Raw genomic sequence first — 55,958 nt, forward strand, 5'->3', positions numbered from 1 at the left:
CGCGCGTCACCATGGCCACGACCGGATCGGCAACCGTGCGGCCGTAAACGCTGAAAAGGACTGCGAAGATTACAATGGCGAGCAGGAAATTGGCGATCGGTCCGGCCGCAACGGTTGCAGCCCGCTTCCAGAGCCTGGCTCCGGCGAAGGATTGGGCGCGCTCCTCCTCCGTCATCGCCGAGAGCTGATCCACATCGGTCTTGCTGGAGGCGTCCTCGTCGCCGAAGAATCGCACATAACCGCCGAGCGGAATGAGGGAGAGCTTCCAGCGCGTACCGTGTGTATCGGTAAATCCGGCAATCTCCGGCCCGAAGCCGATCGAAAAAGCCATGATGCGAATGCCCGACCAACGACCGACCAGATAGTGGCCCATCTCGTGCACAAAAACGAGCAACGACAGCACAAAGACAAATGTGATGACGTTGTTCGTCAAGAAACCGATGAAGCCAGCCGCGCTACCCATGCAACGATCCTGTTCGTGTTAGAGCGGTTCAGCTTTCACGGAAGCTCCGAACCATTCCATCTTTCTGTTTTCTCGCAATTCCAGACGGAAAACCGCTGCGCACTTTTCCTGGAATTGCTCCAGTATCAGACCCCGAGCAGAACGCCACCCAATGAAAAGGTCTCGCCGCTCATTGTCAGCGTTATTACGATAGCCAACAAAAACGCTGCAAAACAAGCAAAAATTAGTCCATCGACCCGATCCATGACGCCGCCATGTCCGGGAATCAGATGGCTCGAGTCTTTCACACCAAACTTGCGCTTGACGAACGATTCGAACAGGTCACCAATCTGACTGCAGACGGAAAGCACCAGGGCAAGAAGAGGAATCCACAGGTCTTCGGCTGAAAAGAAGCTCCACACGACCGCCGTTCCCGCGATGACGGCCGCGATAGCACCGCCGATGGCGCCCGACCAGGTCTTGCCCGGCGATATGCTCGGCGCAAGCTTCGGCCCCCCGATAGCGCGGCCGACGAAATAGGCAAAGATGTCCGTCGCCCATACCGTGGCAAAGACGAACAGCATCAGCACGAAGCCGCGAAAATCGTCATCACGGATCTCGGCAAGGGCAATTGCCGTCAATCCGGAATAGAATATGCCGCCCGGCAGCCACCAGCTCTTTCCACGTATGGCGACCATGATCGCGGTAACAGCAACGAAGGCGGCCAGAACCTCGATGGAGTAGACGGATTCGCTTAAAGCCGTCGCACCGGCGATCAATACGAGCCCAAGCCAGCCGAGCGCGTTTCCCTGAGGATCGCGGCCATGCAGATCCGATATCGTCGACCATTCATAATAGACGAGCAGACCGATCACGGCGGCCAGCAGACGAAAGCCTGAGCCGCCATACCAGGTGGCAGCAAGAACGATGGCGGCGAGAATGATGCCGGAAATAATGCGCAGCCTGAGTTCGCGGCTCATCAAGACCCCACGGCCGCCGCCTGCTTGGCGGAAAGGCCGCCAAAACGCCGGTCGCGCGCAGCATATTTCTCCAACGCCGAGAAGAAGAGCTCGCGGCTGAAATCGGGCCAGTAGTCCGGCACGAACATGAACTCCGAATAAGCGGCCTGCCAGAGCAGGAAATTCGAGAGCCGCTCTTCGCCGCTCGTGCGAATGATGAGATCCGGATCGGGAATACCGGCCGTGTCGAGACGGGCATCGACCAGGTCCGAAGTAATGTCCTGCGGGCGCAGCCTTCCGGCTTCGACATCCTTGGCAAGACTTACGAAGGCACGCGTGATTTCGTCACGCGAGCCATAGTTGAAGGCAATGATCAGCGTCAGGGCCGTGTTGTTCCTAGTGGTCTCCTCTGCCTCGAGCAGCAAGGGCAGGATATCGCCACGCAGGCCGCTGCGATCGCCGATGACGCGGATGCGCACATTCTGGCGATGAAGCTCGGCAAGGTCCCTCCGGATGAAGGCCTTGAGGAGGCCGAGGAGATCGCTCACCTCCGCCTCGGGCCGGCGCCAGTTCTCCGAGGAGAAGGCGAACAGCGTCAGATATTTTATGCCGATATCGCCGGCAGCCCGCACCGTCTCCCGAACCGCCTCCACGCCCTTGCGGTGGCCCATGGTGCGCGGCAGACCGCGCGCATTGGCCCAGCGTCCGTTGCCATCCATGATGATGGCAACGTGTTCAGGTACGACAGAGAACGTAGGAGCTGACATATGGGTCCGGTTTCGTTCGGCGGAAAGATGCTCTGGCCTCATAATCTAGGGCGCAGCCACCGCTTTCAATATTGCGAAAATCGAAAGCGCGACACTCCCCAGCATGCGATCAGACGTGCATGATTTCCTTTTCTTTGTCGGCTAGCAAGCGGTCGATTTCCGAAATCGTCTCATCCGTCATCTTCTGCACACGTTCAGAGAGAGAGCGGCTCTCGTCCTGACCGATTACGCCATCCTTTTCGGCCTTTTTGAGGCCATCCATGCCATCACGGCGCACGTGGCGAATCGCCACCTTCGCCTTTTCGGCATATTCATGCGCGACCTTCACCAGCGAACGGCGACGCTCTTCGTTGAGTTCCGGCAGCGGGATGCGCAGGTTCTGGCCATCGACGATCGGATTGAGGCCGAGATTGGATTCGCGGATGGCGCGCTCGACAGCGCTGACCATCGATTTGTCCCACACCGACACAGTCAGCATGCGCGGCTCCGGCACGGTGATATTGGCCACCTGGTTCAGCGGCATGCGCGAGCCGTAGGCTTCGATCGTCACAGGATCGAGGATGTTGGCGGATGCGCGCCCGGTGCGCAGTGAGGCTATGTCGCTCTTGAATGCCGCAATGGCGCCATCCATGCGGCGCTTCAGTTCCTTGAGATCGCTGGCTTCACTCATGTCTATACTCCCCTGTAATGAGGCGACACCGGGGCTGACCCGGCGTCACAGGAATGTCAGTTGTCTGATACGATGGTCTTGCGGCCGCCGCCGGTCAAGATTTCCGCAAAGCCGCCCTTCTCGTGTATGGAGAAGACGACGATCGGAATGGAGTTTTCGCGTGCAAGCGCCACGGCGGCGACGTCCATGACGGCCAGCCCCTTTTCGAGCACCTGACTATGGGTCAGATGATCGAAGCGTTCGGCATCGGGGAACTTCTTCGGATCGGCGGAATAGATGCCATCGACCTGCGTTCCCTTAAAGATCGCTTCAGCGCCCATTTCGGCGGCACGCAGCGCAGCTGCAGAATCCGTCGTGAAAAACGGATTGCCGGTGCCACCGGCGAAGATGACCACGCGGCCGAGCGAGAGGTGGTAGAGCGTGGCGCGTTGCGAGAAGCTTTCGCAGATTTCCGGCATGGAGATGGCCGAGAGCACGACGGTATCGATATTGAGCTTGCGCAGCGAGGTCGCCAGCGCCAGCGCATTGATGACGGTGCCCAGCATGCCCATATGGTCGCCGGTCACGCGGTCACCGCCCTTGGAAGCCACGGCTACCCCGCGGAAGATATTGCCGCCGCCGACTACGACGCCGACTTCGACACCCATGGCGCGCGCCTGTGCGATATCACCGGCAATCCGGTCGGCGACGGTGACATCGATACCAAAACCCTGGCTGCCCATCAGAGCTTCACCAGAGGCCTTGAGCAACACGCGCTTGTAGATCGGCTGGGACATCGTAGCTCCTTGAAGTGATCACCGGGGGAATGATTGTGAAAGCCGGATACACGAAGGGCACCGCGTTGTCACGCGATGCCCATCCGTTTTCCCTGATATGGTTTCACCAAACCGAGATATGTCTCTTTTCGACCGTGCTTTTCCGCACCTCTTCAAATTGCGGAAAAGCCCTATCGTTTTGTTTCCTTACGCATTCCGAACGGAAAACCGCTACGCAATTTTCCTGGAAATCCTCAGATCAGCCTTTGGCGACAGCCGCAACTTCTGCGGCGAAGTCACTTTCTTCCTTCTCGACGCCTTCGCCGAGCAGCAGGCGGGCCATGCCGGTGATTTCGATCGGGGCGCCGGCGGTCTTTTCAGCTTCCTTGAGGGCAGCACCGACCGTCAGGTCCGGATTGATGACGAAAGCCTGCGAGAGAAGAGCGACTTCCTCGAAGAACTTGCGCATACGGCCTTCGACCATCTTTTCGATGATGGCTTCCGGCTTGCCGGATTCGCGGGACTGTTCGATGAAGACGTTGCGTTCGCGCTCGGCGACGGCTGCGTCGACTTCTTCGGCGCGGATAGCCAGCGGGTTCGTAGCAGCGATGTGCATGGCGATCTGGCGGCCGATCGAGGTCAGAACAGCCTTGTCACCGACCGACTTCAGGGCGACCAGAACGCCGAGCTTGCCGATACCGTCGCCAGCAGCGTTATGGATGTAGGTCGCCACAACGCCATGCTCGACTTCCAGCTTGGCGGCACGACGGAGCGTCATGTTCTCGCCGATGGTAGCAATCGCGTCCTTGATGGCGTCGGCGACCGGCTTGCCGGATGCGGGATAGGTCGCAGCCGAAATGGCTTCAACGGTACCGTCGGTGGACAGCGCAACTTCGGCAATGCCGCGAGCGAGGTCCTGGAAGGCATCGTTACGGGCAACGAAGTCGGTTTCGGAGTTGAGCTCGACAACAACGGCCTTGTGACCAGCGCCGGCAATGGCGATCAGGCCTTCAGCGGCGGTGCGGCCGGACTTCTTGTCGGCCTTGGAGATGCCCTTGGCGCGCAGCCAGTCGATCGCGGCTTCGATATCGCCGTTCGTCTCGGTCAGCGCCTTCTTGCAGTCCATCATGCCTGCGCCAGACTTTTCGCGCAGTTCTTTCACCAGTGCAGCCGTAATCTCGGTCATAAGCTTCCTCTTGTCGGTTCATACGGTGCGGCAAACGGCTTGAGCCGAAGCGGCACCGATTTGAGGGACGAAATGTACCCGTAAGTATGACAGCGTTATGAAACCGCGTCATACTGTGGAATTCTTGATTGGAACATGCCTGGATTTTCCGCCCAGGCGAGGCGTTATCAAAAACGCGATAAGGCCGCTCGAACTTCTTGAAGTCGCAAACGGCCTTATCCCGGATATCAATGCGCTTGGGCGGGCAATCTTCTGCCCGCCACTTGGCGCGATCAGGCTTCGGTGCCGTCCGCCAGGGTCGGCTCGACCGGAGCTTCTTCGGAAGCGCCGAGGTCACGGCCCGATGCGCTCTGCTGGCGAGCGATACCGTCGATGGCAGCACGCGAGATCAGGTCGCAGTAAAGAGCGATGGCGCGCGAGGCGTCGTCGTTGCCCGGGATCGGATAGTCGATCAGGTCCGGATCGCAGTTCGAGTCGATGATGGCGACGACCGGGATGCCGAGGCGCTTGGCTTCGTCGATTGCGATCTTTTCCTTGTTGGTGTCGATGATGAACATCAGGTCCGGCGTGCCGCCCATGTCCTTGATACCGCCGAGGGCCTTGTCGAGCTTTTCGCGCTCGCGCTCGAGGTTCAGACGCTCCTTCTTGGTGAAGCCCTGGGCTTCGCCGGAGAGGATTTCGTCGAGCTTGCGCAGGCGCTGGATCGAGTTGGAGATCGTCTTCCAGTTAGTCATCATGCCGCCGAGCCAGCGGGCGTTGACGTAGTACTGAGCCGAACGCTTCGCGCTGTCGGCGATCAGTTCGGACGCCTGGCGCTTGGTGCCGACGAACAGGACGCGGCCGCCGCGAGCAACGGTGTCGCTGACAACCTGCAGAGCGCGGCTCAGCATCGGAACCGTCTGGGCGAGGTCGATGATGTGGATGTTGTTACGATCGCCGAAAATGTACGGCTTCATCTTCGGGTTCCAGCGGTGCGTCTGGTGACCGAAGTGAACACCTGCTTCGAGAAGCTGGCGCATAGAAAAATCGGGCAATGCCATGCCTTTGTATCCTTTTCCGGTTGAACCTCCGCAAGGCGAACAGCATCCTCTTCGAGAATGCCACCGGGCGGAAAAATCCGGATTTCTCCCGGACAATCCCATGCCTTACGTGTGGAATGCGGGTGCCCATACCTGCGATTCGCTTGCAATGCAAGGCTTTTGGATCAAAAAAGCAATCTCGCCATGCCCTCAGCTGGCCAATTTATCAAGAAGCGCCAGCATGACATTGGCATCCGGCATAGGCAATACGGCATCGATCTCGGCCGGCAGCAGGCCGGCGATGGCATTGTCGGCATCGCCGGTCGCGGTGCCGAGCGGTCCGCGGAAACCGTGCCTGGTCCAGGCGAGCTCCTGCAATCGCGGGCTGACGAGAGCTTCGATCATGCGATCGACCTGTTCGTCGATCGCGATCAACGGATGCGCGGAATAGACGGTTGGATGCGGATAGAGCACGACGGGCTTGGCGCTGTTGCTCGCCTGAACTCTCTTCCAACGCTGCGGATCGGCGATGATCCATTCCACCAGCTGATTCTCATAGCCGACGATCATCGGTTCGCCGCCAATGCCGCCCGCGAGATACTGTTCGAACAACTTGCCCGACGAAGACGACTTGAAACCCATGTTGCGGAAGATCGCCTGGGCCTTGTCCCCGAACTGCGCCAGAGCGTCCGGGCCTGCGACGTTGCCGCTCAGGAGGCTGAGCACCAGGCCGGAAAACATGAAGCCGGAATTGGAGCGATTCGGATCGGTCGACACGATTCGGGCCTGGCCATAGAGCGAGTTGACACCGAGCTTCGACCAGTTCGTGCCGGCAAGCACGGCATCCAGCAGCGCCTTGAGATCAAGCTGGTGCTGCCCCTCCGGCGTCGTGTTGACGAGCCCCGCCTTGGTCAATCCATCGACGACCGGCTGCCAGGAATAGACGACGACGGGCGTGTTGAGGATGACGCGGTCGTTGCGGATCTTAATGCTATTCTGCCGGGCGATATCGACCATGATCGACGAGGATGGCCAGAGGAAGGCGGGATTCTGCGACAGAAGCGCCTGCTCCCGCACCATTTCCACGGAGCCTGCGACGCGGCTGTTGATCTCAAGGCCATGACTGTGCAGTGCCGATACCACGTCGGCATCGGCAAGGAATGCCTCCTTCTCGCCGCCGATGAAGCCGAAGAGCTTGCTGCTGTTGCCGAGCAGCCCCTGCAGCTCCGGCCTGTCCTTGACGGCGAAATAGCCTCCGGTCCCTGCGACACCGGCGGCAAGAAGCCCTACTCCAAAAGCGCGGCGAGAAATGGCCATCAGCGTCCTATATCCTCTTTGAGTGAGGCCTGTATGAGGCGCAGCTCCGTATCAAGCGTATCGAGCCTGTCTTCGATCAGGCTGTCGGAATAGTGTACGAAAGCATCTTCCAGTTTGGTCAGAACGAGACCGACCTCCTGAAGGCGCGCAACATCCGGCTGGCGTTTCGCTTCGATGACGGCAAAGCCCTCCGCCACCTCCGCGGCCCGCGGCAGATAGTAGCTGAGGAACCGCCTGACGGTGCCGGCGCTTTCCGGATTGGCTTCCACCTTCGCAAAGACGTCCGCGGCGATCTCCGCCAGATGCCGCACCCGTTTTGCCACATCCTTGCTGCCGATCTGGTTGGCCGATGCTTCCAGCCTTTCGGCCGCGGGAGCAGCCGTGCTCAACAGGTCGCGGGCGAACTCCAGACGCCCCCTGCCGATCGCCTTCGCATCCAGCCCCTCGAACATGCGCTTAGGTGCAAGGACGAAAATCAGGCCGACGAAGACCAAAAGACCGATGATGGCGGCAATCCATATCGGCATGCCGGCAAGAAAGCTGAGCACGGGAACGACGATCGCGGCGGCAAGCCCCGCCACGATCCAATTCCAGTCATTGCCGAACCAATTGCGCATTATCGTCCTAGAGCAATTCCAGCAAAAGCGCGAAGCGGTTTGGCTGGAATTGCGTGAAAAGAAAGAGATAGAGCATTTCTGTGACTCCGGTCAGAACAGAAATGCTCTAGTTATAGCCGCGCACCGCCCGGAATGCGCTGACCAGATCACCACGGCCGTCGAAGACGCGCGCCGAGGTCTCCTGCGCGAGGGCATCGAGCTGCCGCTTGTCGGCATCGCCGAAGGTGATGCCGAACACTGGCACATGCGGGCTTACAGATGCCCAGCGGCTCATGAAATAGCCATTGCCATCATCGGATTTTCCATCCGTCATGATGACGATCGCGGGCAAGTAGGATGACAGCTCTTGCGTCGACTTCATCCAGTCGAGCGCCTTGCTCGCACAGGCATACATATCAGTACCTCCACCCGCATGCTGACGCGAGACCCTTTCGACCAACATCTTTTGCTGATCGGGCCTCCCGGTCGCCTCGATCGTGGTGCGCACATTGGCGTCAAAGGGAATGACCAGGATGCGATCGGCTGGCGTCCATTGCGCCAGGACCTTGCCTGTTTCTTCCGGGTTGAACAGGAATTGCATGGCCGCCTGAAGCTGTTCTTCGCCCTTGCCCGCCATCGAGCCGGAAAAATCGAGGCAGAGAGCCGTCAGCGAAGGCTTGCGCAGCGCCACCTGATAAAGATCAAGCGCCTGGCGGATCATGGCAGGCTCCGGCATGCGGATGGCCGTCACGATCCGGGTCGGATCGAAATTCCAAGTCAGGTCCGGCTTGGCGGCAATATCGGAGAGCGGGATGCGGCGACCCGTATCGGCAATGCGTTTCTGCACTGGCGCGGAACGCAGATAGTCGACGAGCTGGTTGAAGAAGGTCTCGAGCTCCTGCCCTCGCCCATGATCGACAAAGCCGATAGGCGAATCGGCGACGACGACGCCATCGGCGGGGTAGATGGCATAGAGTGGCTCCTTGCCCATGCCGGCAAGCTTGTCATTGGTTTCCTTCAGAATCGCTTCGTAATTCCACATGGCGTCGTAAAGCACACCCTTGCCGGCGGAGTCGGTATAGAGATCTGCAAGCCAGCCCGACGAGCCCGAAGAACGCTCCACACCGCCAAGCAGCGCGCGAACCGTGCTCTGGACATCCGGCTTGTCGAGATCGCCCGGCTCTATCACCGGTTTGTTGCCGAGCGCACTCGACAGCATGGCAAGATAGGCACTGGCGCCGGAATTGGATTGCGTGGCCGATGTCATGAGAAACTTCAGCGAACCGCTTTTCACTGCCGCCAGTATGTCCTTCATATAGACCGGCTTGCCGACCCAGCCGAGCGCCTCGGCTTTGGATTTGCGCACGCCGAGAATAACAGGCATCTGCGCGACCGATGTCAGCGACTTCACGCGACGCTTGGTGTCGAACATATCGACCCAGACGCTCGACGCCGGCCAGACGGCATCCTGTTCGACGCCCTGTTCGCTCTGGAGTGCCAGACCGATATCCAGCGTACCCTCATAGCTGAAGCTGCAAGTCGCCTTCTTCTCCTTGCAGAACTCTTCGACGATCGGCTGCAGGACGGTGTTTTCAGAACCGGAAATGATCGAGAATTTCGAGACCTGCTCGCCGACATTGCAGCTGCTCAACAGGAGTGTGCCTGCCAGCGTCAGCGCGGTAGCAAAAGTGCGGATTGCCATGGGTTCACCGCGCCTCGATCATCGCCTTCTTGAGCTCAATGGTCATTTTCTGCATTCGCTGCTCGGCCTCGGCCCGCTTGGCGCGGCCATCCTCCTGCACCTTCAGGACGCCACCGATCGTGTCGATCAGATCGCGGTTGGCGGCAGCAAGCGTGTCGATGTCGACGATACCGCGCTGCGATTGCTGTTCTATGGCAATCGCCTGATCCTTCATCATTTTCGATGCCTGGCGGATCATGTCGTTGGTGGCGTCGGTGACGGTCCTCTGCAGTTCGAGCGCGGACTTCTGCTGGGTCAGGCCCAGCAGGATCACCATCTTCTGCTTCCAGGCCGGCACGGTCAGTGCCGACGTCGCCTGCAGGTTCTCGATCAGGGTTTCGTCACCGGCCTGAACGATACGGATCTGCGGCAATTGCTGAATGCCGAGTTGGCGCGCCTGCTGCAGGTAGAAGACCCGCTTTTCCAACCGGTCGAGAGCCTGGAGGCTGTCCTGATAGACCTGCGCTTCCAGCATGCCGCCGCCGGGATTGGCCGAAGCCGCATCAGCGGCACTTTTCAGCCGGGGAAGCTCCGTCGCGCGGAAGCGCTCGGCAAACGTCTTTCCAGCCTGCACATAGGCGTCGAGCTGTACGATGGATTGCTTGGTCTCCTCATGCAGGTCATCGAGGAGAGCGATATCGCGGCGCAGAATGTCTTTGTGGCGATCAAGCTCCAGTCCGATGCGGTCGATCTGGCCAGCCACGTCCTCGAACTGCTCCTTGAAACGCTCCAGCTTCGCCCTGAACGAGGAAAACATCCGCGATAGGAAGCCCTCGTCCTTCAACGAGGCAGGATCGAGCTTCTTCGACTTGACGATGATATCGGTCAGCAACTTGCCGACTTCGCCGAGATCGCGGTTGCGCACCTCGCGCAGGATACGATCGGAATAATCGGAAACGGCCTGCTGGGCACGGTCGCCATAGACGGAAATGCCGGCCCTGTCGGTCAGATCTATGCTGTCGCCGATGCGGGCGATTTCCGCCGGATCGGCCGTGACGACCGGCAGCGTGTTATTGGAACTCGTGGAGATACCGGTATTGCTCATAGGTCGTGCTTTCTCGTCCATAGACTCGGGAGCCGACCGCAAAAATTGCCAATCGCCCCAAGACGATGCCCTCGCGCGCCCCACTACAATTTCAGATCGAAGCAGAGGGAATATGCACTTACTTCTGCGTGTCGATCGTTTCACACAATAGTGAAACTTGGATCACAGTTTTATGACAGAGGTTTTGCACGTTGAACGAGAGTCTATTGGCACGCCTTCGTACCGAGAACTTCAAGCTTGGTGAGCTTGCCGGTCAGCACGAAGTCACCATAATCCATGGTGAGGTCGCGCGTGATACCGTTTTCGTAGAGCTTGAAGGACATCCGGTAGACGGGCATGGCGTCGCCGGTGGACTTTTCGTTGAAATAAGCCACGGTCACCGGCCAAAAAGGCGTCTTGGAGAAGGCGCCAGCCTTGTCGGCATCGGGATCATCGGTCGCCGGCGTCTGTTCCTTGCCGACGACGGTGGTGGCGATCAGCGGCTTGTCCCCATCGTCGGAACCGTCGAAAACCTGCGCCTCGAAAAAGTTCTTGCCGAGCTTGGCGTTGTGGATGATGTCGAGCATGTGCTCCGTCGGGAAACGGCTCTCGATGATCTGGACCTGCTTGTTCTGCGGCTGGGTGAGGTCGACCTTGATGCCCTTCTGGTCGTCGCTTGCGGCGCCGCGCACATCCTTGTCGAGCTGGCTGTCAGTATAGGACTTGGTCTCGAAGCGGAACAGCCGCTTGCCGAGATCCTCGAAGGTCGTCGTCTGCTGGTCGCTGACGCGCGTTGAGTCCCCCGTATCGATCTTCGTCACGAAGCGGAAATTGGTGGTGAATCCGGTGCAATCGGAGCCTTCGAACTCATAGACCATGCGGCCGACCATGCCGGAGATGCCGGAGCGATCGGAGGCATCCTTCAGTTCAAGATCATAGACGGCGCGATGCGCGATCAGCCCGCTCGGACCGGCAGCATGGGCTGCCGAGGTTCCCAGTGACAGAATGCTCAGGCCCGAAACGACGGTAGCAGCAAGACTCGAGCGGAACATTCATTATCTCCTGTTGGACTCGCACGCGATGTTATAAGAACGCTTTCGGCTGAACGAGGCTGCCGATCCTAAGTGACCGAATTTAGTCTTGATGCCGGATTTTTGAAGTTTTTACAACAAAACGGGAGATGAATAATGTCCGACGCTATCGAGGGCCGCCTGAAGGAACTCGGCATCGTTCTGCCGCAAGCTGCAGCACCGGCCGCCAACTACGTTCCCTATGTCATCAGCGGCAATCTTCTCTACCTGTCGGGACAGCTGCCGATGGAAAACGGCAAGATCGGCGTCACGGGTCATCTCGGCAAGGATGTCGATGTTGCCGGCGGGCAGCGGGCGGCCGAGCTTTGTGCCATCAATATTCTCGCCCAGGCGAAAGCTGCCCTCGGCGGCGATCTCGGCCGGATCAAGCGGCTGATCAAGCTCAACGGCTTCGTCGCCTCGACGCCCGATTTCGTCGAACAACACCTTGTGATCAACGGCGCATCCAATCTTCTGGCAAACGTGCTTGGCGAAGCCGGCAAGCATGCCCGCGCCGCCGTCGGCATGGCCGCCCTGCCGCTCAATGCCGCCGTTGAAATCGATGCCATTCTGGAAATTGCATAATGAGCAAGCTTGCCTGGTTGACCGAGCGTCCAGTCGCTCACCGCGGCTATCATGACATGAACAAGGAAGTCTGGGAAAATACACTCTCCGCCTTCAGCCGCGCCATCGAGGCGGGCTTTGCCATCGAGTGCGACCTGCACTACGCCTCCGACGGCGTTCCGGTGGTCTTTCATGACGACGACCTCCAGCGCGTCTGCAATCTGCCGGGCGAAGTGCGCGAACGCACCTCGGCCGAGCTCGGGCTGCTGTCGGTCGGCGGTACCAAGGACAAGATCCCGACGCTGAAGCAGCTCCTGCGGCTCTGCGACGGCAAGGTGCCGCTCGTGCTGGAGCTGAAAGGGCGCGAAGGCGATGACGATGGCTTTGCCGAATCCGTGCTCGAAGTGCTGGAAGGCTACAAGGGGCATGTGGCGCTGATGAGCTTCGATCATTGGCTGCTCAAGGACCTCAAGGCGCTGGAAGCGCCCTACCCTGTCGGACTGACGGCTGAAGGAAACAAGCCTGAGACGTTTTTTCAGCATGACGAAGCCATGCATCTTGGGCTAGACTTCATCTCGTACTTCTACGGCCACCTGCCGAACCCCTTTGTTACGGCGCAACGCCAGCGCGGTATTCCGGTCATCACCTGGACCGTGCGCGACGAAGCGGCCCGCAAACATACATTTGCCAATGCAGACCAGATGACCTTCGAAGGTTTTGATCCGCGCCTGGCCTCGTAAATCGGCATCGATTGAAGAAGAGGCTTTGCGCATACCCAAATTGCCGCTGCGCCGACAGTGCGACCTTCGGGCGGATGGCGCGGCGGTGAGAGCCCCTTCTTTCCTTTCAAGCGCAAGAGTTTGATGACAGACGAATTATCCATTCGAGTCGAACGATCCTTCAAGAATATCGCCCCGGAGAGCTGGTCGAAGCTGGCCGGAGCGTCCAGAACCGGCAGCGTCCTGCCCTACAATCCCTTTGTCTCGCACGCCTTCCTCTCATCGCTTGAGGAGTCCGGTTCCGCCACCGACAAGACCGGCTGGCTCGGCAATCACCTGCTGCTGGAAACCGAAAGCGGCGAATTGCTTGGTGCCGTCGCCGGCTACCTCAAGAGCCATAGCCAGGGCGAATATGTCTTCGACCATGGCTGGGCCGATGCCTTCGAGCGTGCCGGCGGACGCTATTATCCGAAACTGCAATGCTCCATTCCCTTCACGCCCGCCACCGGGCCGCGGCTGCTGGTGGCCGAGGGGCAGGATCGAAACGTGCTGCAGCCGGCGCTCGCCGAAAGCCTGAAGGAAGTCACCCGGCAGCTCGGCGTCTCCTCAGCGCACATCACCTTTCTGCCTGAAGAGGAAGCCTCGGTCTTCGAAGGCGACGGCTATCTGCATCGTACCGATCAGCAATTTCACTTTATCAACGAGGGCTATGCCGATCACGACGCCTTTCTGGAGACGCTGGCATCGCGTAAACGCAAGGCGCTTAAGAAGGAACGGCGCGCGGCGGTCGAGCGTGGTATCACCATCGACTGGCTGACCGGCAGCGACCTGACGGAAGGCATATGGGACCAGTTCTTTGCCTTCTACATGGATACCGGCAGCCGCAAATGGGGCCGCCCCTATCTCACCCGAAAATTCTATTCGCTGATCGGCGAGCGCATGCCCGACGACATTCTGCTCGTCATGGCCAAGCGCGAAGGACGTTATATCGCGGGCGCCATCAACTTCATCGGGGGCGAAACGCTTTACGGCCGCCATTGGGGCTGCATCGAGGATCATCCCTTCCTGCATTTCGAGGTCTGTTATCACCAGGCAATCGATTTTGCGCTGAGCAAGGGGCTGAAGCGGGTGGAAGCCGGGGCGCAGGGCGAGCACAAGCTGGCGCGCGGCTATCTTCCGGTGATCACGCATTCGGCGCATTACATTGGCCATCAGGGCCTGCGGCGCGCCGTTGCGGACTATCTGAAGCATGAGCGGGAACAGGTAGAGGAGATGAGTGAAATTCTCACCGAGCACAGCCCCTTCCGCAAAGGCGAACGGCAAGATATCTAGCCGTATGGGATAACCATAAACGCAAGACGAGGAGATACCGGATGACCATCCCCGCCTATGACGACAATAATATCTTCGCAAAGATCCTGAAGGGCGATATTCCTTCCTATCGCGTCTACGAGGATGAGCACACGGTCGCCTTCATGGATGTGATGCCGCAGTCGCCTGGCCATACGCTTGTCGTGCCGAAGGCACCCTCGCGCAATATTTTTGATGCCGACCCGGCTGCATTGCAGCAGGCAATCACTGTGGTGCAGAAGATCGCTGTCGCCGTTCGGGAAGCCTTTGATGCCGACGGCGTCTATATCGCGCAGTTTAACGAGCCGCCTGCGGGGCAGACCGTTTTCCATCTGCATTTCCACGTTATCCCGCGCCTTGAGGGCGTGGCGTTGAAGCCGCATTCGGGCAAGATGGAAGACGGCGCTGTATTGGCGGAAAACGCTAGAAAGATCATGGAAGCCTTGGCTTGATCCCGGCAACCTCATCTCATTTATGAGGTATTCCTTATAACCATATAAAAACAGCTGCATTGTCTCCAATGCAGCCGTTTCATTTTTCCTCAAATCACCGATCGGTGATTACTTGCGCGGAACCTTCGGAACCGTGCCTCCGCCCTTGCGCGGTGACTTGCCGTCAGACTCGCCGCTTTCGCTCGAAGGCGAGGCCTTGGCCGAGCGGCGGCTGTCGGCTGCCGTCGCAGCCCTGCCGACGCGGCTTCTGGCCTTGACGGTGACGTCGCCGTCATCCTCTTCCACCTCAGCCGGCACATCACCTACTTCGGCTTCCGGCTTCGGCCGGATCGGAGCGGTGTCGGCGATCGCCTCGAGCAAGATGCCGGTCGAGCCGTCCTCCTTCTTGCCGACTGTGACGTTGACCACGCCGCCCTTCTTCAGCTTGCCGAAGAGGATTTCGTTCGCCAGCGGCTTCTTGATGTTTTCCTGGATGACGCGCGCCAGCGGACGGGCGCCCATCTTGTCGTCGTAACCCTTCTCGGACAGCCAGGCGATGGCGTCCTCGTGCAGGTCGAAGGTCACGTTCCGTTCGGAAAGCTGCGCTTCCAGCTGCATGATGAACTTCTGCACGACCTTGTGGATAACGGTCGTCGGCAACGGCGCGAAGGGAATGACCGCATCCAGACGGTTGCGGAATTCCGGTGTGAACAGGCGATTCAGCGCCTCTTCATCCTCGCCCGTACGCTTGGACGAGCCGAAGCCGATGGCGGCCTTGGCCATTTCCGAAGCGCCCGCATTGGTCGTCATGATCAGGATGACGTTGCGGAAATCGATCTTCTTGCCGTTGTGGTCGGTCAGCGCGCCATGGTCCATGACCTGCAGCAGGATATTGAAGATATCCGGATGCGCCTTCTCGATTTCGTCGAGCAGAACCACGCTGTGCGGATGCTGATCGACGCCGTCGGTCAGCAGGCCACCCTGGTCGAAGCCGACATAGCCGGGAGGTGCACCGAGCAGACGGGAAACCGTGTGACGCTCCATATATTCCGACATGTCGAAGCGCAGCAGTTCGACGCCGAGCGACGAGGCAAGCTGCTTGGCGACTTCGGTCTTGCCGACGCCGGTGGGGCCGGAGAAGACGTAGCAGCCGATCGGCTTGTTCGGTTCGCGCAGGCCCGCACGTGCCAGCTTGATCGAGGTCGAAAGTGCTTCGATCGCCGTATCCTGGCCGTAGACGACCGAACGCAGTTCCTGTTCGAGGTTGGCGAGAACCATCTCGTCATCCTTGGACACCGTCTTCGGCGGAATGCGGGCCATGGTCGCAATCGTCGCTTCGATCTCCTTTTCGGTGATCAGCTTGCGGCGCTTGGACGGCGGCAGCAGCATCTGGGCGGCACCCGTCTCGTCGATCACGTCGATCGCCTTATCCGGCAGCTTGCGGTCGGAGATATAGCGAGCCGACAGCTCGACAGCCGTCTTGATGGCGTCGTTCGAGTAGCGCAGGTGGTGATACTCTTCGAAATAGGGCTTCAGGCCCTTCATGATTTCGATGGCATCCTCAATGCTCGGCTCGTTGACGTCGATCTTCTGGAAGCGGCGGACGAGCGCCCGGTCCTTCTCGAAGAACTGGCGGTATTCCTTGTAGGTGGTCGAACCGATGCAACGGATCGCACCCGAGGAAAGGGCCGGCTTCAGCAGGTTCGACGCATCCATCGCGCCGCCGGAGGTGGCGCCCGCACCGATGACGGTGTGGATCTCATCGATGAACAGCACGGCGCCCGGATACTCCTCGAGCTCCTTGACGACCTGCTTCAGGCGTTCCTCGAAGTCGCCGCGATAACGGGTGCCGGCGAGCAGCGTGCCCATATCGAGCGAAAAGATCGTCGCATCGGCCAGCGCTTCGGGAACCTTGCCCTCAACGATGCGCTTGGCAAGACCTTCGGCAATCGCCGTCTTGCCCACGCCAGGGTCGCCGACATAGAGCGGATTGTTCTTCGAGCGGCGGCACAGCACCTGGATGGTGCGATTGACCTCGGAGTTACGACCGATCAACGGATCGATCTTGCCGTTCTTGGCCTTCTCATTGAGGTTGACGCAATAGGCCTTCAGGGCGTCCTGCTGCTTCTTGCCATTACCCTCCTCCTGCTCGCCGCGGGAGGTCGGCTTGCTTTCGGATTCGCTTTCCTCGGCGCCGCGCGGCGTGCGGGTCTGGGAGGAACCCGGGCGCTTGCCGATGCCGTGAGAGATATAGTTGACCGCGTCATAGCGGGTCATTTCCTGCTCCTGCAGGAAGAAGGCAGCATGGCTTTCCCGCTCCGCGAAAATCGCGACGAGGACGTTGGCGCCCGTCACTTCCTCGCGGCCGGAAGATTGCACATGGATCACGGCGCGCTGGATGACACGCTGGAAGCCGGAAGTCGGCTTCGAGTCCTCATCGTAGCCCGTGACCAGGTTGGAGAGTTCATTATCGACGTATTCAGTCAGAGTCTTACGGAGCGCGTCGAGATCAACATTGCACGCGCCCATGACAGCTGCGGCATCGGCGTCGTCTACCAGCGCCAAAAGCAGATGTTCCAGCGTGGCATACTCGTGATGCCGCTCGTTCGCGTAGGTCAGTGCCTGATGCAGCGCCTTCTCAAGACTAGGCGAAAATGTTGGCACGTTCAGATCCTCACTTCTTTTCCATAACACATTGCAGCGGATGCTGGTGCTGCCGGGCAAAGTCCATCACCTGGCTCACCTTCGTTTCGGCTACTTCATATGTATATACCCCGCACTCGCCCACGCCGTGGTTGTGGACATGAAGCATGATGCGGGTGGCACTTTCGAGATCCTTTTGAAAGAAACGCTCCAGGATATGGATCACAAAGTCCATGGGCGTATAGTCATCATTCAGAAGCAGCACGCGGTATAGATTGGGTTTCTTGGTTTTGGGCTTGGTGCGCGTAATCACCGAGGTCCCGCGATTTCCGTTGTCCCCGTTCCTTTCGCTATTGTTTTGCATCCGGATCGGCTCAGCGATCATTTCATTCATTCCTCAAATCATCCGGCAGAAGCTATCGCATTCCGACTTGGCACTGGATTGGATTCTTCACTTGGTCGGGCCGGATATCCGAACCTCTAACTTAGTTCATATTGGCGTGATTTTAAGCCCCTTGCGGGACACTGCAATCACAATTCGCTGACAAAGGGGGCTGCGGTCAAAAAAGTCGCTGCATATCGCCATGTCGGGTCCGGTGCGCCAAAACGCAAAAGACCGGCCGCGCGTCGCGCAGTCGGTCCTTCCGGAAATTTTGCCTTTCGGCGAAAGTTTAAGCGGCGGTCGCCGTTGCCGCTGCCTTGCTGGCAGCCTTCGTTGCAGCCGCGACGGGCGCTTCGTAAGGCTTGTAGGCCACCTTGGCGAGATCGGCATACATTTCGCCGAGCTTAGTGGCTTCGGCAATGAAGTTTTCATAGGAAGACTTCACATAGCTGCTCTGCAGTTCGAAGGCAGCTTCGAAGCTCTTGACGCCGGCGAGCGTTTCGAAGTGTGCAACACCATCCTGGAAAGACTTCTTGGAGTATTCAGCGGCTTCGGCAGCAATCGCCTGAAAGCCCTTGGTGACATCGGAATAGCTCTTCAGCGCCGTGTCCATGGCTTCCTTGCCCTTCTTGTTCGCTTCATCGAAATTGAACATGCTTCTCCGTCCCTTGTTGGCCGGCCGGCGGCCGGTTTACAGGGATAAAGGTTAAATGCGGCGCACAATTAGTCAAGTAGTCTTGTGCGACGCAATATCACCTTTCGGTTGCATTTTGGATGACGGCGCGGTGTCGATAGTGATGAGTGCGCCGCATCATTCTGTTTTTCCTAATATATATCATCCCCCCTGCAACCACAGGCTTTGATTAAAATATTGGCATTTGGACAGAAAGAAGCCGAAAGAGATCAGAACGGCAGCGGAATGATCAAATTGACAAACGTCAAAGAAAAAGGCCGCATTTCAATGAAATACGGCCCAAATATTCGATCACTATACGAGATCGATATAATCAGAGATCGACGTCCAGAATAGCCATCGAGAAATTATAGGAGCGGTCGCCATCTTCGTCGTCGATATAGACGACACCCAGAAACTCTTCGCCGAGGTAGACTTCCGCAGAATCGTTCTTGCGCGGGCGGGCCTTCACCACGACCTGCGGGTTGAACGTGCGCTTGAAATAGGCGTCGAGCTTCTTGATTTCTTCGGGCTTCACAATGCTTCTCCGTGAGGATCTCTGTTGGCCGCTTCTTGCATAGGAAAAGCGGCGGTGTAAAGACCGGAACCGCGCATAGCTATCCGGCGACAGCGCAAGCCTCGGAAAATCGGACTGGAATTTCCTAGATTCCTGCACCCATGATCTGGTCAACGATCAATTGCTCGGCGAGCAGCTGATCCATCGAGCGAGAGGGCTCGGAGCACCCTGCTTCTCCGACCACCTTGGCCGGAACGCCGGCAACGGTCGTCTTGGCGGGCACCTCCTTCAGCACCACGGAGCCGGCGGCAATGCGCGAGCAATGGCCGACCTGGATATTGCCGAGAATCTTGGCCCCCGCACCGATCAGGACGCCGTGGGCGATCTTCGGATGGCGGTCGCTGCCTTCCTTGCCGGTACCGCCGAGCGTGACCCCATGCAGGATGGAGACGTTGTCGCCGATGACGGCCGTCTCGCCCACGACGAGGCCGGTCGCATGATCAAGGAATATGCCCTTGCCGATGCGCGCCGCCGGGTTGATATCGGTCTGGAAGACGCTGGAGGAGCGACTCTGCAGATAAAGCGCGAAATCGCGGCGACCGCGATTATGCAGCCAGTGCGCCAACCGATGTGTCTGTAACGCATGGAAACCCTTGAAATAGAGGACAGGCTCCAGGAACCGCAAGCAAGCGGGATCGCGATCATAGACTGCCTGGATATCGACACGCAGAATCGATCCCCATTCCGGCCAGTCGGCGAGCATTTCCTCAAAAGTCTGCCTCAGGAGAATAGCCTGCATATCCGGATGGTCGAGGCGCTCGCAGATGCGATAGATGACGCATTCTTCCAGCGAACGATGGTTGATGATCGTCGAATAGAGGAAGGCGGCAAGGAGGGGATCCTTTTCGGCAGCGGCGCGTGCTTCCTCGCGCATGCTGTCCCAGATCGGGTCCATGACCTTCACTGCGCCCAAGCCTTCAACCTGGCGAATATCCGTTGCTGCGACCATTGGCGGTCTCCCGATTTTCTGTCAGGGGTGCATTATATAGAATAAAAGCCAGACAAGACAAATGGGTTGATCGCGCATGAATTTCGAGCATGACTTTGCCGGCGGTCTCATTCGCGCGACATGCAGCGACGCGATCGGTACGATCGCCATCGGCAATCCTGGCAGAAAGAATGCCGTGACGGCTGCCATGTGGCGTGCCCTCCCGCAAGCCGTGCGCATCCTGACCGATGAAGCCCATGCGCATGTCATTGTTCTGCACGGCGCGGGCGCGGATTTTTCAGCCGGCGCCGATATCAGCGAATTCGACAGCGTGCGCAAGAATTCCGAGACCGCGGTCGCCTATGAGGCGCTGAACAGCCAGGCTTTCGAGGCTATCCGTCACTGCCGCGTGCCGACAATCGCCGCAATCCGCGGCATTTGCTATGGCGGCGGCTTCGGCTTGGCAGCGGCCTGCGATCTTCGCATAGCCGAACGAGGCGCGCGATTCTGCGTCCCCGCCGTCCGCCTCGGCATCGCCTATCCCGCCGACGCCGTGCAGGACATCGTCAACGCGCTCGGAGCGCAGATGGCCAAGGTCACGCTGTTTACCGGCGCACCCATGTCTGGCGAGAAGATGGTTGCCGCCGGCTTTCTTCTGGAGGAAATCGACGCAGAGGCATTCGATGGCGAAGTCTCCGCCCTCGCCCATGCCATCGCCGCCAATGCACCGATCGCGCTGCATGCCTCGAAACTTGCGATCCGCGCCGTCATCGAGCAGAACGGCGATCTGCTGCGCGAAGCGGAAGTGATCGGCGCCGAGACGTTCGACAGCGCCGATTATGCCGAGGGCCGCGTTGCCTTTGCAGAGCGACGGAAACCACACTTCACCGGCAAGTGACTTAGCGCTGGCCGAGGCGCTGATAGAATTCGAGAACCGCCGCTTTGAAGATCTTGTCGCCGACGGCGAGCATGTGATCGCGGTTCGGTATGTCGATGGCCTCGGCGTTCGGCATCAATGCGGCCAGCTCCTGGCCCGAGCCGGCGATATCGTCCTTGGTGCCGACGGCGATCAGAGTCGGCGCCTCGATCCTTGCCACATCCTCCCTTGACGCCAGATCGCGTGAGCCTTGGATGCAGGCGGCCAGCGCCTGCCGATCGCTTTTCGTCTGTTCGGCAAAGGCGCGGAACATGCGCCCGCGTGCATGGGTGACATCATCGAGCGATGGTGCCACCAGTGCATCCGCAATTGGATCCCAATCGCCGACGCCCTCGACCATGCCGATGCCGAGACCGCCGAGAACCAGCGAGCGGACGCGATCCGGATGAGCGATCGCCATAAAGGTCGAAACACGCGCACCCATGGAATAGCCCATGACATGCGCCTCGGGGATGCCCAGATGATCGAGAAGGGCGACGGCATCCTCTGCCATGATCCACGGATGGTAGACATCGGCATCATAGAGCTTGTCGCTCGAGCCGTGGCCACGGTTGTCGATGGCGATCACGCGATAGCCTGCCTCGCCGAGCGTCTTCAGCCAGCCCGGATTGACCCAGTTGGCAATCGCCGTTGAAGCGAAGCCATGAATCAGCAGCACCGGCGGGCCGCTCGGATCGCCATCATCGAAAAAGGCAAGCTTCAATCCGTCTCTGATAAAATAGGACATCGGGGGAGCATTGAGATTCATGGCGTCGTCTTCACAAACTGGGTCCTGTTGGCGCCGGACCATATTTTATCGGCGATATCAAATGAACCCTATGCCTGCGAAAATCTCTGCCTCAAGCCGGACTTTCGCACTACACAATCGGGAAGAAGGATTATAAAGAGGGGCGACCAAGTCTGGCGCAACCATCATGCCGCTTAAGGCAAGACGCATTCGGAGATCATCATGGCCGGCCACAATATTCCCCATTTCCAAAACGACGGCGGACATCGCGTCATCGAAATCGGCGTGAAGGAATTCATGTGCACTGGCGCTTCGGTTCCCTATGATCATCCGCACATCTTCATCGACCTCGGCGACGAGAGCGAAAAGGTCTGCTCCTACTGCTCGACGCTCTTCCGCTACAATCCTTCGCTGAAGGCGGATCAGACGAATCCGGCCGGCTGCGTCTTCCATTTCAAGGCGGCCTGACGCCATAGCGTCCGATCGGACATAAGAAAATGCCGATCAAAGCAGCCGCAATCATCGGCGCTGGAATAGCCGGATTGACTGCGGCTCTGGCGCTGGCGAGACACGGGATTGCCTCCGACATCTTCGAACAAGCAGAGGTGCTGACCGAAGTCGGTGCGGGCCTGCAGATTTCGCCGAATGCCTCCCGCGTCCTCGATGCGCTCGGCGTGCTCGAGGCGCTCAGACCGGTTTGGCTGGAGCCGGAGGAAGTCCGACTCGTATCCGGCTCGTCGCTGCGGCCGGTCGCCTCCATTCCCTGTGGGAAATTTGCCCGAGAGCGATGGGGTGCCCCCTATGGCGCCGCGCATCGCGCGACCCTGCAAAAGGCGCTCCTCAATGCAGTGAAGGCCAATGACTTATGCAGGCTACACCTTGGCCGGCACATCGATATCAAGGACAAGCAGACACTGGAAGAGCGCGCCGGAAGGAGATACGATCTCGTCATCGGCGCGGACGGCGTGTGGTCGAAAGTGCATGCGATGGTGCCCAGTGCGCCCTCGCCGCTCTTCTCCGGGAATATTGCCTGGCGCTTCTCCATTCCGCAGGCGGCGGCCCCCGCCCTGCTGGACAAGGTGAACGTCACGGCATTTCTCGGTCCTTCCAGCCACCTCGTCTGCTATCCCATCCTGGAAAATGCCGCCTTCAATATCGTCGCCATCGTCTCCGGCAGCAGCACCAGCCGCGATTGGGGTGCGACCGGCAGCAAGGCGCAACGCGAGCAGATGCTGCGCGGCTTTTCCGGCTGGAACGGCGCGATCCTGCAAATGCTGGAGGCACAGGAGCAGACAAGCTTCTGGCCGCTCTACGAGATGAAGGACGGTCGGTGGCATAATGGCCGCGATACGATCCTGATCGGAGACGCTGCGCATGCGATGATGCCGTTTGCGGCGCAAGGCGCAGCCATGGCGATCGAGGATGCCTTCGAGCTTGGCGGGCTGCTTTCTGCGCGCTCGCCGGCGGAAGCCTTCGAACTCTATGAAAAGCATCGGGCGCCACGAATTGCGCGCCTGAGGCAACGCGCCGCCTTCAATCAGTTCGCCTATCATGCCCGCGGCCCGATCCGGATCGCGCGCGACCTCGTTCTCTCCCTCCGTCCGCCGCAAAGCCTCGCGGCGGACATGGACTGGATTTATGGCTACCGCGCCATCGGTTGATCAAACCTCTTTGGCGGCGACAAAGCCCTTTTCGATATCCGCCTTGAGATCCGGCACGTCTTCGAGACCAACCTGCAGGCGGATGACCGGCCCTTCCGTCGGGACCTTGGTGACACGCCGGTCGTTGAGGTTGACGTGCAGGGCCAGACTTTCGAAACCGCCCCAGGAATAGCCCAGAGCGAAAATCCGCAAGGCATCGAGGAAGGCATGCGCCTTCGCCTTGAATTTCTGAGGATCGTCGACGGCCAGAACGAAGGAGAAAATCCCGCTCGCACCCTTGAAGTCGCGCTTCCAGAGTTCGTGGCTGGGGAAGCTCGGCAAGGCCGGATGCAAGACGCGCGCGACCTCCTCCCTGCCTTCGAGCCATCGGGCGATCGCGAGCGCGCTTTCCTGATGGCGATCCAGGCGTATGCCCATGGTACGCAGGCCGCGCAGCACCTGATAGGCGTCGTCGGGCGCCCCACAAAGGCCGAGCTGACCGTGAGCGTCCAGCAACCGCTTCCAATGCGTCTCGTTGGCGGAAACCGTGCCCATCAAAATGTCGGAATGGCCGGCGGGGTATTTCGTCACGGCATGGATGGAAACGTCGACGCCATGGTCGAGCGGCTTGAAATAGAGCGGCGTTGCCCAGGTATTGTCCATGGTCACGACGCAGTCGTGACGATGAGCCGCCGCCGAAATTGCGGGGATATCCTGCACTTCGAAGGTGTTTGAACCCGGCGATTCCGTATGGACCAGCTTGGTGTTCGGCTTCATCAACCGCTCGATATCGGCGCCAATCGACGGATCGTAATAATCGACCTCGACGCCGAGGCGCTTCAGCATGGTATCGCAGAAGAAGCGCGTGGGACCGTAGACCGAATCAACGATCAGTGCGTGATCACCAGCGGAGAGGTAGGCAAGAAGCGGCACGGTGACCGCAGCAAGCCCGGACGGCACGATGATTGTTCCCGCCGAACCTTCCAGCGCGTTCATTGCTTCGCATAGCGCATCCGTCGTCGGCGTGCCGCGCGTGCCGTAGGTATATTTCTGGTCATGCGTCTCCATAACGCGCGCATTGGGAAACAGCACCGTCGAGGCACGCACGACAGGTGGATTGACGAAGCCGTGATAGTCGAACGGCGAATTGCCGATATGGGACAAGCGCGTGTTGATGCCGGCGTTCGGCAGGTTTGTGTCTTTGTCTTTCATGTCAGGATATGCCTTTGGCGCTGTTGGAAGCTGGATTTGTGGCGACCAAGTCCAGTGGGGTCAACCCCGATCATTCCAACGCCACACATTATTAGAAGGCTAAAATAACAAAAATGACGACCAAAACCGCATTTTCGCGCAGATTTTTGGCAAAATGCCGCTCATTTTGGCGCCAAATGCCCATTTTTCGTCCCCGAAAAGCAAAAATGCCGAATAAAACCGCAATAATTGGGGCGATCTCTTGACCGCTACACCATTTGCGACTGTGATAGCGCCACTCGCACCGAGAAAGGGAAGGAACACGGTTCTCCAAGAACCTGCTTCGGACGCGATACAGTTTAACTATAAAACAAATAGACAAAGGTAGGGAAAATGAAAAAGATTGCTCTCTCCGCATTCCTCGGAGTCGCAGCCTTGGCTTACACCGCGTCCGGCGCTTCGGCTTCGACGCTGAGCGACGTAAAGGCCAAGGGCTTCGTCCAGTGCGGCGTGAATACCGGCCTTCTCGGCTTTGCACAGCCGGACGCATCCGGTAACTGGGCCGGTTTTGACATCGACTTCTGCAAGGCTGTCGCTTCCGCTGTCTTCGGCGATCCGACCAAGGTGAAGTACACGCCTCTCAGCGCCAAGGACCGCTTCACCGCGCTGCAGTCCGGCGAAATCGACGTACTTTCCCGTAACACCACCTGGACCATCAACCGCGACACCGCGCTCGGCCTAAAATTCCGTCCGGTCACCTATTATGACGGCCAGGGCTTCATGGTTCGCAAGGAGCTGAACGTAAAATCGGCACTCGAACTTTCCGGCGCGGCAGTTTGCGTTCAGTCCGGCACGACGACCGAGCTGAATCTTGCCGACTACTTCAAGACCAACAACCTGCAATACAATCCGGTCGTCTTCGACAAGCTCGAAGAAGTCAATACGGCCTATGATTCCGGCCGTTGCGATGTCTACACCACCGACCAGTCCGGTCTCTACGCTCTGCGCCTGACGCTGAAGAACCCGGACGACAACGTCGTTCTGCCCGAAATCATCTCCAAAGAGCCACTCGGCCCGGCCGTTCGCCAGGGTGACGATCAGTGGTTCAACATCGTCAGCTGGACGGCCTACGCGCTCGTGAACGCCGAAGAATTCGGCATCACCCAGAAGAACGTCGACGAGATGAAGAGCTCGGCCAATCCGGACATCAAGCGCTTCCTCGGCGTAGAACAGGGCTCGACGATCGGCACCGACCTCGGCCTGACCAACGACTGGGCCTATAACATCATCAAGGGCGTCGGCAATTACGGCGAAGTCTTCGACCGCAACATCGGCGCAGGCAGCCCGCTGAAGATCGCTCGTGGTCTCAACGCTCTGTGGAGCAAGGGCGGCATTCAGTACGCACCGCCGGTGCGCTAAGCCGCAAAGAGCCTAGCTTTAAGAGAGAGGCGGCTTCGCCTCTCTCCCCTCAAGAAAACAAGCCTGAAACAGGCACATTGGGGAAAAATTCTATATGGCAATTACTGTAAACTCGCCTGAAGGCGGGCGCTCGGCACTATCGGCGGCGCTATACGACCCCAAAGTTCGGGGTGCCTTCTATCAGGCGCTCACGATCATCATTCTCGCGGGACTTTGCTGGTTTGTCGTCACGAACACCATCGACAATCTGCGCGCATTGAACCGCTCGTTCGGCTTCGGCTTTCTCGAAGGACGCGCTGGCTTTAACCTGGGGCAAGCGCTGATTCCCTACTCCAGCGATTCGACCAATGCGACTGCCCTTCTCGTCGGCGTACTGAACACACTCCTGATTTCGGTGGTCGGCATCGTCGCAGCGACTATCGTTGGCTTCCTCATTGGCATCGGCAGGCTTTCGCATAATTGGCTGATTGCGAAACTTTCCCAGGCCTATGTCGAGATCTTCCGGAACATCCCGCCTCTGCTCGTCATCTTCTTCTGGTATAGCGGCGTTCTGGTGCTGCTGCCGCAGGCGCGCGATGCCGTGCACCTGCCCTTCTTCAGCTATCTCAGCAATCGCGGCCTCGCCTTTCCGAGCCCGATCTTCGGCGCGGGCATGTGGGCTGTCGGCATCGCCTTTCTCATCGCCATAGCCGTCGTATTTTTCGTGGCGCGCTGGGCGCACAGGCGTCAGGCGGCAACCGGCCAGCAATTCCATACGATCTGGGTGTCGATCGGCATCCTGATCGGCCTGCCGTTGCTGGTCTTCCTGGTAACGGGCATGCCGCTTTCCTTCGACTATCCCATTGCCGGCAAATTCAACCTGACGGGTGGCACGGTCATAAGTCCGGAGTTCCTTGCGCTTCTGCTTGCACTATCCCTTTATACCGCATCCTACATTGCCGAGATCGTACGCGCCGGTATTCGTGGCGTGCCAAAGGGTCAATCGGAAGCAGCGGGCGCACTTGGCCTTCGGGCGTCGGCCATCAACCGGCTGATCGTCATACCGCAGGCCATGCGCATCATCATTCCGCCGCTGACGAGCCAATATCTCAATCTGATCAAGAACTCGTCGCTTGCCATCGCCATCGGCTATGCCGATCTCGTCGCCGTCGGCGGCGTGATCCTCAATCAGTCCGGCCGAGCCGTCGAAGTCGTCATCATCTGGATGATCATCTATCTCGCCTTGAGCATCGTGACATCGCTGTTCATGAACTGGTTCAACGCCAAGATGGCCCTGGTGGAGAGATAGAATGTCCAGCGTAGATCAACACTTCGTCAGCAAGGCGCTTCTCACGGCGCAGCCGGCACCCGCCAGTGAAAGAGGCGCGTGGCATTGGTTGAAAAAGAACCTGTTTGCCACGCCCAAGGACATTGTCCTCACCGTGCTTGCCATTACCTTCCTTGCCTGGGTGATCCCGCACCTGATCAATTGGCTATTCCTAAATGCAGTCTGGAGCGGAACCGACCGCACCTTCTGCGCTACCACTGTTCAGGGCGGAACGCAGCCGGATGGCTGGAACGCCGCGTGCTGGGCCTTTGTCCGCGCAAAATTCGCCATCTTCATGTTCGGCCTTTATCCGCCGGACGAGCGCTGGCGGCCGATCCTCGTCTGCATCCTGATGATCGCCAGCTTCGTTCCGTTGCTGATACCGTCGGTTCCCCGGAAGGGGTTGAACGCAATCCTGGCATTCTTCGTGCTGCCAGTGGTTTCGTTCTTCCTGCTCCACGGAGGCTTCGGCCTTGAGACGGTGGAAACGGAACGATGGGGAGGCCTGCTGGTAACGCTGGTGATCGCTTTCGTCGCCATCGCAGTCTCGTTCCCGTTCGGCATCGTGCTTGCGCTGGGACGCCGGTCGAAACTGCCCATCCTTCGCATGCTGTGTGTGACTTTCATCGAAATCATCCGCGGCGTACCGTTGATCACCGTGCTGTTCATGGCGAGCTATATGCTGCCGCTGTTCATGCCGCAGGGCTGGACCGTCGATAAGCTGCTGCGTGCCGTGGTCGGTGTCGCGATCTTCACCTCAGCCTATATGGCCGAAGTCATCCGCGGCGGTCTGCAGGCGATACCGAAGGGGCAGTTCGAGGGCGCCGACTCGCTCGGCCTCGGCTACTGGCAGAAGATGCGGCTGATCATTCTGCCACAAGCGATCAAGCTGGTCATTCCCGGCATCGTCAACACCTATATTGGCATGTTCAAGGACACGTCGCTGGTTGCGATCATCGGCATGTTCGACCTGCTCGGTATCGTTCGTCAGAACTTTTCGGATGCCTCCTGGGCGACGGCGGTGACCCCCGTAACGGGTCTTGTATTCGCCGGATTCGTTTTTTGGCTGTTCTGCTTTGGCATGTCGCGCTATTCAGGTTTCGTGGAACGCCATCTCGACACCGGCCACAAGCGATAAAATTGAGGGAAATTACAAAATGGCTGAAGCCCAATCGAAGAAAATGACCGTCTCCGAGACCGAGGTCGCGGTCGACATGATCAATATGAACAAGTGGTATGGCGATTTCCATGTGCTGCGCGATATCAACCTGAAGGTCATGCGCGGCGAGCGCATCGTCATTGCCGGCCCATCCGGCTCGGGCAAATCGACGATGATCCGCTGCATCAACCGCCTGGAAGAACACCAGAAGGGCCAGATCATCGTCGACGGGGTCGAACTCACCAACGATCTGAAGAAGATCGACGAGGTGCGCCGCGAAGTCGGCATGGTGTTCCAGCACTTCAACCTCTTCCCGCACCTGACCATTCTGGAAAACTGCACGCTGGCGCCGATCTGGGTGCGCAAGATGCCGAAGAAGCAGGCGGAAGAGATCGCCATGCACTTCCTCAAGCGCGTCAAGATCCCCGAACAGGCCAAGAAATATCCCGGCCAGCTTTCCGGCGGTCAGCAGCAGCGTGTGGCAATCGCCCGCTCGCTCTGCATGAACCCGAAGATCATGCTGTTCGACGAGCCAACCTCAGCGCTCGATCCGGAAATGATCAAGGAAGTGCTCGACACCATGGTGGGCCTTGCTGAAGAAGGCATGACCATGCTGTGCGTGACCCACGAAATGGGCTTTGCCCGTCAGGTCGCCAACCGCGTGATCTTCATGGACCAGGGCCAGATCGTCGAACAGAATTCGCCGAAGGAATTCTTCGACAATCCGCAGCATGAGCGCACGAAGCTGTTCCTCAGCCAGATCCTGCACTGATACGGATCGATTGAATGAACAAGACCCGCCGCTGCATCGCTGCCGGCGGGTTTTTTATGTGCGGCCGGGTTCAGCAGTCGTAATCGGCGTCAGGACGCGGATCTCGCAGGCCGTCTCCTCCTGATTGCTGCCTGACAATTTTGGCAGCGTTAGCAAGCCCTATAGCGCTTCGCAAAAAACGAGATATATTCTTTATCACCGCGAATAATGCGGAATTCACGAGACGTCGGGGAAGCGGGCCGTGAAAAAAAGCGACAGGATCATCGGCGGATTAGCTCTTCTGAGCGTCGCTATCATCGTCATCAAGTTGGCCGGAGCAATGTACGGCTACGACCTTATCCAGATGGCGGTCGACGCTACGCGGCCAAAAGCTGCCGGCGGCTGGCCGATGGCGGCGAACTGAATGCTGATAGCCAGAATGAAGTCTGCATGACGGAAAGCGGCGCCGCGCACGCGAAATCAGATCTCTCCTTCTCGGGAAAATGGCGACCCCTGCAGGATTCGAACCTGCGACCACATGCTTAGAAGGCAAGTGCTCTATCCAGCTGAGCTAAGGGGCCATGAGCCTTGCCGCGCTTTGCGCGGCGGGCAACACATGCCTGAAACCGCCGCCAAACTCAATGGCCGGCGTTCAATAAGTGCCTGGTTTCAGTGCGTCCAGGGCTGGATGCGGTTGAAGCGGAAGTTGTCGGAATAGGATACCGTCTGCCGGATGGGATCCTTCGGCGGGATGACGCGGTAGTCGATGCCGTTGCGCTTGGCGTAATCTTCCGCCTGTTCCTGCGTCTCAAAGGTCAGCTTGAGCTGCTGGCGCATATCGCCCGACGAGGTATAGCCCATGATCGGATCGATCTTGCGCGGCATTTCCTGATCGAACTCCAGAACCCAGATATTGGTTTTGGCCTTGCCGGATTGCATGGCGGTTTTTGCAGGACGATAAATCTTGGCAGGCATTGCTGCAGCGCCTCCGAATCAAGCGGGAATGATCCGCTTACTTGCTTCTCTTGCCGCGACGCGATCCTCTGCGGGCCGCGCGAACACGACTTTTGCTTAGCTGCGAATCCCTTTGTTTTCAAGCAAAAAGGCAGCCGCTACCAGGACGAATTCAACGACATTAATGAGGGGATTTTAAATGGTCGGAGTGGAGAGATTCGAACTCCCGACCCTCTGGTCCCAAACCAGATGCGCTACCAGACTGCGCTACACTCCGTACCCGTCAGCATGACCAAAATGCGATCATGAGCTGATTTTGCGTACCGCCGAACGCTTAGTCCTGCGGAACGAGTGGGGAGATACACGGTTCATCTGCCCGCTGCAACAGATAAAATCCTGCTTAGCACATCTTCCCCGATGAAAATTTACTTGCCGAGCTTTGCCGAAATGGTGGCGCTCGTCACCGTATCGCCGACGGCAAGGCCGAGTTTGCGAACAATACCGGCGTTCAGCTCGATGACATAGGCAACCGGCCCGCCGGAGCTGATGATCGCTTCGGAATAGGGCACGGCGTTTTCCTGAATATGGGTAACGACACCCTTCTGATCCAGAAAGAGCATGTCGAGCGGCAGCTCGGTGTTCTTCATCCACATCATGACGGGCCGTGTCGTGCCGAAGTCAAACAGCATGCCATGATCGGCGGGCATCTTGTCGCGGTACATAAGGCCGAATTCGAGCTGTGCCGGCGTCAAAGCCAGTTCCACGGTGAATTTATGCGTCTGGCCTTTGGACGATGCGATCGAAAGCGGTTCGGAATCGAAAGCCATCGACTGTTGCCCTGCGGTCTGTGCCGCGAAAGACGATGGGGCGATGGCCCCAACGAGAAAAAGCGCCAAAATGGCGCTTTTCAAAATTTCAAGAAATCCGGCTTTGTTCATATCAGTGCGGCCGTGTCGCTGGGCTCGGCGCATCCGGGTGAATTTCCGCTGCCATCAGGCCCTTTTCGCCAGGCCCGAAGCGGACGAGCACCACCTGCCCCGGCCGCAGCTCGGCCAGACCGAAGCGACGCAGCGTTTCCATATGCACGAAGATATCCTCGGTGCCTTCTCCACGTGTCAGGAAGCCGAAGCCCTTGGTGCGGTTGAACCACTTGACCAGCGCGCGCTCCAGGCCGCTCGTCGCAGTCACCTGCACATGCGTGCGCACGGGCGGCATCTGCGAGGGATGCACGGCCGTCGATTGATCCATGGAGAGGATCTTGAAAGCCTGGTAGCCGCGCTCCCGGCGCTGGATCAGCGCGACGATGCGGGTTCCTTCGAGAATCGTCTGATAACCGTCACGGCGCAGACACGTCACATGCAGCAATACGTCCTGCATGCCATTGTCAGGCACGATAAAACCGAAGCCCTTGGCGACATCGAACCACTTGACGACGCCTGAGATTTCGATGAGCTCGACGGTATCGCCCGACATCTCCTCGAAGTCGACAACTCCCTTCGATGAAATTCTGTCACCCATCCTAGCCAGCCCTCGATTACGCGTCACACTGTTACGGTTAACTGATTCCCTGATATCAAGATTAACATCTTGGTAACGGAAAAGCGCAAGTCCTAGTTTTCGTTTATTCCCACCCTAAGATTATTGCTCCAATGACTTGCGCGAAGCTGGTGCCCCGACCAAAGATCCGCCCAGCTCAACATTAAGAGAGGAAATAGAATGCGTTATCTCCATACGATGGTCCGTGTCACCGATCTCGACGCCTCGTTGCATTTTTATAGCACCCTATTCGGGCTTACCGAAACCCGTCGCTACGAAAACGAAAAAGGCCGCTATACGCTCGTTTTCCTGGCGGCCGACGAGGATGCCGAATCGTCCCGCAGCAACGGTGCCCCCAGCCTGGAGCTGACCTACAACTGGGACCCGGAAGAATATAGCGGAGGACGCAATTTCGGCCACCTCGCCTATGAGGTCGACGATATCTATGCGACCTGCCAAAAGCTGATGGACAACGGCATCACGATCAACCGCCCGCCCCGCGATGGTCACATGGCTTTCGTGCGTTCTCCGGACGGCATCTCCATCGAAATCCTGCAGAAGGGCGCCAATCTTTCTTCGGCCGAGCCCTGGGCTTCCATGGCCAACACCGGCTCCTGGTAGGAGCCAAGCTTTCGCGAGGCTTACGGCACGCGCGGAGCCATCCGTTTCGCGCTTGCCGCCCATGCCCATCCTCCGGCATGCTTGGACGACTCGAAGCATCATGCATCGGATATCGCGGTCATCGTTCCCAGTCGGCGCGCGGTATCGTCGTCCCTCGCAGGAGGCCGTTCCGATGCAAGCCTTTTTTGCAGGGAACGTCCTATGTGCGATCAAGAGATTTTATACGGCAGGAAGAAGCTAGCAAGCACAATTGCCGTTCTTGCCTCATTTGTGATGATTGCGGGCTGCACGACCACGGCCAAAAAGCCGATCGAGACCTCGCAGGCTGCCCCTGTCGTGCCATTGACCGTGGCAGAACAGCTGGCAGCCGATATGAACAGCAAGGCCGATGCCCGGCGCCGCAAAGCCGATGTCGCCTATCGTGATCCGATGGTCCACAGCGTCAATGGCACACGTCAGCAGATCGTCGCCCAGCAGAACCAGGCACTCTATCCTGCGCCTACGGCAGCCCCGACCGCGGACGGGCAGACCGGCATCGGCGGCCTGGTCACGCAGCCGACGGCCGTCAATGCGAACAGAAGCAGCATCTTCTCCGCTCCGCCGCCGATCGCCGTCAATCCGGACGGGACGCTTGCCAAAACCCAAGCTGATGGCGGCCAGGCGATCACGCCGATGATGCGCAGCGTTTACAGCGCGCCACCAGCGACTATGCAGACGACGGCACCGCAAACGATGGACACCGCCGCCGTGCCGAACGGCCGCACATCGGCCGACATGCTGCCACCACCCGTCATTCGCAATGCAACCTCGCCGGCTTCGGGTTCGCCGCAGCCGATTGCCCAGGTGACCGCGTCGGGTGTTGCGGCAACGCCGAATCCGAATGTCCACGAATTGAACGGCAGACAGGCCGCCGCTCTGGCGCAGTTCATCGCATCGAAGAACCAGCCGCAGAACGACAAGCTGCTGGTGCAGCCCGTGCCGGGTGCAAATGGGCAATAAAAACGCCCGCGTTTCCAGAGAATCTTCGATATCGCCAGCAAGAGCCTGTTAAGTCTCACTTATTCAGCACCGGCGGCGGTTTCACCCATTTGTCATTTTTTCCACAAAAAAGCAAAATTGCCGCTTGCGGGAATGAAATCGCCCCGCTATAAGCCGCCACACAACAGCTGAACGCGCCCTTCGTCTATCGGTTAGGACGACAGATTTTCATTCTGTAAAGAGGGGTTCGACTCCCCTAGGGCGTGCCACTGTTGTTCTTTCTTCCACTACAATTCATTTAAGCTACCGCTTGCGGACGCAATAGGCTATTCCTATTTACACCGCGCAGCATGCGCCCTTCGTCTATCGGTTAGGACGACAGATTCTCATTCTGTAAAGAGGGGTTCGACTCCCCTAGGGCGTACCAAAAGCGTGTCCCGAAGTTTTCCACAAGCACCTCGAAAAATCTTTGCTTAATCATCGATTTTTCTGCGATTTTTCTCGTTTTTCCGCTTGCGGGAATGAAAGGTGCTGACTATAAGGGCGCCACAGCACGCGCCCTTCGTCTATCGGTTAGGACGACAGATTTTCATTCTGTAAAGAGGGGTTCGACTCCCCTAGGGCGTGCCACTGCCCCTTCCCCTTAAATTGATGTTTTGGCTCGCTAAACACTGTTATGCAGACGCGTATCGGGCGTAATCTGCGTTACGGAGCTTTCGCCGCGTCTGTAACCCGCAGCTGCACGCGCCGGCTGCCCTGCCAGTGATCGGCGCCAAGCGTGCCGGCGACATGGATCTGCGCCCCGCGCGACGACATCAGCAGCGCGCCCAAAGGCGTCTCCGCCGCGCGGAAGGCAATGCCATCCACCCGGCCGCCGTCCTGCGCCTCCAGCGTGATCTTGATGTGCGACTGGCCGACAAGGTGGGAATCGCGCAGGCGGTGGCTCGGAAGCGCGAAGACGGGCTGTGGATGGCCCGAACCATAGGGACCGGCCGTCTCGAGCCTGTCGATCAGCTCCACGGTCGCGCCGCTTGCGCCGAGCGCGCCGTCGATCTTCAAGGTTTCGTTGGCAACGAGCCCGGCTACCTGCTTCTCCGCCTTCTCCGTGAAGAAAGCCCGCAGCTTTCCGAGGTTGCTTCTCTCCACCGTCAGGCCGGCGGCCATGGCATGGCCGCCGCCCTTGACGAGCAAGCCAGCATCGACGGCCGCGCGTACCATGCGACCCATGTCGAAACCGTTGATCGAGCGGCCGGAGCCGGTGCCCTTGCCCATCGGATCGAAGGCAATGGCGAAGGCTGGTCGGCGGAACTTGTCCTTGAGACGCGATGCAATGAGGCCGACGATTCCCGGATGCCAGTTCTCGCGCGCCGTGACGATGACGGAGGCGCCGTCGCCATTGCCGTACTCCGCCAGGGCCTCGGCCTCGGCCTCCTGCAGCATGGCGGCCTCCATGGCCTGTCTCTCGCGATTGAGCTCATCGAGCTTCGCGGCGATGGCTTCCGCTTCGCCGCCGTCGTCCAGCGTCAGCAGGCGTGCGCCAAGGGCCGCATCGCCGATGCGGCCACCGGCATTGATGCGCGGACCAATTAGGAAGCCGAAATGATAGGGCGTGACAGGACCGTTAAGGCCGGCCTTGCGAAAGAGGGCAGCAAGCCCGAGATTGCCCTGGTGGCGGGCGGCAATAAGCCCCTTAACCACATAGGCGCGGTTGAGGCCCTTCAGCGGCACGACATCGCAAACGGTCGCGAGCGCAACGATATCGAGCCAGGCAAGCAGGTCGATGGAACGCACGCGGGAATCGCCGGCCTCGCGAAGGAGACGCAGCGCCGCGACCAGAACCATGAAGACCACACCAGCGGCACAGAGGTGGCCCTGCCCCGAAAGATCATCCTCACGGTTCGGATTGACCAAGGCATGACAATGCGGCAGCTCGTGCGCCACCTGGTGGTGATCGATGACGACGACGTCGATATTGCGCGCCCTCGCCGCTTCAAGCGATTCGAAGCTGGTGGAACCGCAATCGACGGTCACGATCAGCGTCGCGCCATTGTCGATAAGCTGATTGATGGCTGTGGGATTGGGGCCATAGCCCTCGAAGATGCGATCGGGAATATAGATGCTGGCCGGAACGCCGAAATGGGTGAGAAAGCGATAGAGCAGCGCCGAGGAGGCCGCGCCGTCGACGTCATAGTCGCCGAAGATCGCGACTGTCTCGCCCTTCCTGATGGCGTGCAGGAGGCGCTGTGCGGCCTTTTCGCAATCGGTCAGCAGATGCGGGTCCGGCATCAGGCCGCGGATCGTCGGGTCGAGGAAAGCCATGGCTTCGTCCTGCCCGACGCCGCGCCCGGCAAGCACGCGGGCAATCAGCTCCGGCAGGCCATGGGTCTGCGCAATGGCGAGCGCCCTGTTCTGGCCGGCCTGATCGAGCCTGGATATCCAGCGATTGCCGGATACCGAGCGCTCGACACCTAGAAATGCCCGCTGAACTGGATCGACCGGTTGCTCCACCATCTCTCCCGGAATTTAAGAGCGGCATCCCTTTGATGCACGCCGTCGCTGGTCAGACTATTCTTTCGGCCGCTCGATGCGGATGACCTGCGGTTCGCCGACGAGATAGCCTTCGTTCTTGATTGCCGCAACCGCCTTGCGCACCGAATCTTCCGTCGTCGCATGGGTGACGAGGATGATCGTCTGGTGGTCGGAGGGTGCCAGATGCTGCTTGGAACGCTGGACGATCGATTCGAGCGAAATGTGGTTTTCCGCCATGCGGGTCGCGACACTCGCAAAAACGCCGGTGCGGTCGAGAACCGTGAGGCGGATGAAATAGCCACCTTCGTGGCTCTGCATCTGCGCTTTGCGGTAGGGCTCCAGCGCCTTGGCCGGATGACCGAGCACCGGCACGCGCTGCTCGCCCGGGCGGCTCTTGGCGATATCGGCGATATCTCCGAGCACAGAGGAAGCCGTCGCGTTGCCGCCGGCTCCGGGGCCGACCATCAGCAATTCGCCGAGAATATCGGATTCGATCGCCACGGCATTGGTGACGCCATCGACCTGGGCGATGACCGAATCGAGCGGCACCATGGTTGGGTGCACTCGCTGTTCGATGCCGCTTTCGGTGCGCTGGGCGACACCGAGCAGCTTGATGCGGTATCCGAGATCGGCAGCAGCGCGTATATCCTCGATGGAGACGTTGGTGATCCCTTCGAGATAGATGTCGTCGGCCGCGATGCGGTTGCCAAAGGCGAGCGTCGTCAGGATGGCAAGCTTGTGCGCCGTGTCATTGCCTTCAATATCGAAGGCCGGGTCGGCCTCGGCATAGCCGAGACGCTGTGCTTCCTTGAGGCAATCGGCGAAAGACAGGCCTTCCTTCTCCATCCGGGTCAGGATGTAGTTGCAGGTGCCGTTCATGATGCCATAGACGCGAGAAATCGTATTGCCCGTCAGAGATTCGCGCAGGGCCTTGATGACCGGAATGCCGCCGGCAACGGCCGCTTCGAAGTTGAGCAGGACGCCCTTTTCTTCGGCGATTTGTGCGAGCTCGACACCGTGATAGGCGAGCAGCGCCTTATTGGCGGTGACGACGTGCAGGCCGCGGGCAAGCGCTGCGCGCACCGCTGCGTTGGCCGCGCCTTCGGAACCGCCGATCAGCTCGACGAAGACGTCGATATCGGCCTTCTGCGCTAGATCGACAGGACCGCCGAACCATTCGATGCCCGTCAGATCGATGCCGCGATCCCGCGTGCGATCGCGCGCTGTGACGGCGACGATCTTGACGGGACGACCACAGGTAACGGCAAGCTCGTTAGCGCGGCTCTGAATGATGCGGACGAGCGAGGCACCAACGGTACCTAAGCCCGCAATGCCGATTTTGAGGGCATCTGCCATGGAAAATTCCTGATCAGTATTTGGGACGGCAGCCGCGGGAACGGCTGCCGCGCGATATTATGAACGATGAGCGTTCAGCGAAATAACATTATGCATCGTCTCATCCGCGGTGGAGAGGAAGCGCTTCAGATTGCGCGCCGCCTGGCGGATGCGGTGTTCGTTTTCAACGAGCGCGATGCGGACATAATCGTCGCCCTGCTCGCCGAAACCGATGCCCGGAGCAACGGCGATGTCAGCCTTCTCAACCAAAAGCTTGGAGAACTCAAGCGAGCCGAGATGACGGAATTTTTCCGGGATCTTCGCCCAGGCGAACATGGTCGCGGCCGGCGGCGGCACGTCGAAGCCGGCTTTGCCGAAGCTGTCGACCAGAACGTCGCGGCGACGCTTGTAGATGTTGCGCACTTCGGCGATGTCGGAACCGTCGCCGTTCAGCGCGTGAGTTGCCGCCACCTGGATCGGCGTGAAGGCACCGTAATCGAGGTAAGACTTCACGCGCGTCAGCGCTGCAATCAGCCGCTCGTTGCCGACGGCAAAGCCCATGCGCCAGCCTGGCATGGAGAAGGTCTTCGACATCGAAGTAAACTCGACCGTCACATCGATTGCGCCCGGAACCTCCAGCACCGACGGCGGCGGCGCGTCGTCGAAGTAGATTTCCGAATAGGCCAGATCCGAAAGCACGATGATGTCGTGCTTCTTCGCGAAGGCGACGACTTCCTTATAGAAATCCAGCGTCGCGACATAGGCCGTCGGGTTCGACGGATAGTTCAGGATGAGCGCGAGCGGCTTCGGGATCGAGTGGCGCACGGCTCGTTCCAGCGGCGGGAAGAAGCTGTCATCCGGCTCGACCGGAATCGAGCGGATGACGCCGCCTGCCATCAGGAAGCCGAAGGCGTGGATCGGATAGGTCGGGTTCGGGCAGAGGATCACATCGCCCGGCGCCGTGATCGCCTGCGCCATATTGGCGAAGCCTTCCTTCGAACCGAGGGTGGCAACCACCTGCGTATCGGGATTGAGCTTCACACCGAAACGGCGGGCGTAATAGGCCGCCTGCGCGCGGCGAAGGCCCGGAATGCCCTTGGAGGAGGAATAGCGATGCGTGCGCGGATCCTGAACCACTTCGCACAGCTTGTCGACGATCGCCTTTGGGGTCGGAAGATCTGGATTGCCCATGCCGAGGTCGATAATGTCCGCCCCGCCCGCTCGCGCGCTCGCTTTCAAACGATTGACCTGTTCGAAAACGTAGGGCGGCAAACGCCGGACTTTATGAAACTCTTCCATTTCTTTCCCCATGGGACAGCGGCCCTCAAAACCGCACTGAAGTTCGTTGATCTCCCGGCCAGCCGCGATACGAACTTGGGACTCGCGGCGCCGTATTCATGCTATCTCGAAAGATAAGGTGAATCTTGGGCGCTTATGCACGCAAAATGCAATCCGCCGGTCAGATACATCCAATTTCGGCCTATCCGAACGCTTTGCGTCCAAATCGCCTGAAACGCAAGGCTAATTCTGCGTTGGGGCCGGCTGGGCGCTGCCCTCTTTCTGAATTTCCTGCAGCGTATCCTGGCCATGTTCGGCAGCGAGCTTGCGCATCTCGGCAACACGCCTCTGATATTCGGCCTCGGAGATCGTGCCGGCTTTGCGCTGCGATCCGAGTGCCGTCAGCTGCTTGACCAGATCGCCAGCCTGCTGATCATTGATTTGGACGTTTGCAGCGGTCGGCGGCGCGTTGAAGGAAGGATAGCCGTCCTTGTAAAATTGCTGCGTGCTGGTTTCCACGACCGGCGTGCCCTTGGCGGGTTTTACGATGACAGCCTGAGGCGGCTGCTTGCGCTTGGCGAAGGCCGCCTTTTCCTCGGGTGTCGAGCAGCCCGCGAGCGTCAATGCGAGAATTCCGCACATTGCACTGCAGAGTACGGAATACCGGTTCAGTCTTGCCACCATGCCGCCGCCCATAATTGTCTTCCTGCGCTATTCCTTGCTGTGGGTTGCGACTGTTAAATTTGTCGCAGCAGCAAAGCAAGAGCAGGGTTGCGTTTCATTCGACTTGTATTCCTTTTCCCGCAAGATGTACAAATGGAAAACAAGACACGAGCTGCCGCCGGGAGGATGATGCGTGACCGACAGCAAGCGGGACAAGAATGAAGGTAATGGCGGCTTTCCCGGCTTTGATCCAAAGTCAGTCGAGCCTTACATCGTCAGGGATCCCGAAGCGATGGCCGTCAACTTTGCCCGTGCGCTGGAAAATCTCGGCAAGGCAGCCTCGGCCTGGCTTGCACCGCGCGAGCGCGGTGAGAAGGTCGATACGGTTGCCGATCCTTTCACCGACATGGTCAAGACGCTGTCTAAAGTCGGCGAATACTGGCTTTCCGATCCCCGCCGGACACTGGAAGCGCAGACTCACCTGCTTTCCGGCTATTTTGGTCTGTGGACGAAGACCATGCAGCGCCTTAGCGGCGATTCGTCCGCCGAGGCTGAAGCCGAACCGGTGAAGGACAAGCGCTTCGCAGACGAGGATTGGCAGAAGAACCCCTTCTTCGATTTCTTGAAGCAGACCTATCTTCTGACGTCGAACTGGGCGGAAAAACTGGTCGGCGACGCGGAAGGGCTGGATGAACACACCCGCCACAAAGCGGCATTCTACACGAAGCAGATCACCGCCGCCTTTTCGCCAACCAATTTTGTCGCGACCAACCCGCAGGTCTATCGCGAGACTATCGCCTCCAATGCCGAGAACCTGGTGCGCGGCATGAAGATGCTGGCCGAGGACATCAGCCTTGGCCATGGCGAGTTGCGCCTGCGTCAAACCGACATGACGAAATTCGCCATCGGCCGCGACATGGCGCTGACGCCAGGCAAGGTGATCGCGCAAAGCGATGTCTGCCAGGTGATCCAATATGAGCCGGCGACAGACAAGGTGCTGAAGCGGCCGCTGCTGATCTGCCCGCCCTGGATCAACAAATTCTACATTCTCGATCTCAACCCGCAGAAATCCTTCATCAAATGGTGCGTGGAGCAGGGTCACACCGTCTTCGTGATTTCGTGGGTCAATCCCGATCATCGGCATGCGGCGAAGGATTGGACCTCTTATGCCCGCGAAGGCATCGATTTCGCACTCGAAACCATCGAAAAGGCGACGGGCGAACAGGAAGTCAATGCTGTTGGATATTGCGTCGGCGGCACGCTGCTGGCGGCGACGCTCGCCCTCCACGCCAAGGAAAAGAACAAGCGTATCCGAACGGTAACCTTCCTGACGACGCAGGTCGATTTCACCTTTGCCGGCGACCTGAAGGTTTTCGTCGACGAAGAGCAGATTGCAGCACTCGAAGAGCAGATGAACGTGCTCGGCTATCTCGAAGGTTCGAAGATGGCGACGGCCTTCAACATGCTGCGCGCCTCCGAACTGATCTGGCCCTATTTCGTCAATAATTACCTGAAGGGGCAGGAACCCCTACCCTTCGACCTCCTGTTCTGGAATGCCGATTCGACCCGCATGGCCGCGGCCAATCATTCGTTCTACCTGCGCAACTGCTACCTCAACAACGCCTTGAGCCAGGGCAAAATGGTGCTCGACGGCAAGACATTGTCGCTGAAGGACGTACGCATCCCCGTCTACAATCTGGCGACGCGGGAGGATCATATCGCGCCGGCCAAATCCGTCTTCGTCGGCAGCCAGTATTTCGGCGGTCCGGTGGAATTCGTGGTGACCGGCTCCGGTCACATTGCCGGAGTCGTCAACCCGCCCGACAAGCATAAATATCAGTTCTGGACCGGCGGCCCGACCGGCGGTGACTATGAGGATTGGCTCGCCGGGGCAAAGGAGACACCTGGCTCCTGGTGGCCGCATTGGCATGCCTGGATCCTCGCGCAAGACCATCGCATGACGGCTGCGCGCAAACCCGGCGGCAAGGCCCTCAATGCGCTGGAAGAGGCACCCGGCAGCTATGTCCTGGAACGGGCATAAGTCACCCGATTATGCAATTTCCTTCGCCTCTCCTCCCTGCCCGCCTGATTTCCCGCTACAAGCGCTTCCTCTTCGATGCCGAGCTGGAAGACGGGACATTCGTCACCGGCTCCTGCCCCAATACTGGCTCGATGCTCGGCCTTACGACACCTGGCTCGCGCATATGGCTCTCAGAGCATGAGGGCGCGAAGCGAAAATACCGCCATGTCTTCGAATTGATCGAGGCAGACCGCACGACCGTCGGTGTCAACACCGCCATGCCGAACCGCATTGCAGCGGAAGCGATCGCGCTTGGGCAAATCTCCGATCTCGGTGAGTATACAATGATCAAGCGCGAGCAGAATTACGGCCGCAACTCGCGTATCGACCTGCTCTTGACCGACCCTTTGCGGACAACCACCTATGTCGAGGTGAAAAACGTCCATTTCATGCGACGGCCAGGTCTTGCGGAATTCCCAGATACGGCGACGGCGCGCGGCGCCAAGCATCTGGAAGAACTCGGCGATATGGCCGAGGCCGGCTATCGCGCCATCATGCTGTTCGTGATCCAGCGCAACGATTGCCATCGCTTCCGCATCTGCGGCGATCTCGATCCGTTCTACGCCACGGCCTATGATCGCGCTTTGAAGCGTGGCGTCGAGGTCTATGCGCTGAAATGCAGGGTTTCGCCGACTGAAATCGCGCCTGCCGGGTTGATCCCGATAGACGAACCCGGCATAGCTGCATTAGAACAGTTTAAGATCTCTACCAAAGGCTAGTTATGGTGAACTACATCGAAGCGGCAACGGCGCCGGCGAAAAATACGGGTGCTATCCGCATCTACGGAGAGGACGCCTTTGCCGGAATGCGCAAGGCGTGCCAGCTGACCGCCCGCTGCCTCGATGAACTCGCCGCGATCGTCAAGCCTGGCGTGCCCACCGATGTCATCGACCGTTTCGTTTTCGAATTCGGCATGGATCACGGCGCCTATCCCGCGACGCTGAACTATCGCGGCTACATGAAATCCTCCTGCACCTCGATCAACCACGTCGTCTGCCATGGCATTCCCAACGACAAACCGCTGCGCGAAGGCGATATCGTCAATATCGACGTGACCTATGTGCTCGATGGCTGGCACGGCGATTCCAGCCGCATGTATCCGGTCGGAGAAATCAAGCGTTCGGCCGAGCGGCTGCTGGAAGTCACCTATGAATCTCTGATGCGCGGCATTGCCGCCGTTCGTCCGGGTGCACGCACCGGCGCCATCGGCGAAGCGATCCAGACCTATGCCGAAGGCGAGCGCTGCTCGGTCGTGCGCGACTTCTGCGGCCACGGCGTCGGCAGCCTCTTCCATGACTCGCCGAATATCCTGCATTATGGCCGGGTCAATGACGGCCCGGAACTGCGTGAAGGCATGATCTTCACCATCGAGCCGATGATCAATCTCGGCAAGCCGCATGTGAAGGTGCTCGGTGACGGCTGGACGGCCGTCACGCGCGACCGCTCGCTCTCGGCACAATACGAACACACGGTCGGCGTCACTGCGACGGGCTGCGAGATCTTCACCCTGTCGCCCGGCGGCCTAGACCGCCCCGGCCTGCCGCCGCTGCAGGGATAATTCATGGCAAAACGTCCCGCTTCTTCTAACGGACATGGTGACATGCCCCTCGATAGAGGCGGGAAGACGGAGGCGTTGGAAGATGCGCCGCTACTCGACGAGCGGCTGTTCTTCCCTCAACAGGTCGCCAAACCCGCCTCGACATCCAAATCCGCACCGATAGCCAAATCCGCGACAACCAACGTCGAAGCCCATTATCATGGCCACCGCGAACGGTTGCGCAATCGCTATCGCGACGGCGGCGACGCGGCATTGGCGGACTACGAAATCCTCGAACTCCTGCTTTTCCGGCTGATCCCGCGCCGAGACACGAAACCGATCGCGAAGGCCCTGCTCGCCCGTTTTGGCACGCTTGGCGGCGTATTCGGCGCTCCGGTCAACCTGCTGACGGAGGTCAGTGGCGTTGGCGATACCGTCGCTCTCGACCTGAAGCTCGTGGCAAGCGTCGCGCAGCGCATGCTGAAGAGCGAATTGACGGGTAAGCCGGTGCTCTCCTCCTGGAAGGCGCTCATCGATTATTGTCATGCCGCTATGGCGCATGAAGCACGCGAGCAATTTCGCCTGCTGTTTCTCGATAAGCGCAACGCCTTGATCGCCGATGAGGTGCAGGGTTTCGGCACGGTCGATCATACGCCGGTCTATCCGCGCGAGGTCGTCAAGCGCGCGCTCGAACTCTCCGCCTCCGCAGTAATTCTAGTCCACAATCACCCGTCAGGAGATCCAACACCTTCGCGTGCCGATATCGACATGACCAAGACCATCATAGACACTGCCAAGCCTTTGGGCATCACCGTTCACGACCATGTTATCATTGGAAAAAACGGCCATGTCAGCTTCCGCGCATTGCGGCTGATTTGAAATTGTCGCAGATGCGATAATCCGATACTTCAAATCTATATTGTATGTTTTTGATTTTACGTGATCATTATCGAATCTCATCCATTCGATCATGGCGAAATATCCCGAATTCGTCATGGCGATCTCCGCTTTCATTTTTCAGCTCGGCGTCAGGATCATCTGGCAGAAGGATCGCCGCGTTCCTGTCGGCTGATCCGCCCGTGGAAGCTGTTGTTTGATTTGGCCTTATCCGCTTCCATGCGCCGGCCATCTGGAGATCGAATGCCGAAGATGTCGCCCAAGCTTGCTCATCGCCTCCTTTCTATCGGTCGCGGCGCGCTTGTCGCGGCAGGCGCTTTTCTGGTGGCCGCCAGCGGCTTCTATGCTCACATGCTCTGGACGACGAACTTCCATCCGGTCATTGCCGGCGAGCTTTACCGTTCTTCGCAGCCCTCGGCCACCAACATCGCCGAGTTTCAGAAGCAATACGGCATCAAGACCATTATCAACCTGCGTGGCTACAATAGCGGCCACCATTGGTACGATACCGAAGTTGCCGAGGCGAAAGCGCTCAACATCGACCATATCGATTTCCATATGTCTTCGGCCCGAGAGCTGACACAGGAGCAGGCGGCGCAGCTTGTCGAGATCATGCGGAATGCGCCAAAGCCGATCCTCATTCATTGCCAGGCCGGAGCCGACAGAACTGGCCTGGCCTCGGCACTTTACCTTGCCGCCATTGCCAAGACGAATGAGGCTACCGCGGAGGGCCAGATGTCGATCATCTATGGTCACCTACCGTTCTCCTTCACGCGTGCCTATGCCATGGACCGTACTTTTGAGAAGCTGGAACCCTGGCTCGGTCTTTCGGCCTCGTGAACACCAAACTTCCCGTTAGATAATCTGTAACATTGAGACGCTACCGGTTGACGGAGCATGTTGCATTGCGACATTGATTCCCCATTCCAGTCATCCGAGGCTTCCCGATGGACCAATTCGATCTCCTAGTCGTAGGTAGCGGCCCCGCCGGCCGCAGAGGCGCTATTCAGGCTGCCAAGCTCGGCAAGAAGGTACTCGTCGTCGAGCAAGGCAAGCGGGTCGGCGGCGTCTCGGTCCACACCGGGACCATTCCCTCCAAGACGCTGCGCGAAACCGCGCTCAACCTTTCGGGTTGGCGCGAACGCGGCTTCTACGGTCGCGCCTATCGCGTCAAACAGGAGATCAGTGCGGAGGATCTCCGCCGCCGCCTGCTAATCACCCTCGACCACGAGGTCGAAGTGCTTGAGCATCAATTCGCGCGCAATCGCGTCCAGCACATCAGAGGCAAGGCAAGCTTCGTCGATCCGCAGACGATGCAGATCGTCAAGGATGATGGCGAGGTCGTCACCGTGTCCGCCGCCAGCATACTGCTTGCAGTCGGCACCAAACCTTTCCGTCCGGATTACATGCCGTTCGACGGCAAGACGGTTCTCGATAGCGATGAACTCCTCGAGATCGAGGATTTGCCGCGATCGATGGTCGTCATCGGCGCCGGCGTCATCGGCATCGAATATGCCACAATCTTCAGCGCGCTCGACACGCAGGTGACGCTGATCGATCCGAAATCCACCATGCTCGATTTCATCGACAAGGAGATCGTCGAGGATTTCACCTATCAGCTTCGCGATCGCAACATGAAGCTGCTGCTCGGTCAAAAGGCCGAGAAGGTGGAGCGGCAGAACGGCAAGGTCGAGCTGACGCTCGACAATGGCCGCCGCATCACGACAGACATGGTGCTCTTCGCCGCCGGCCGCATGGGTGCCACCGACACCGTTAATCTTGCCGCTGCCGGCCTTGAGGCCGATGCTCGCGGCCGCCTGAGCGTCAATCCGGAAACCTTCGCCACCAAGGTTCCGCATATCTTTGCCGCCGGCGATGTCGTCGGTTTCCCGAGCCTTGCCTCCACGTCGATGGAACAGGGCCGCATTGCCGCGCGCGTCGCCGTCGGCGCGATCGCCAAGGAGCCGCCGAAATACTTCCCCTATGGCATCTATGCCGTGCCGGAGATTTCCACCTGTGGCCTCTCGGAGGAAGAGGTCAAGGAACGGCACATCCCCTATGAGTGCGGCATCGCCCGCTTCCGCGAGACGTCGCGCGGCCACATCATGGGCCTCGACACAGGCCTCTTGAAGATGATCTTCTCGCTGAAGACCCGCCGCCTGCTCGGCGTCCACATCGTCGGCGAAGGCGCCACCGAGCTCGTGCACATCGGACAGGCCGTGCTGAACCTTAAGGGCACCGTCGAATATTTCGTCGAAAACACCTTCAACTATCCGACGCTTGCCGAAGCCTACAAGATCGCCGGCCTCGACGCCTGGAACCGCATGGGCGATATCAAGTCGGAACTCTAATAGGTCAATATTGACCATGCCGGCGGAGCTCACTACTCTGCCGGCATGATGAACATTCTCAACATCGCTTCGGTCTTCTTCATAAGCCGCTAATCCCTAGGCTTTCAGCCAAATGAAGACGAGACCGCCTCAACGGCCGCGAGGCCGCGGGTAGGTCTTTGCCGAAACAGCCGTGATGCCCGCACAGGAAGGGTGAAAAACGGCGCGATGATCGAGAGAGATTTCATGCCATCCCAAAAACAGTATCCGGCTGCGCTTTCCGACGCGCAGGTGAACGATTTCATTGAACATGGCTTTATACGCATCGATGATGCGTTTTCACAGGAACAGGCTGCCGAAGCCCGCGCCATCATGTGGCGCGATATTCCATGTCGCGAGCACGATCCGGCAAGTTGGAGATTTCCGGTCGTGAGGCTGCCAGGCTATGGCGGCGAGCCATTCCGTGCCATCGCTAATATGCCCATTTTGCACGCTGCTTTCGATCAACTGGTCGGGCGTGGGCGATGGCTGCCAAGAGATGGGCTTGGGACCTTCCCCGTGCGTTTCCCGCATCCGGACGATCCCGGCGACGCCGGCTGGCATGTCGACCTCAGCTTTCCTGGGGACGATTGCGATCCGAATGAGCAAAGCGACTTCTCCGCCTGGCGCGTGAATGTCACCTCGCGAGGGCGCGCTCTGCTTACGCTATTCCTGTTTTCCGATGTTGGCGAAGACGATGCGCCGACCCGCATCCGCGTCAGCTCTCACATGGATATGGCGCGCTATCTCGAGCCTGCCGGAGAGCACGGGCGTTCTCATATGATGCTCGAGCAGATGGGAGCCGACCGCCCTCACGCACTGGCAACGGGAAAGGCTGGTACGGTCTACATCTGCCATCCCTTCATAATCCACGCCGCCCAGAAGCATCGAGGCGCCACGCCGCGATTTATGGCGCAGCCTTCGATCGGCCTTGCTGAGCCCTATCGATTGGAACGGCCGGATAATGCCTATAGCCCGGTCGAGACAGCCATTCGCCGCGCTTTGGGTAAGGAATAATCGCGCCGAACTGATTGCTGATAGCCTGGGGCCTCTCGCCCCAGCCCTCTCTCCGCTTGCGGGGAGAGGAAGCATTATGACGAAACAACAAAAGCCCCACCGTTTCCGGTAGGGCTCAATGTCAGTCCAGAAGAAAGACGATTATTCGGCGCTGTCTTCAGCAGCCTTCTTCTTCGGAGCGGCCTTCTTCTTCGGAGCCGCTGCTTCTTCGCCTTCAGCGGCAGCTTCGGTTGCTTCAGCCTTGGCAGCAGCCTTCTTCTTCGGAGCGGCCTTCTTGGCAGCCGGCTTGTCTTCTTCTTCGTCGTCAGCCAGCAGCGCTTCCTTGGAAACGGTCTTGTCCGTGACGTTGACCTCGGTCAGCAGATGGTCGATGACCTTTTCTTCGAAGATCGGGGCGCGCAGGTTGGCGGAGGCGCCCGGCGTCTTGCGGAAGAATTCGAGGATTTCCTTTTCCTGGCCCGGGAACTGCTGGAGCTGTGCGTAGAGAGCGCGCTGCAGTTCGTCTTCGCTGACTTCGACGCCGGCCTTTTCGCCGATTTCGGAGAGAACGAGGCCGAGGCGAACGCGACGCTCGGCGAGCTTGCGGTATTCCTCGCGAGCCTTTTCTTCGGTCGTGTCTTCGTCTTCGAAGGTCTTGCCAGATTCGCTGAGATCGGTTTCGATCTGGCGCCAGATGCTGGCGAATTCGGCGTCGACGAGCTTCTGCGGCGTGTCGAACTGATACATTTCGTCGAGCTGGTCGAGGATCTGACGCTTGACTTTCTGGCGGGTGACAGAGCCGTACTGGCTTTCGATCTGACCGCGAACGATCTCCTTCAGGCGATCGGCGGATTCGATGCCGAGCTTGGAAGCGAGTTCGTCGTTGATTTCGATTTCACCGGGAGCTGCAACTTCCTTGACGTTGATGTCGAAGGTGGCTTCCTTGCCAGCGAGGTTCTTGGCCGGATAGTCGGCCGGGAAAGTTACGGTGATGACCTTCTCATCGCCAGCCTTGAGGCCGACGAGCTGCTCTTCGAAGCCCGGGATGAAGCGGTTCGAGCCGAGAACGAGCTGTGCGTCTTCGTCCTTGCCGCCGTCGAAGGCAACGCCGTCGACCTTGCCGAGGTAATCGATGGTGACGCGGTCGCCGTTGGCAGCCTTGCCCTTCTTGGTCTCGTAGCTACGAGCGCTTTCAGCGATCTTGAGGATCTGCTCGGTCACTTCGTCTTCACTGATTTCAGCGACTTCGCGGGTAACCTTGATGCCATTGACCGGCTTCAGTTCGATCGCCGGGATGACTTCATAAGACAGCGTGAATTCGAAATCGGCCTGAGCGGAGAGGATCTTTTCTGCCTCGTCCTGGTCTTCCGTCATCGCGATTTCCGGCTGGGTGGCCGACTTCTCGCCGCGCTCGGTCAGGATCGCCGGCGGCTGGTCGCGAACGATTTCGTTGACGAGGTCAGCCATGATCGACTTGCCGTAGACCTTCTTCAGGTGCGAGACCGGAACCTTGCCCGGACGGAAGCCGTTGATGCGGACCTTGTCCTTGACCTCGGCCAGGCGCTCGTTCATGCGCACTTCCATGTCCTTGGCCGGGATGACCACCTTGATTTCGCGCTTCAGCCCTTCAGCGAGCGTTTCGATAACCTGCATTGTCCTACCTTCATTCATGGCGGCCGTGCCCAGCCTGCCGTTCGTTTCGATGAGCACGACGCCGGAAAATCCCGAGCGTGGCTTGGATGCAATTCTCTTTCATCTTGCAAGAGCGCCGCGCCTTCGAATGAACGCGCAAAAGGCAGCTCTATCCCGTCACGAGCCAAAACATCTTATCCACTTTCCTCATCGAAAGCGGGATGCTTTGGGCAAGATGCGCGTCCTGCGGCATATCGGAAGACAGGCTTCGTGAGCCTCCCCCCGTCCACAAGACAGTGTTGGTGCGGGTAGAGAGACTTGAACTCCCACGCCTTGCGGCACCAGAACCTAAATCTGGCGTGTCTACCAATTTCACCATACCCGCGTTCCCAAAACCGCATGGCGATGCCTGCCCATGGGGCCTTCCGGAGCGCGGCGTCTCTATATCACCCGTTTTAAACCACGCAAAGGAAAAATGACGGCTCCGCGACAACGCTTAAAGCTTATCGGAGCCATTAGCGCAGATATCGTCAGTAAAGCGGCTCCTCGTAGACGGATTTGCCGTCTAGAAGCAGGCTTCTGATATGGGCAACGCCATCCGAAGACACCCGCGCCGCAATGGCGACGCGATTGGCGTTGCGGGCGCTTTCGATATCGTGTCCCTGCCCTTCGGGCACGTAGTAGCGCTCGATGCCATAAGCGACCCCGACAATCGCCTGCGACGGGTCGGCGGCATCGCCATAGAAAACATAGTCGACAGGCAAGCTTTTGAGCACGACCGTATCGGGCTTCGGATCGAGCTTTCCAAATGATGATTCGACGATCCCCCAGTAACCGTCGTCCTGCTTCTTCAGGCGAACGGACAATAGCGCGCCACTTCGGCTCGCTTTCGGCGGTCCTTCAACCATCGTCGAGAACGGAACCCGCGAGATGTCGTAGTTTAAGGTCACGTAGTCGCCGCGCAAAAGATCGCGCGGATCGACTGGCGCAGTCTTCAAAAGAATCTCGACGCCGCTCCGCAAGCCCCAGGCCCGCTCGCCAACCATGTAGCCAAGAACCGCCGTCTGCAGAGCGGCAACGACGATAGCGGCAATCCACAGGCGGCGGGAACCCATGCTCAGACTCCTCTCAGCGATATCGGTCATGCCCGCGTCCCCTGCCCGCGATTATCGGAAAAACGCCGTTCCAGCTGGATGACCAGCCAGGCGGCAATCGCCACCAGCAAGCCGGCAACGAGGAAGAACCCGGCCGTGCCGATGATCGAGCCGATCGTCTCGCTGGCGAGGTAAAGAATCTCGCAGGAAAAGACGAAATAGGCCAGATAGCGCACCGCGCCGTTGTCGCGGCCACTGAGCGCGATTGCGATCACGCAACTCGCCAGTGTCGCTGCCGCCACGATGACGAGCGGCAATTTGTCTTCCACCCAGACATTGTTCTCAAAGGACCCGTTGCTGATCTCGGCATGAACCAGGAAGAAGCCGATCGATGCGATCAGAAAGGTGTAGAAGGCCGGCGCGGCACCAGCTGTGCGGGCAAAAGGCATCAGCGGCGACGCGGGAACACTAACGACGAGAAACGCCGCCATGCCGAGAGCGGCAAACAGGATCGCGGTATTCAATCCCTCGTGACGGCCAAATAGCCATGCAAGCCAGCCGACGAGCATGAGATAGGCCAGATGGCGAGCCATGGGCGCATCGACATAGCGGACAAGCACAATCAGGACCATGGCCATCAGAGGCGGCATCCAGGGCATGATCCCATACCATTCGTCGAGATGCCCCCAGAGATAGGCGCCGCAAAATGCCCAGGCGAGAAAACCGGCGAGCCCGACCTGCGCCGAGGAACGAAACAACGCCGCAACAATGCAGGCCGCGGCGAACCAGACGAGCATCATTCTGAGCTCGTCGCCGGACAGATTGTACATCTGACCCACCAGCCCCATGGCGCCGCCGAAACTCAAGGTGCCGAGGATCAACATTGCGGCGGCGAGGATGGAGCGACCCTGAGCTAATAAATATGCCGCCGCGAGATAGAAGGCCCATATCATCGCAACCAGCCCCAGCAGACGGGCAATTCTCGGAAGAGCCTCCCAGTTTGCGGAGATGAACAGCAAGATGGCAAGGCCGAGAAGCACGGCGGCGATGATGGTCAGCACCCGGCCAGCGCTGAAACTCGTCTGACGACCGTCATACTCGCTGAGGATGGCTTTCGCCGTCCCCGCGTCGACCAGCCCCTTGTCGGTCCAGATCTTGAGATCCCGCTCCAGCCTTCCCCTGTACATGCCCGGCTCCCCTCGCTGCGATTCTGCTCGCGACAGAGTTAGCACAAATCGCCGCCCAATCGATGCGAGCCGAGCGTTCTGGCAGAGGCTTCGGCTCACAGGAATGTGTGCCATATTAATACGGAATTAAGGGATCATGCAGTATCCTGACGGCCGGTAAAGAGATACCAACTAAAGATATGCGCGCAGCTCATGCCTCCCATGAAATTATTGCGCTGCACAAATTCGAAAAGTCATACTATTTATCAAACAACAAGACGGCGGTGGCGCGCCGGACCGATGCAGATCGGACCAAGCCTGGGGATAGCATCCCGACACGATATTCGGAGCCGCACACTCCTCCTCCCAGTGCGCTTCGATAGATTGACGACACTCCTCCTCCCAGTCGTCAATCATCTCAAATGACGCCCACCGCATCCTCCTCCCGCGGTGGGCGTTGTTTTTTACCCACCTAAATCGGTTTATGCTGAACGGATGCCCATGCCGGCTATCGGCCGGCAATTGCCAGTATGGGGAAGAGTCTTAAGCTCACTTCTGAACCGCCGCACGGCAGTTCGCGGCAACATCGGCCCCTCCAAAATAGCAGGGCTGGCGAAAAGATGGCTAAAAGCGGGCGGCTACCGGCAAACACTTCGGAATGGCTGACACTGGCGCGGAATTGACTTACGGCGACTGACCAGCTTTGGCCGCGATATGCACACAAAGCAGCCACCATCTTAGGCAAAGCCCCCACAAGACTTGCGCGTTATGCATAGGTGGCATGAAGCTTTCGCGCTTTTAGTTTTCGCGGCGCAGCATATATTTAAATCCATTAGATCGACGACGGAACCAATCACGGAACTGCTCGATCCCTTGATCCTCGAAAGGGACTACAATGAACCTGACCCGCTCTTTCAACAACTGGCGCAAGTATCGTCAGACCGTTAACGAACTCGGCCGCATGAGCGCTCGTGAACTGCACGACCTCGGCATCGACCGCGCCGACATCCATCGCGTTGCTCGCGAAGCCACCGGCCGCTAATCGCCGGATAGGCTTCGCCACTCGCGAAAGCCTCTCAACGCCCGTTGCGGACCTCCGCGGCGGGCGTTCTTTTTTGCCTCCCGACTGAGCAAGCGCAGCATAACCGATCCGCCGCGAGCTATTCCTTATCTGCAAAGCACACAAATTTTGAGCATCGACTGCTTTTTGGGCGTCATATTGCACAAATGCATAGCAGACGCATCTTCTTTGCACTGCACAATCAACCTCTTCGCGCCTATATAGAGTGCAAGCGCTGAGGCGGTAATCACACCGCCCGCAAACAAGATACCGAGGAAAAAATCATGAACCCGATTCGCATTGCAAAGAACTGGATCAGCTACCGCCGCACTCTGAACGAACTTGGCAACCTCTCCAGCCAGACCCTTTCGGACATCGGCGTCAGCCGCTACGAAATTCGCAACATCGCTGCTCGTTCTTTCCGTTAATAGAAACGGACTGGCAGACTGCTTCAAGACGGCGCCTTTGGCGCCGTTTTTGATTCCGGCGATTGGGTCGCCGTATTACTTTAATCGACTCGCAGAGTTTCAGTTGATCACCGGCGAACCGCTCACCCTTACCGGACATCAATGCTGCCACTCGTCCAGCCTCGCAGCAGCCCGTGCACAGCAGGCGAAGATAGCCCCTGCCGCCATCACGCGCGGTATTGGAACGGAACCGCCGGTTTCTCATTTACAGGTGGAGATCTTTTAGCAGGGAGGCGGAGAATGCAAATCCAAGGAATTTACGCCGCGCTCGCGACGGCCAGCATGGACAGGGCGGAAACGTTCTATACTCAACTTTTCGACCGAGGACCTGACGATCGTCCCATGGATGGGTTGATCCAATGGCGCAATGTCGCAGGCGCGAACATTCAAATCTTCCATGATAGGGAGAATGCGGGGCACGGCAGACTAACCATTGTGGTGCCGAAAATGGATGAAGCCCGCAAATTGCTCGAAGACTTTGGCGTAAAGCTCACGGGTGAATCGCAAGGCAACTATGGAAAGATCGCCCAATTGATTGACCCGGACGGAAACCGCATCACTCTTGCAGAACCGCCCTCAAGACCTTTCGATAGGTAGCTCGCACTAAGCTGGCGGACCAGAGACTAAGTTTGCCGTAAGACCGCTGCGCAGTTTTGAGCGGCATGCTTTAGCAAAGCATTGGATCGCCGGCCTGCCCGTGATAATGACGCGCGCATGACACAGATCACTTCTTACTCCCCTATCCACGTCATCGGTGGCGGCCTCGCCGGCTCGGAAGCCGCATGGCAGATCGCCAATGCCGGCGTTCCGGTCATTCTGCATGAAATGCGCGGCGTGCGCGGCACCGAAGCACACAAGACGGACGATCTTGCCGAGTTGGTGTGCTCCAATTCGTTCCGCTCCGACGATGCCACCAGCAATGCTGTCGGCGTCATCCATGCGGAAATGCGCATGGCGGGTTCGCTTATCATGGCATGCGCGGATAAGCATCAGGTACCGGCCGGCGGAGCGCTTGCTGTCGATCGGGACGGCTTCTCGGCAGCCGTGACGCAGGCGATTGCAAATCATCCGCTGATCACCGTCGTCCGTGAAGAAATCCAGGGGCTGCCGCCCAGGGAATGGGACCAGGCAATCATCGCCACCGGCCCACTGACCGCGCCCGCGCTTGCCAGCGCCATCCAGGCTGAAACCGGAACGGATGCGCTCGCCTTTTTCGATGCCATCGCGCCGATCGTCTATCGCGACAGCATCAACATGGACATTTGCTGGTATCAGTCGCGCTACGACAAGGTCGGCCCCGGCGGCACCGGCAAGGATTATATCAACTGCCCGATGGACGAGGCCCAATACAATGCCTTCGTCGATGCCCTGATCGCCGGCGACGCCGTCGGCTTCAAGGAATGGGAAGGCACGCCCTATTTCGACGGCTGCCTGCCGATCGAAGTCATGGCGGAGCGCGGACGCGAAACACTGCGCCACGGGCCGATGAAGCCGATGGGGCTCACCAATGCCCATAATCCCACGGTCAAGGCCTATGCCGTCGTACAGCTGCGCCAGGATAATGCGCTCGGCACGCTCTATAACATGGTCGGTTTCCAGACCAAGCTGAAATACGGCGCGCAGGCGGAGATCTTCCGCCTGATTCCCGGCCTCGAAAATGCAGAATTCGCCCGCCTCGGCGGCCTGCACCGCAATACCTACATCAACTCGCCGACCCTGCTCGACCGCTCGCTGGTCTTGAAGTCGCGCCCGGGCCTGCGTTTCGCCGGCCAGATCACAGGCTGCGAAGGCTATGTCGAGAGCGCCAGCATCGGCCTGCTCGCCGGCCGCTTCGCAGCAGCCGAGCGCAAAGGCGAAGCGCCTTTGCTGCCTCCGGATACGACAGCGCTCGGCTCATTGCTGAACCACATCACCGGCGGCCACATCGTCTCCGACGAGGAGCCGGGCAAACGCTCCTTCCAGCCCATGAACATCAATTTCGGGCTTTTCCCGGAGCTGGAGCCGGGTTCGATCGTCAAGCCGGAAGGCGTCAAGCGCTTTCGCGGCAAGGACAAGACCATCATGAAGCGCCAGCTCATCGCCAAGCGTGCGCTTGCCGATTGCGCCGGATGGCTCGGCTTGCCTGCACCCGTATTCGCGGAAAGCGCCTGACTTTAGCGCTTTCGTGATCTTCAGCTTGTTGCCGGCGGCGCGTGGTGCTCGAGCTTCGCGTCCTCGCCGGCGACATAGTTGCCGAGCAGCCAGAGCGAGACCTCAGCAGCTTCCGTCGGTGTCTTGAATTCGAATGTGCCGTTGTGGTGGGGCACATCCAGAAAATCGACGATTAAGCCGCGTCCGGTTGCCGACATCTTGGCACGCGCCCTGCCCGGCTCGATCAGATGGACGCTGAAATGATTGCGCACATTGCGCATGAACCCCGCCTTGTCGTCATGCAGACGCACGAAGACCGCCTGCCCGTCGGCGGTCGTCTGCAGCTGGCGAATGGCCTCCGTCGGAAAAGCGCGGCCGAATTCCAGAATCGCAAGGCCGGTATCGTGCAGGCCGTCTTCCTTGTTCTGCGATGCCATGCGCGTCGCGTAATAGGCAATGAAGATGACAATCGCAAACAGTATGCACCAGACGACAATACCCACGGCAGATCCCCCTGAAATGCAAATCAAGTGCCGCCATCTCCATAGACGCCGAGACTTGCGCGAGCTTGGTGTATTTTAGATTTTCTTTGTGATCGACGCTATCGCCATGCGCAGCTGCCGGCGCCATTGCGGCAGCACCAGGGATTGATCGAAGATGCCGACTCCGAGCTTCTGTGCCTTCTGCAACACAGGCTCGGCCAAGGTGACAAGCAGAAACGCCGGGAATACGGCCTGCGGTATGGCGCCTGCCGCCCTCGCCTTGGCGAGATGCTCGCGACCGAGACCGGCGAAGGCCTCGATCGCCGCCGAAATGCGTGGCTTGTCCTCGCCGGCGAGAAAACCGTCGCGATCGAGCCCGGTTGCCGCCAGGATCTCCAGCGGTAGATAGAGCTGGCCGCGATGGCGGTGCAGCGGCATCAGGAGCAGCAGACCGGCAATCGCCTGCGCAACGCCGGCATGGCCGGCGGCATCGGCGGAGCGCTTCGCCTCATCGGCGGACAGGACCAGGCTTGCAAGCTGGATAAGGGCCGAAGCCGTCTCACCAGCATAGCCTTCCAGACTGCTGCGGCTTTCCATGGGATCATCGTAGAGATCGAATATGCGCGCATCGATCATGTCGATCAGCGTCTGGCGCGGCAGGCGATACTCTTCAATCGCAGTGAGAAGTTCGGAAGCCAGCGGATTGGCCTCACTCGAGCCGTGGGACTGCCCTTCGAGGAGATCGCGCCAGTATTGCATCCGCACTTCGCCTGGCAGCGGCTCATGCACGAGATCGCGTACGCGCGCCAGCTCGGCGTTGAAGGCATAGAGCGCGGCAAGTGCCGGGCGCTTATCCTCCGGTGCCAGCAGGCAGGCGAGATAGCGATCGCGATCGGTGTCGCGAAGCGTAGCGAGGCAGATGTCCCGGTTGCTCCGAGGCGCAGCTGGTGTTGTCATACGCTTGGATCCGAAGGTCAGACGGCGATTAGCGCCGCGGCCACGGCACGCGATTCGGAAAGCATGATGTTGAAGGTGCGCACCGCTGCCCCCGTGCTCATCGGGTCGGAGGAAATCTGCTTTCCACGCAGGGCGGCCTTCAGCTCGGCGGGAAGCGGGTGCAGCTCCATGCCGGTGCCGACGAGCAGCACTTCAATCTCGGCGGCTTCATCGAGAACCTTCTGGAAGCGATCCGGCGTCAGCGCATCGCCCTG

At 59.1% G+C, this 55,958-nt stretch carries 57 protein-coding genes and 6 tRNA genes (2 of these 63 cut by a window edge); 28 read left to right on the forward strand and 35 right to left on the reverse strand.

Annotation, left to right across the window (positions count from 1 at the left end; all coding sequences use genetic code 11):
• The 12 genes from rseP to FBZ99_RS02330 all read right to left on the reverse strand — a co-directional run.
• Window positions 1-463: the beginning of an RIP metalloprotease RseP gene (rseP, locus tag FBZ99_RS02275; RefSeq protein WP_113352592.1), read on the reverse strand. 1,211 nt of this gene lie to the left of the window's left edge; only the first 463 of its 1,674 coding nucleotides appear in the window; its start codon is at window positions 461-463; its stop codon lies beyond the left edge, outside the window.
• Between the two features lie 125 nt (window positions 464-588).
• Window positions 589-1,422, reverse strand: coding sequence for a phosphatidate cytidylyltransferase (locus tag FBZ99_RS02280; protein ID WP_113352593.1), 834 nt, complete (start codon window positions 1,420-1,422; stop codon window positions 589-591).
• Window positions 1,422-2,210 (reverse strand): isoprenyl transferase, encoded by a 789-nt coding sequence (locus FBZ99_RS02285; RefSeq protein WP_267904002.1) that lies wholly within the window; start codon window positions 2,208-2,210, stop codon window positions 1,422-1,424. Before FBZ99_RS02285 ends, FBZ99_RS02280 begins: the two co-directional genes overlap by 1 nt.
• A 67-nt stretch (window positions 2,211-2,277) precedes the next feature.
• Window positions 2,278-2,838 carry a ribosome recycling factor gene (gene frr, locus FBZ99_RS02290; protein WP_095434804.1) on the reverse strand — a complete coding sequence of 187 codons (561 nt, stop codon included), beginning with the start codon at window positions 2,836-2,838 and terminating at the stop codon, window positions 2,278-2,280.
• Window positions 2,839-2,894: 56 nt separating this feature from the next.
• A complete protein-coding gene (gene pyrH, locus FBZ99_RS02295) occupies window positions 2,895-3,614 on the reverse strand; it encodes a UMP kinase (RefSeq protein WP_069612088.1) in 720 nt (239 codons plus the stop codon).
• 238 nt (window positions 3,615-3,852) lie between these two features.
• Window positions 3,853-4,779: a translation elongation factor Ts gene (gene tsf / locus FBZ99_RS02300; RefSeq protein ID WP_069612087.1), complete on the reverse strand. Its 927-nt coding sequence runs from the start codon at window positions 4,777-4,779 to the stop codon at window positions 3,853-3,855.
• A 272-nt stretch (window positions 4,780-5,051) separates the two neighbouring features.
• Entirely contained in the window at window positions 5,052-5,819 is a 768-nt protein-coding gene (rpsB, locus tag FBZ99_RS02305; RefSeq protein ID WP_047633284.1) for a 30S ribosomal protein S2, read from the reverse strand.
• 189 nt (window positions 5,820-6,008) lie between these two features.
• Window positions 6,009-7,115 carry a substrate-binding domain-containing protein gene (locus tag FBZ99_RS02310; protein WP_113352595.1) on the reverse strand — a complete coding sequence of 369 codons (1,107 nt, stop codon included), beginning with the start codon at window positions 7,113-7,115 and terminating at the stop codon, window positions 6,009-6,011.
• Window positions 7,115-7,732, reverse strand: coding sequence for a 5-bromo-4-chloroindolyl phosphate hydrolysis family protein (locus FBZ99_RS02315; protein WP_113352596.1), 618 nt, complete (start codon window positions 7,730-7,732; stop codon window positions 7,115-7,117). Before FBZ99_RS02315 ends, FBZ99_RS02310 begins: the two co-directional genes overlap by 1 nt.
• 106 nt (window positions 7,733-7,838) lie before the next feature.
• The gene (locus FBZ99_RS02320; protein ID WP_113352597.1) at window positions 7,839-9,413 is read right to left on the reverse strand and encodes a VWA domain-containing protein; all 1,575 of its coding nucleotides are present in this window, start codon (window positions 9,411-9,413) and stop codon (window positions 7,839-7,841) included.
• A 4-nt stretch (window positions 9,414-9,417) separates the two neighbouring features.
• Window positions 9,418-10,497: a toxic anion resistance protein gene (locus tag FBZ99_RS02325; protein WP_113352598.1), complete on the reverse strand. Its 1,080-nt coding sequence runs from the start codon at window positions 10,495-10,497 to the stop codon at window positions 9,418-9,420.
• 203 nt (window positions 10,498-10,700) lie between these two features.
• A complete protein-coding gene (locus tag FBZ99_RS02330; protein WP_113333708.1) occupies window positions 10,701-11,528 on the reverse strand; it encodes a cell envelope integrity EipB family protein in 828 nt (275 codons plus the stop codon).
• 135 nt (window positions 11,529-11,663) lie between these two features.
• Here FBZ99_RS02330 and FBZ99_RS02335 point away from each other — a divergent pair, with 135 nt between their 5' ends.
• The 4 genes from FBZ99_RS02335 (at window position 11,664) to FBZ99_RS02350 (ending at window position 14,631) form a co-directional block, all read left to right on the forward strand.
• Entirely contained in the window at window positions 11,664-12,131 is a 468-nt protein-coding gene (locus tag FBZ99_RS02335) for a RidA family protein (RefSeq protein WP_092715564.1), read from the forward strand.
• Window positions 12,131-12,850 (forward strand): glycerophosphodiester phosphodiesterase, encoded by a 720-nt coding sequence (locus tag FBZ99_RS02340; protein WP_112721370.1) that lies wholly within the window; start codon window positions 12,131-12,133, stop codon window positions 12,848-12,850. Before FBZ99_RS02335 ends, FBZ99_RS02340 begins: the two co-directional genes overlap by 1 nt.
• A 123-nt stretch (window positions 12,851-12,973) precedes the next feature.
• Window positions 12,974-14,161 carry a GNAT family N-acetyltransferase gene (locus tag FBZ99_RS02345; RefSeq protein WP_113352599.1) on the forward strand — a complete coding sequence of 396 codons (1,188 nt, stop codon included), beginning with the start codon at window positions 12,974-12,976 and terminating at the stop codon, window positions 14,159-14,161.
• A gap of 41 nt (window positions 14,162-14,202) precedes the next feature.
• Window positions 14,203-14,631: an HIT family protein gene (locus FBZ99_RS02350; RefSeq protein WP_113352600.1), complete on the forward strand. Its 429-nt coding sequence runs from the start codon at window positions 14,203-14,205 to the stop codon at window positions 14,629-14,631.
• 108 nt (window positions 14,632-14,739) lie between these two features.
• Here the strand turns inward: FBZ99_RS02350 and clpA are convergent, their stop codons facing one another.
• From clpA to cysE, 5 genes are all read right to left on the reverse strand, one after another.
• On the reverse strand, window positions 14,740-17,274 hold the full coding sequence (gene clpA / locus FBZ99_RS02355; protein ID WP_113352601.1) for an ATP-dependent Clp protease ATP-binding subunit ClpA: 2,535 nt from the start codon (window positions 17,272-17,274) through the stop codon (window positions 14,740-14,742).
• Window positions 17,275-17,284: 10 nt separating this feature from the next.
• A complete protein-coding gene (gene clpS, locus FBZ99_RS02360; protein WP_145631798.1) occupies window positions 17,285-17,638 on the reverse strand; it encodes an ATP-dependent Clp protease adapter ClpS in 354 nt (117 codons plus the stop codon).
• Window positions 17,639-17,924: 286 nt separating this feature from the next.
• Window positions 17,925-18,290 (reverse strand): phasin family protein, encoded by a 366-nt coding sequence (locus FBZ99_RS02365; protein WP_069612075.1) that lies wholly within the window; start codon window positions 18,288-18,290, stop codon window positions 17,925-17,927.
• A 352-nt stretch (window positions 18,291-18,642) separates the two neighbouring features.
• Entirely contained in the window at window positions 18,643-18,846 is a 204-nt protein-coding gene (locus FBZ99_RS02370) for a DUF3126 family protein (protein ID WP_015339784.1), read from the reverse strand.
• A 124-nt stretch (window positions 18,847-18,970) separates the two neighbouring features.
• Window positions 18,971-19,834, reverse strand: coding sequence for a serine O-acetyltransferase (gene cysE, locus FBZ99_RS02375; protein WP_113333704.1), 864 nt, complete (start codon window positions 19,832-19,834; stop codon window positions 18,971-18,973).
• Window positions 19,835-19,910: 76 nt separating this feature from the next.
• Here cysE and FBZ99_RS02380 point away from each other — a divergent pair, with 76 nt between their 5' ends.
• A complete protein-coding gene (locus FBZ99_RS02380) occupies window positions 19,911-20,711 on the forward strand; it encodes an enoyl-CoA hydratase-related protein (RefSeq protein WP_145631286.1) in 801 nt (266 codons plus the stop codon).
• Window position 20,712: 1 nt separating this feature from the next.
• Here the strand turns inward: FBZ99_RS02380 and FBZ99_RS02385 are convergent, their stop codons facing one another.
• Complete coding sequence (locus FBZ99_RS02385; protein WP_113352603.1) at window positions 20,713-21,498, reverse strand: alpha/beta fold hydrolase; 786 nt, start codon at window positions 21,496-21,498, stop codon at window positions 20,713-20,715.
• Between the two features lie 201 nt (window positions 21,499-21,699).
• Between FBZ99_RS02385 and FBZ99_RS02390 the strand changes: the two genes are divergently transcribed.
• A complete protein-coding gene (locus FBZ99_RS02390; protein ID WP_069612293.1) occupies window positions 21,700-21,945 on the forward strand; it encodes a zinc-finger domain-containing protein in 246 nt (81 codons plus the stop codon).
• A 29-nt stretch (window positions 21,946-21,974) separates the two neighbouring features.
• A complete protein-coding gene (locus FBZ99_RS02395; protein WP_113352604.1) occupies window positions 21,975-23,138 on the forward strand; it encodes an FAD-dependent monooxygenase in 1,164 nt (387 codons plus the stop codon).
• Here the strand turns inward: FBZ99_RS02395 and FBZ99_RS02400 are convergent, their stop codons facing one another.
• Window positions 23,139-24,329, reverse strand: a complete 1,191-nt coding sequence (locus FBZ99_RS02400; protein ID WP_113352605.1) for a cystathionine beta-lyase — start codon at window positions 24,327-24,329, stop codon at window positions 23,139-23,141.
• 372 nt (window positions 24,330-24,701) lie between these two features.
• Between FBZ99_RS02400 and FBZ99_RS02405 the strand changes: the two genes are divergently transcribed.
• The 5 genes from FBZ99_RS02405 (at window position 24,702) to FBZ99_RS33010 (ending at window position 29,367) form a co-directional block, all read left to right on the forward strand.
• Window positions 24,702-25,727: an amino acid ABC transporter substrate-binding protein gene (locus FBZ99_RS02405; RefSeq protein WP_112721375.1), complete on the forward strand. Its 1,026-nt coding sequence runs from the start codon at window positions 24,702-24,704 to the stop codon at window positions 25,725-25,727.
• Between the two features lie 94 nt (window positions 25,728-25,821).
• Complete coding sequence (locus FBZ99_RS02410) at window positions 25,822-27,015, forward strand: amino acid ABC transporter permease (RefSeq protein WP_069612068.1); 1,194 nt, start codon at window positions 25,822-25,824, stop codon at window positions 27,013-27,015.
• A 1-nt stretch (window position 27,016) separates the two neighbouring features.
• Window positions 27,017-28,171: an amino acid ABC transporter permease gene (locus FBZ99_RS02415; protein ID WP_113333698.1), complete on the forward strand. Its 1,155-nt coding sequence runs from the start codon at window positions 27,017-27,019 to the stop codon at window positions 28,169-28,171.
• 19 nt (window positions 28,172-28,190) lie between these two features.
• Complete coding sequence (locus FBZ99_RS02420) at window positions 28,191-28,964, forward strand: amino acid ABC transporter ATP-binding protein (RefSeq protein WP_095434785.1); 774 nt, start codon at window positions 28,191-28,193, stop codon at window positions 28,962-28,964.
• Window positions 28,965-29,205: 241 nt separating this feature from the next.
• Complete coding sequence (locus tag FBZ99_RS33010; RefSeq protein WP_173002538.1) at window positions 29,206-29,367, forward strand: hypothetical protein; 162 nt, start codon at window positions 29,206-29,208, stop codon at window positions 29,365-29,367.
• Between the two features lie 80 nt (window positions 29,368-29,447).
• On the opposite strand, the gene FBZ99_RS02425 is transcribed toward FBZ99_RS33010, so the two are convergent.
• The 5 genes from FBZ99_RS02425 to FBZ99_RS02445 all read right to left on the reverse strand — a co-directional run bounded on the left by FBZ99_RS02425 (window position 29,448) and on the right by FBZ99_RS02445 (window position 31,415).
• A tRNA-Arg gene (locus tag FBZ99_RS02425) sits at window positions 29,448-29,524 on the reverse strand.
• Window positions 29,525-29,612: 88 nt separating this feature from the next.
• Window positions 29,613-29,918: an ETC complex I subunit gene (locus FBZ99_RS02430; protein ID WP_069612065.1), complete on the reverse strand. Its 306-nt coding sequence runs from the start codon at window positions 29,916-29,918 to the stop codon at window positions 29,613-29,615.
• Window positions 29,919-30,097: 179 nt separating this feature from the next.
• Window positions 30,098-30,174 (reverse strand) — tRNA-Pro (locus FBZ99_RS02435).
• Between the two features lie 148 nt (window positions 30,175-30,322).
• Window positions 30,323-30,835, reverse strand: coding sequence for a DUF192 domain-containing protein (locus FBZ99_RS02440; RefSeq protein ID WP_113352606.1), 513 nt, complete (start codon window positions 30,833-30,835; stop codon window positions 30,323-30,325).
• Between the two features lies 1 nt (window position 30,836).
• Window positions 30,837-31,415, reverse strand: coding sequence for a cold-shock protein (locus FBZ99_RS02445; RefSeq protein WP_112721378.1), 579 nt, complete (start codon window positions 31,413-31,415; stop codon window positions 30,837-30,839).
• Between the two features lie 198 nt (window positions 31,416-31,613).
• On the opposite strand from FBZ99_RS02445, the gene FBZ99_RS02450 reads away from it, so the two are divergent.
• From FBZ99_RS02450 to FBZ99_RS02470, 5 genes are all read left to right on the forward strand, one after another.
• Window positions 31,614-32,054 carry a VOC family protein gene (locus FBZ99_RS02450; protein WP_113333696.1) on the forward strand — a complete coding sequence of 147 codons (441 nt, stop codon included), beginning with the start codon at window positions 31,614-31,616 and terminating at the stop codon, window positions 32,052-32,054.
• A gap of 201 nt (window positions 32,055-32,255) precedes the next feature.
• A complete protein-coding gene (locus tag FBZ99_RS02455) occupies window positions 32,256-33,053 on the forward strand; it encodes a hypothetical protein (RefSeq protein ID WP_113352607.1) in 798 nt (265 codons plus the stop codon).
• A 173-nt stretch (window positions 33,054-33,226) separates the two neighbouring features.
• Window positions 33,227-33,301, forward strand: a tRNA-Glu gene (locus FBZ99_RS02460).
• A gap of 83 nt (window positions 33,302-33,384) precedes the next feature.
• A tRNA-Glu gene (locus tag FBZ99_RS02465) sits at window positions 33,385-33,459 on the forward strand.
• Window positions 33,460-33,587: 128 nt separating this feature from the next.
• Window positions 33,588-33,662: transfer RNA gene (locus FBZ99_RS02470), tRNA-Glu, on the forward strand.
• A gap of 75 nt (window positions 33,663-33,737) precedes the next feature.
• Here the strand turns inward: FBZ99_RS02470 and recJ are convergent.
• The 4 genes from recJ to FBZ99_RS02490 all read right to left on the reverse strand — a co-directional run bounded on the left by recJ (window position 33,738) and on the right by FBZ99_RS02490 (window position 38,870).
• On the reverse strand, window positions 33,738-35,543 hold the full coding sequence (gene recJ / locus FBZ99_RS02475) for a single-stranded-DNA-specific exonuclease RecJ (RefSeq protein ID WP_442966428.1): 1,806 nt from the start codon (window positions 35,541-35,543) through the stop codon (window positions 33,738-33,740).
• 54 nt (window positions 35,544-35,597) lie between these two features.
• A complete protein-coding gene (locus FBZ99_RS02480) occupies window positions 35,598-36,917 on the reverse strand; it encodes a homoserine dehydrogenase (protein WP_113333694.1) in 1,320 nt (439 codons plus the stop codon).
• A gap of 57 nt (window positions 36,918-36,974) precedes the next feature.
• Window positions 36,975-38,195 (reverse strand): LL-diaminopimelate aminotransferase, encoded by a 1,221-nt coding sequence (locus FBZ99_RS02485; RefSeq protein WP_095434780.1) that lies wholly within the window; start codon window positions 38,193-38,195, stop codon window positions 36,975-36,977.
• 222 nt (window positions 38,196-38,417) lie between these two features.
• Window positions 38,418-38,870 carry a hypothetical protein gene (locus FBZ99_RS02490; RefSeq protein ID WP_113352608.1) on the reverse strand — a complete coding sequence of 151 codons (453 nt, stop codon included), beginning with the start codon at window positions 38,868-38,870 and terminating at the stop codon, window positions 38,418-38,420.
• A gap of 160 nt (window positions 38,871-39,030) precedes the next feature.
• On the opposite strand from FBZ99_RS02490, the gene FBZ99_RS02495 reads away from it, so the two are divergent.
• From FBZ99_RS02495 to FBZ99_RS02525, 7 genes are all read left to right on the forward strand, one after another.
• On the forward strand, window positions 39,031-40,878 hold the full coding sequence (locus FBZ99_RS02495; RefSeq protein ID WP_113352609.1) for a PHA/PHB synthase family protein: 1,848 nt from the start codon (window positions 39,031-39,033) through the stop codon (window positions 40,876-40,878).
• An 11-nt stretch (window positions 40,879-40,889) separates the two neighbouring features.
• A complete protein-coding gene (gene sfsA, locus FBZ99_RS02500; RefSeq protein WP_113352610.1) occupies window positions 40,890-41,636 on the forward strand; it encodes a DNA/RNA nuclease SfsA in 747 nt (248 codons plus the stop codon).
• Between the two features lie 2 nt (window positions 41,637-41,638).
• Window positions 41,639-42,475 (forward strand): type I methionyl aminopeptidase, encoded by an 837-nt coding sequence (gene map / locus FBZ99_RS02505; protein ID WP_106997750.1) that lies wholly within the window; start codon window positions 41,639-41,641, stop codon window positions 42,473-42,475.
• Window positions 42,476-42,517: 42 nt separating this feature from the next.
• Entirely contained in the window at window positions 42,518-43,333 is an 816-nt protein-coding gene (radC, locus tag FBZ99_RS02510; RefSeq protein ID WP_233788711.1) for a RadC family protein, read from the forward strand.
• Window positions 43,334-43,594: 261 nt separating this feature from the next.
• Window positions 43,595-44,191 carry a dual specificity protein phosphatase family protein gene (locus tag FBZ99_RS02515; protein ID WP_113333688.1) on the forward strand — a complete coding sequence of 199 codons (597 nt, stop codon included), beginning with the start codon at window positions 43,595-43,597 and terminating at the stop codon, window positions 44,189-44,191.
• Window positions 44,192-44,298: 107 nt separating this feature from the next.
• Window positions 44,299-45,702 carry a Si-specific NAD(P)(+) transhydrogenase gene (gene sthA, locus FBZ99_RS02520; RefSeq protein WP_113352613.1) on the forward strand — a complete coding sequence of 468 codons (1,404 nt, stop codon included), beginning with the start codon at window positions 44,299-44,301 and terminating at the stop codon, window positions 45,700-45,702.
• A 225-nt stretch (window positions 45,703-45,927) separates the two neighbouring features.
• A complete protein-coding gene (locus FBZ99_RS02525; RefSeq protein ID WP_113352685.1) occupies window positions 45,928-46,737 on the forward strand; it encodes a phytanoyl-CoA dioxygenase in 810 nt (269 codons plus the stop codon).
• Between the two features lie 141 nt (window positions 46,738-46,878).
• Here FBZ99_RS02525 and tig read toward each other — a convergent pair whose 3' ends face one another.
• The 4 genes from tig to FBZ99_RS02545 all read right to left on the reverse strand — a co-directional run bounded on the left by tig (window position 46,879) and on the right by FBZ99_RS02545 (window position 50,629).
• Window positions 46,879-48,369, reverse strand: a complete 1,491-nt coding sequence (tig, locus tag FBZ99_RS02530; RefSeq protein ID WP_113333686.1) for a trigger factor — start codon at window positions 48,367-48,369, stop codon at window positions 46,879-46,881.
• Between the two features lie 279 nt (window positions 48,370-48,648).
• Window positions 48,649-48,733, reverse strand: a tRNA-Leu gene (locus tag FBZ99_RS02535).
• Between the two features lie 145 nt (window positions 48,734-48,878).
• The gene (locus FBZ99_RS02540) at window positions 48,879-49,493 is read right to left on the reverse strand and encodes a GDYXXLXY domain-containing protein (RefSeq protein WP_113333684.1); all 615 of its coding nucleotides are present in this window, start codon (window positions 49,491-49,493) and stop codon (window positions 48,879-48,881) included.
• Window positions 49,490-50,629, reverse strand: coding sequence for a DUF2157 domain-containing protein (locus FBZ99_RS02545; RefSeq protein ID WP_113352614.1), 1,140 nt, complete (start codon window positions 50,627-50,629; stop codon window positions 49,490-49,492). Before FBZ99_RS02545 ends, FBZ99_RS02540 begins: the two co-directional genes overlap by 4 nt.
• 874 nt (window positions 50,630-51,503) lie before the next feature.
• Between FBZ99_RS02545 and FBZ99_RS02555 the strand changes: the two genes are divergently transcribed.
• The 4 genes from FBZ99_RS02555 to trmFO all read left to right on the forward strand — a co-directional run bounded on the left by FBZ99_RS02555 (window position 51,504) and on the right by trmFO (window position 54,286).
• Window positions 51,504-51,650 (forward strand): DUF1127 domain-containing protein, encoded by a 147-nt coding sequence (locus FBZ99_RS02555; protein ID WP_081615319.1) that lies wholly within the window; start codon window positions 51,504-51,506, stop codon window positions 51,648-51,650.
• 302 nt (window positions 51,651-51,952) lie between these two features.
• Entirely contained in the window at window positions 51,953-52,096 is a 144-nt protein-coding gene (locus FBZ99_RS02560) for a DUF1127 domain-containing protein (RefSeq protein WP_069611985.1), read from the forward strand.
• Window positions 52,097-52,375: 279 nt separating this feature from the next.
• Window positions 52,376-52,732 (forward strand): VOC family protein, encoded by a 357-nt coding sequence (locus FBZ99_RS02565; protein ID WP_113352616.1) that lies wholly within the window; start codon window positions 52,376-52,378, stop codon window positions 52,730-52,732.
• A gap of 117 nt (window positions 52,733-52,849) precedes the next feature.
• Window positions 52,850-54,286, forward strand: a complete 1,437-nt coding sequence (gene trmFO / locus FBZ99_RS02570) for a methylenetetrahydrofolate--tRNA-(uracil(54)-C(5))-methyltransferase (FADH(2)-oxidizing) TrmFO (protein WP_113352617.1) — start codon at window positions 52,850-52,852, stop codon at window positions 54,284-54,286.
• 20 nt (window positions 54,287-54,306) lie between these two features.
• On the opposite strand, the gene FBZ99_RS02575 is transcribed toward trmFO, so the two are convergent.
• From FBZ99_RS02575 to FBZ99_RS02585, 3 genes are all read right to left on the reverse strand, one after another.
• Window positions 54,307-54,768 (reverse strand): hypothetical protein, encoded by a 462-nt coding sequence (locus FBZ99_RS02575; protein ID WP_113352618.1) that lies wholly within the window; start codon window positions 54,766-54,768, stop codon window positions 54,307-54,309.
• Window positions 54,769-54,843: 75 nt separating this feature from the next.
• A complete protein-coding gene (locus tag FBZ99_RS02580) occupies window positions 54,844-55,704 on the reverse strand; it encodes a phytoene/squalene synthase family protein (RefSeq protein ID WP_113352619.1) in 861 nt (286 codons plus the stop codon).
• A gap of 17 nt (window positions 55,705-55,721) precedes the next feature.
• Window positions 55,722-55,958, reverse strand: the 3' portion of a protein-coding gene (locus FBZ99_RS02585; RefSeq protein ID WP_113352620.1) for an Mth938-like domain-containing protein. The gene runs 150 nt beyond the window's last position; 237 of the gene's 387 nt are visible here — the last part of the coding sequence; the start codon falls outside the window, past its right edge; its stop codon occupies window positions 55,722-55,724.

Source organism: Rhizobium sp. ERR 1071 (assembly GCF_007828675.1).
Classification (GTDB): Bacteria; Pseudomonadota; Alphaproteobacteria; order Rhizobiales; family Rhizobiaceae; genus Rhizobium; species Rhizobium dioscoreae.

Bases quoted from the DNA above. Each gene is read 5' to 3' on its own strand.
- FBZ99_RS02280 (WP_113352593.1), bottom strand. From the start codon at position 1,422: ATGAGCCGCGAACTCAGGCTGCGCATTATTTCCGGCATCATTCTCGCC.
- FBZ99_RS02285 (WP_267904002.1), bottom strand. From the start codon at position 2,210: ATGAGGCCAGAGCATCTTTCCGCCGAACGAAACCGGACCCATATGTCA.
- frr (WP_095434804.1), bottom strand. From the start codon at position 2,838: ATGAGTGAAGCCAGCGATCTCAAGGAACTGAAGCGCCGCATGGATGGC.
- pyrH (WP_069612088.1), bottom strand. From the start codon at position 3,614: ATGTCCCAGCCGATCTACAAGCGCGTGTTGCTCAAGGCCTCTGGTGAA.
- tsf (WP_069612087.1), bottom strand. From the start codon at position 4,779: ATGACCGAGATTACGGCTGCACTGGTGAAAGAACTGCGCGAAAAGTCT.
- rpsB (WP_047633284.1), bottom strand. From the start codon at position 5,819: ATGGCATTGCCCGATTTTTCTATGCGCCAGCTTCTCGAAGCAGGTGTT.
- FBZ99_RS02310 (WP_113352595.1), bottom strand. From the start codon at position 7,115: ATGGCCATTTCTCGCCGCGCTTTTGGAGTAGGGCTTCTTGCCGCCGGT.
- FBZ99_RS02315 (WP_113352596.1), bottom strand. From the start codon at position 7,732: ATGCGCAATTGGTTCGGCAATGACTGGAATTGGATCGTGGCGGGGCTT.
- FBZ99_RS02320 (WP_113352597.1), bottom strand. From the start codon at position 9,413: ATGGCAATCCGCACTTTTGCTACCGCGCTGACGCTGGCAGGCACACTC.
- FBZ99_RS02325 (WP_113352598.1), bottom strand. From the start codon at position 10,497: ATGAGCAATACCGGTATCTCCACGAGTTCCAATAACACGCTGCCGGTC.
- FBZ99_RS02330 (WP_113333708.1), bottom strand. From the start codon at position 11,528: ATGTTCCGCTCGAGTCTTGCTGCTACCGTCGTTTCGGGCCTGAGCATT.
- FBZ99_RS02335 (WP_092715564.1), top strand. From the start codon at position 11,664: ATGTCCGACGCTATCGAGGGCCGCCTGAAGGAACTCGGCATCGTTCTG.
- FBZ99_RS02340 (WP_112721370.1), top strand. From the start codon at position 12,131: ATGAGCAAGCTTGCCTGGTTGACCGAGCGTCCAGTCGCTCACCGCGGC.
- FBZ99_RS02345 (WP_113352599.1), top strand. From the start codon at position 12,974: ATGACAGACGAATTATCCATTCGAGTCGAACGATCCTTCAAGAATATC.
- FBZ99_RS02350 (WP_113352600.1), top strand. From the start codon at position 14,203: ATGACCATCCCCGCCTATGACGACAATAATATCTTCGCAAAGATCCTG.
- clpS (WP_145631798.1), bottom strand. From the start codon at position 17,638: ATGATCGCTGAGCCGATCCGGATGCAAAACAATAGCGAAAGGAACGGG.
- FBZ99_RS02365 (WP_069612075.1), bottom strand. From the start codon at position 18,290: ATGTTCAATTTCGATGAAGCGAACAAGAAGGGCAAGGAAGCCATGGAC.
- cysE (WP_113333704.1), bottom strand. From the start codon at position 19,834: ATGGTCGCAGCAACGGATATTCGCCAGGTTGAAGGCTTGGGCGCAGTG.
- FBZ99_RS02380 (WP_145631286.1), top strand. From the start codon at position 19,911: ATGAATTTCGAGCATGACTTTGCCGGCGGTCTCATTCGCGCGACATGC.
- FBZ99_RS02385 (WP_113352603.1), bottom strand. From the start codon at position 21,498: ATGAATCTCAATGCTCCCCCGATGTCCTATTTTATCAGAGACGGATTG.
- FBZ99_RS02390 (WP_069612293.1), top strand. From the start codon at position 21,700: ATGGCCGGCCACAATATTCCCCATTTCCAAAACGACGGCGGACATCGC.
- FBZ99_RS02395 (WP_113352604.1), top strand. From the start codon at position 21,975: ATGCCGATCAAAGCAGCCGCAATCATCGGCGCTGGAATAGCCGGATTG.
- FBZ99_RS02400 (WP_113352605.1), bottom strand. From the start codon at position 24,329: ATGAAAGACAAAGACACAAACCTGCCGAACGCCGGCATCAACACGCGC.
- FBZ99_RS02405 (WP_112721375.1), top strand. From the start codon at position 24,702: ATGAAAAAGATTGCTCTCTCCGCATTCCTCGGAGTCGCAGCCTTGGCT.
- FBZ99_RS02410 (WP_069612068.1), top strand. From the start codon at position 25,822: ATGGCAATTACTGTAAACTCGCCTGAAGGCGGGCGCTCGGCACTATCG.
- FBZ99_RS02415 (WP_113333698.1), top strand. From the start codon at position 27,017: ATGTCCAGCGTAGATCAACACTTCGTCAGCAAGGCGCTTCTCACGGCG.
- FBZ99_RS02420 (WP_095434785.1), top strand. From the start codon at position 28,191: ATGGCTGAAGCCCAATCGAAGAAAATGACCGTCTCCGAGACCGAGGTC.
- FBZ99_RS02430 (WP_069612065.1), bottom strand. From the start codon at position 29,918: ATGCCTGCCAAGATTTATCGTCCTGCAAAAACCGCCATGCAATCCGGC.
- FBZ99_RS02440 (WP_113352606.1), bottom strand. From the start codon at position 30,835: ATGAACAAAGCCGGATTTCTTGAAATTTTGAAAAGCGCCATTTTGGCG.
- FBZ99_RS02445 (WP_112721378.1), bottom strand. From the start codon at position 31,415: ATGGGTGACAGAATTTCATCGAAGGGAGTTGTCGACTTCGAGGAGATG.
- FBZ99_RS02450 (WP_113333696.1), top strand. From the start codon at position 31,614: ATGCGTTATCTCCATACGATGGTCCGTGTCACCGATCTCGACGCCTCG.
- FBZ99_RS02455 (WP_113352607.1), top strand. From the start codon at position 32,256: ATGTGCGATCAAGAGATTTTATACGGCAGGAAGAAGCTAGCAAGCACA.
- recJ (WP_442966428.1), bottom strand. From the start codon at position 35,543: ATGGTGGAGCAACCGGTCGATCCAGTTCAGCGGGCATTTCTAGGTGTC.
- FBZ99_RS02480 (WP_113333694.1), bottom strand. From the start codon at position 36,917: ATGGCAGATGCCCTCAAAATCGGCATTGCGGGCTTAGGTACCGTTGGT.
- FBZ99_RS02485 (WP_095434780.1), bottom strand. From the start codon at position 38,195: ATGGAAGAGTTTCATAAAGTCCGGCGTTTGCCGCCCTACGTTTTCGAA.
- FBZ99_RS02490 (WP_113352608.1), bottom strand. From the start codon at position 38,870: ATGGGCGGCGGCATGGTGGCAAGACTGAACCGGTATTCCGTACTCTGC.
- sfsA (WP_113352610.1), top strand. From the start codon at position 40,890: ATGCAATTTCCTTCGCCTCTCCTCCCTGCCCGCCTGATTTCCCGCTAC.
- map (WP_106997750.1), top strand. From the start codon at position 41,639: ATGGTGAACTACATCGAAGCGGCAACGGCGCCGGCGAAAAATACGGGT.
- radC (WP_233788711.1), top strand. From the start codon at position 42,518: ATGCCCCTCGATAGAGGCGGGAAGACGGAGGCGTTGGAAGATGCGCCG.
- FBZ99_RS02515 (WP_113333688.1), top strand. From the start codon at position 43,595: ATGCCGAAGATGTCGCCCAAGCTTGCTCATCGCCTCCTTTCTATCGGT.
- sthA (WP_113352613.1), top strand. From the start codon at position 44,299: ATGGACCAATTCGATCTCCTAGTCGTAGGTAGCGGCCCCGCCGGCCGC.
- FBZ99_RS02525 (WP_113352685.1), top strand. From the start codon at position 45,928: ATGCCATCCCAAAAACAGTATCCGGCTGCGCTTTCCGACGCGCAGGTG.
- tig (WP_113333686.1), bottom strand. From the start codon at position 48,369: ATGCAGGTTATCGAAACGCTCGCTGAAGGGCTGAAGCGCGAAATCAAG.
- FBZ99_RS02540 (WP_113333684.1), bottom strand. From the start codon at position 49,493: ATGACCGATATCGCTGAGAGGAGTCTGAGCATGGGTTCCCGCCGCCTG.
- FBZ99_RS02545 (WP_113352614.1), bottom strand. From the start codon at position 50,629: ATGTACAGGGGAAGGCTGGAGCGGGATCTCAAGATCTGGACCGACAAG.
- FBZ99_RS02555 (WP_081615319.1), top strand. From the start codon at position 51,504: ATGAACCTGACCCGCTCTTTCAACAACTGGCGCAAGTATCGTCAGACC.
- FBZ99_RS02560 (WP_069611985.1), top strand. From the start codon at position 51,953: ATGAACCCGATTCGCATTGCAAAGAACTGGATCAGCTACCGCCGCACT.
- FBZ99_RS02565 (WP_113352616.1), top strand. From the start codon at position 52,376: ATGCAAATCCAAGGAATTTACGCCGCGCTCGCGACGGCCAGCATGGAC.
- trmFO (WP_113352617.1), top strand. From the start codon at position 52,850: ATGACACAGATCACTTCTTACTCCCCTATCCACGTCATCGGTGGCGGC.
- FBZ99_RS02580 (WP_113352619.1), bottom strand. From the start codon at position 55,704: ATGACAACACCAGCTGCGCCTCGGAGCAACCGGGACATCTGCCTCGCT.